The sequence below is a fragment of the Citrobacter sp. Awk 4 genome (assembly GCF_028069725.1).
In the GTDB taxonomy this organism is placed as follows: Bacteria; Pseudomonadota; Gammaproteobacteria; order Enterobacterales; family Enterobacteriaceae; genus Citrobacter_D.
Genome location: NZ_JANEWG010000007.1, coordinates 1 through 57671 on the forward strand (window position 1 = coordinate 1; position 57671 = coordinate 57671).

A 57671-nucleotide genomic window follows, 5' to 3' on the forward strand; every position below is an offset into this window, starting at 1 on the left:
CAGTAAAAATACCTAACGCCTTATTCTATTATATTCCGTTACGCAGTTCACAATTTCATCTTTGTCCTTATTTAAGCAACAAAATAATCTCATTCACAGCAAATAAGATTCCGATCACAAAGATGACATCTCACTTATTAAGTGATTATGTAATTAAATAAAACACCACCCATAAAAACAAAGCATAACACGCTGATTTAAAACGCTTTATTTAACAACAAAACTCTAAACAATCGTTTTCAGAAGGATATTTTGAAAATAGATCAATTGCTTCATTTTCGGCTTAAACAGACACTCCTGGGCTATTAACAGGTTACGACAACCTGCGTTCTAAATATTAAAAACGAATCTTACTTTTTTTACCAACAGCCCTACAGAGGATTACTCATGAAAAAATCTACACTTGTTATTGGCGTCATTGGTGCTGACTGCCATGCGGTAGGCAATAAAGTTTTGGATCGCGTTTTTACAAACCATGATTTTCGCGTAATCAATCTGGGGGTGATGGTAAGCCAGGATGAATATATCGATGCCGCGATCGAAACCGGCGCCGACGCAATTGTGGTGTCATCTATTTACGGTCACGGCGATATCGACTGCCTCGGTTTACGTGAGCGCTGCATCGAACGTGGTATCGGTGAAATTCTGCTCTATGTCGGCGGTAACCTGGTCGTCGGTAAGCACGATTTTGCCGACGTAGAAGCGAAGTTTAAAGAGATGGGCTTTAACCGTGTCTTCGCACCAAGCCACGATCTGGAAGATGTCTGCCAACTGATCACCAATGATATTCAGCAACACTCTGGTGTTGAGCAACGTTGTCTCGAAGAGGCTATCTGATGCAAACAGTCTCTGTCGATATCGGATCGACGTGGACCAAGGCCGCCCTCTTCGATTACGAAGGGGACGCGTTAACCCTGGTAAACCATGTCCTGACGCCAACCACCACGCATCATCTGGCAGAAGGTTTTTTTGCCAGCCTGAATCAGGTGCTAAATGTTACCGATGCTCGCCCGTTACTGAAAAGTGGTGAAGTGCAGTTGAAGTATTCCTCATCGGCCAAAGGTGGACTCGCCGTTGCCGCAATGGGGCTTGTACCTTCTATTACGCTGGAATCTGCGAAAGTCACCGCACACTCTGCGGGGGCAAAAATCGCGCAGTATTACTCGTACAAACTCAACCGGCATGACATTCAGGCACTGGAAACGTCGCCGCCGGACATCCTTCTGTTTACTGGTGGCACGGACGGTGGTGAAGAAAGCTACGGCCTGACGAATGCGCGTACGCTGGCTGAGTCGAATGTCAACTGCGCCATTATTTACGCTGGAAACAGGGATATTCAGGACGAAGTACAGTCTATTTTGGCGCACAAGGATCTGACCACAGTAGATAACATTCTGCCAGACCTCGATCACCCAAATCCGTATGCCGCCCGTCAGGCCATTTGCGATCTGTTTTTATCACGCATCGTGAAGGGCAAAGGACTGGACGTCATTGTGGACGCGACCGGTGAAGAGCCGATGCCAACACCCTGGACCGTCTTTGAGCTGGTAAAGGCGATAAGCGATTACGACAGCACGTGGAAAGAGTTCATGTTAATCGACATGGGCGGCGCCACAACGGATGTCTACTCTGCCAGCGCCAACACGCTCTCCCCTGACACTGTACTGCATGGCGTACCGGAACCTTTCGTTAAGCGTACCGTTGAAGGCGATCTGGGCATGCGTGTCTCCGCCGTCGTGGTGGGTGAAAGTACCCAGGAACTGGTGAATGTCGTATTTGCACAACAACCGGCACGTCAGGAAGCCTTTTACGGCTATCTGCGTCACCTGGTGGCACACCCGGATTATCTGCCGCACAACGAAGAAGAAAAATACTTCGATACCCTGCTGGCGGGACTCTGTGTAGGTTACGCCGCCGAGCGACACGCCGGAACCAAAAAACAGGTCTGTACCTGCGTGGGAAACGTCGACCTACAGATGGGTCGGGATCTCACCACCGTACGCAAAATCGTCGGTTCGGGCGGATGGCTCTCACGTGCCAGCCAGTTCGATATTCACAACTGGCTTAAATACCGGGAGCTGGATGACGACGGCAGAAGGATCCTGTTGCCGAACCAGTTCGAATATTACCGCGATTCTAATGGCCTGCTTCCTCTACTGGCTAATGTTGCCAGGCTGTACCCGCAAGCCGCTGCTCGCACCAGCATTCAATGTTTAACCCTATAAAACATAAGGCTACAAAGAATGGAACTCCGAAATAAAAAGTTAACCCATGATGAATTCATGACCGAGCGTGCCGAGGTTATCAAGACCTGGCATACCGGCAAAGACGTCGAAAATTTTGAAGATGGCGTTAAATACCAACAGACTATTCCAGAGAGTAAACGCTTTTCTCACGCGCTGTTAAAAGCCGATCAGGAAGGTAAAACCCTGAGTCAGCCGCGCGCGGGTGTTGCGTTAATGGATGAGCACATTGAACTGCTCAAAACATTGCAGCAAGAGTGCGACCTTCTGCCGACCACTATCGATGCGTATACCCGTTTGAACCGCTATGAAGAAGCGGCTATCGGGATTCAAAAATCCATTGAAGCGGGTACGTCAAAACTGAACGGGTTACCGGTTGTTAACCACGGGGTTGACGCCTGCCGTCGTCTGACCGAAACGCTGGAAAAACCACTGCAGATTCGTCACGGTACGCCGGATGCGCGTCTGCTGGGTGAAATCTCCATGGCCAGTGGATTCACCAGCTATGAAGGCGGCGGTATCTCCTACAACATCCCTTATGCCAAACGCGTTACGCTGGAAAAATCCATCCGCGACTGGCAGTACTGCGACCGTATGATGGGGATGTATGAAGAGCACGGTATTCGTATCAACCGTGAACCGTTCGGCCCACTGACCGGTACCCTGATCCCACCGTTTATGTCCCACTCTGTGGCAATTATCGAAGGCCTGCTGGCGCTGGAACAGGGCGTTAAATCGATTACCGTCGGTTACGGCCAGGTGGGTAGCCTGACGCAGGATATCGCCGCGATTCAGTCCCTGCGCGAACTGTCTCACGAATACTTCCAGAACTATGGCTTCGACGATTACGAACTGAGTACGGTATTCCACCAGTGGATGGGCGGCTTCCCGGAAGATGAATCCAAAGCGTTCGCCATCATCTCCTGGGGCGCAGCAGTCGCAGGTATGTCCGGCGCCACTAAAGTGATCACCAAGAGCCCGCACGAAGCTTGGGGTATCCCGACAGCGGCGGCAAATGCGCAAGGGCTTAAAGCCTCTCGCCAGATGCTCAATATGGTCAGCGACCAGAAATTCCCGCAGTGCGCTGCCGTGGAACAGGAAGTCGACCTGATCAAGAGCGAAGTCCGCGCCGTACTGAAAAAAGTCTTCGAACTGGGCAACGGCGACATCGCGCGCGGCACAGTGCTGGCCTTTGAAGCAGGTGTTCTGGACGTGCCTTTCGCACCAGCCTCCTGTAACGCAGGCAAAATCCTGCCAGTACGCGATAACTCAGGTGCCATTCGTATCCTTGAAGCCGGTGCGGTTCCGCTGCCGAAAGACATTCTCGCCCTGCACCACGACTACGTTGCAGAGCGTGCGAATTTCGAAGGACGTAAACCTTCCTTCCAGATGGTTATCGATGACATTAACGCCGTATCCCACAGTAAATTAATAGGAAGACCATAATGAAAATTAAACAGGCCCTTTTCACCGCTGGCTACTCCTCATTTTATTTTGACGATCAGCAGGCGATCAAAAATGGTGCAGGTCATGATGGGTTCATTTACACCGGTGATCCGGTAACGCCTGGCTTTACTTCCGTTCGTCAGGCCGGTGAGTGCGTCTCTGTACAACTGATTCTGGAAAACGGTACGGTCGCCGTCGGTGACTGCGCTGCGGTGCAATACTCTGGTGCAGGCGGTCGTGACCCGCTGTTCCTGGCGGAAAATTTCATTCCATTCCTGAATGACCACATTAAACCGCTGCTGGAAGGCCGCGATGTGGATGCGTTCCTGCCGAACGCCCGCTTCTTCGACCAGTTACGCATTGACGGCCAGTTGCTGCATACCGCAGTACGTTACGGCCTGTCTCAGGCACTGCTGGACGCCACTGCGCTGGCATCCGGTCGCCTGAAAACGGAAGTCGTTTGCGACGAATGGCAGCTGCCATGCGTTCCGGAAGCGATTCCTTTATTTGGTCAGAGCGGCGACGACCGTTATATCGCTGTCGACAAAATGATCCTCAAAGGTGTTGATGTTCTGCCTCATGCGCTGATCAACAACGTCGAAGAGAAACTGGGTCTTGAAGGCGAAAAACTGCGTGAGTACGTGCGTTGGTTGTCTGACCGCATCCTGAGCCTGCGTACCAGCCCGAAATACCACCCTACCCTGCATATCGATGTGTACGGCACGATTGGTCTGATTTTCGATATGGACCCGGTACGCTGCGCAGCATATATCGCCAGCCTGGAACAAGAAGCACAGGGCCTGCCGCTGTACATTGAAGGTCCGGTCGATGCGGGTAACAAACCGGATCAGATCCGTCTGTTGACCGAAATCACCAAAGAGCTGACCCGCCTGGGCTCCGGTGTGAAGATTGTGGCCGACGAATGGTGTAACACCTACCAGGATATCGTGGACTTCACCGATGCAGGCAGCTGCCACATGGTGCAGATCAAAACTCCGGATCTGGGTGGTATTCATAACATCGTTGATGCAGTGCTCTACTGCAACAAGCATGGAATGGAAGCCTATCAGGGCGGTACCTGCAACGAAACCGAGATCAGCGCCCGCACTTGTGTGCATGTCGCCCTGGCCGCACGCCCAATGCGCATGCTGATCAAACCGGGTATGGGCTTCGATGAAGGTCTCAATATCGTGTTCAACGAAATGAACCGCACCATCGCGTTGTTGCAGACTAAGGATTAAGAAATGGCTCGCACATTTAAGATCTTATCGCCGACGGCTATTCTGGGTTATGGCTTCCCGGAAGAGAGTTTTCGCAAAGCCATGGAAGAGTCACCGGATCTTATTGCTGTTGACGCGGGATCCTCCGATCCAGGTCCTCACTACCTGGGAGCCGGTAAACCGTTTACCGATCGGGCAGGCGTTAAACGCGATCTGCGGTATATGATCACCGCTGGCGTGAAAAACAACATTCCGGTGGTGATTGGTACCGCCGGTGGATCCGGCGCGGCACCGCATCTGGAATGGTGTCGCCAGATAATCCTGGAGATTGCGCAGGAAGAGAAGCTGACCTTCTCAATGGCGTTAATCCCGTCGGATGTTGAAAAAGACGTCGTTCATCAGGCGTTGGATAACGGGAAAATTACCGCCCTCGACTTCGTGCCGGAACTCACTCACGAAGCCATTGACGCGAGCACCTACATCGTCGCGCAAATGGGTGTCGAACCTTTCCAGCGTGCGCTGGAAGCCGGTGCGCAAGTGGTACTTGGCGGACGGGCATATGACCCGGTCTGCTTCGCCGCCCTGCCCATCATGCAAGGCTTCGATGAAGGGTTGGCTCTGCACTGCGGGAAGATCCTTGAATGTGCCGCCATTGCTGCAACACCTGGCTCCGGCTCAGACTGCGCGATGGGGATTATCGATGACAACGGTTTCACGCTGAAGACGTTTAATCCGAAGCGTAAATTTACCGAAACCTCGGCCGCTGCCCACACCCTGTATGAGAAGTCAGACCCCTACTTCCTGCCAGGTCCCGGCGGCGTGCTGAACCTGAAAGGCTGTAGCTTTAAGGCGGTGAACGAGGGCGAAGTCTACGTCAGCGGTTCACGCCATGAAGAGACGCCTTACGCGCTGAAACTGGAAGGTGCTCGTCAGGTCGGGTTCCGTTGCATGACCATCGCCGGAACACGCGATCCGATCATGATTGCGGGCATTGACACCATTCTTGAAGAGGTGAAAGCAAGTGTGGCCAGCAACCTCTCTCTGAATGATGACAGCATCCGCATCACGTTCCATCTGTACGGTAAAAATGGCGTCATGGGTCTCCATGAACCGATGCAGTCAGCCGGGCACGAACTGGGGATCTTGTTGGACGTGGTTGCGCCAACGCAGGACATTGCCAACAGCGTTTGCTCGCTGGTGCGCTCTACCCTGCTGCATTACGGTTATGAAAACCGAATTGCAACGGCGGGCAACCTCGCCTTCCCGTTCTCACCGTCTGATATTCCAAGTGGGCCGGTGTATGAGTTCTCAATTTACCATCTGATTGAGGCAAGCGACGCACTGCGTTTTGATTTCCACATCGAACAGGTGACGCCAGAAGGAATCCAGGCATGAAACAGTCAATTTGTTCACTGGCGCAGGTAATCCGCTCCAAAAACGCCGGACCGTACGAACTGGTTTTAGATATTTTATTTAAAACTCGTGAAGATTATCAGCGTGTAAAAGAATCGGGGCAATTAACACCACAACTTATTGCTGAGTTGTATCACGTTGAGCCTGACTTTATTCATCGCATTGTCTGGTTTGATCCAGCTAACGCGGTAAAAATCGTCATGCCGCGCGATATTATCTCCGGCAATGTGGGGGACAATGATGTTTATGGTGCCCAGCAGCATGCGCCATTACTCAGCATCCAGTTTGATTTTTAATAAATAACACAACAACAACCATTGAAGTACTGGATTCTGCTGTATCGCAGTACTTCGCATAATTCATGCGGTTGGTCATAACAGGCGAGCACCTGAGCGTTTTTCTGCGCTCAGGTGTTTGCTAACCCTACACATTAATTACCAGCCATTTTCCGATGGAGTAAACATGAAGAAAATTAGTTTAACAAAGATGATCATATTAGGCCTGATACTCGGGATGATTGCCGGGGTGGTCATAAATAATGTGGCATCCGTTGACACAGCAAAATCGTACTCACAAGATATTTCTATTTTCACTACTATATTCTTACGAATGGTGAAAATGATTATCGCCCCTCTGGTTATTTCTACCCTGGTGGTAGGTATTGCCAAAATGGGCGATGCAAAAACCCTGGGACGTATATTTTCAAAAACGTTTTCTCTCTTTATTCTCGCGTCCCTGGTCTCAATTGCGTTAGGTCTGGTCATTGTTAACATTTTCCAACCTGGTGCCGGCATTAACTTTGTTCCTCATGACGTTGGGGCTGTGGCCGCCGTTAAGTCTGAGCCGTTCACGCTGAAAGTCTTTATCTCACACGCTGTTCCTACCAGTATTGTGGATGCGATGGCGCGTAACGAAATCCTGCAGATTGTCGTGTTCTCCATCTTCCTCGGTTGCAGCCTGGCGGCGATCGGAGAAAAAGCAGATCCGATCGTGAAAGTGCTCGATTCTCTGGTACACGTGATGCTGAAACTGACCGGTTATGTGATGCTGTTTGCGCCACTGACCGTGTTTGCTGCCATCTCCGGACTGATCGCTGAACGTGGTCTGGGCGTAATGGTCAGCGCCGGTATCTTTATGGGCGAGTTCTACCTGACGCTGGGTATGCTGTGGGCGATTCTGATTGGTCTCTCAACGATGCTTATCGGTCCGTGCATCGGCCGTCTGACCAAATCTATTCTCGAACCTGCTCTGCTGGCCTTCACTACCTCCAGTTCTGAAGCGGCCTTCCCTGGCACACTGGATAAACTGGAAAAATTCGGCGTCTCTTCCAAGATTGCCAGCTTCGTTCTGCCTATCGGTTACTCCTTTAACCTGGTCGGCTCCATGGCCTACTGCTCGTTCGCAACCGTATTCATCGCACAGGCCTGTAACATCGAACTGAGCATGGGCGAGCAGATCACCATGCTGTTAATCCTGATGCTGACTTCAAAAGGCATGGCTGGCGTACCGCGTGCGTCAATGGTGGTTATTGCCGCAACCCTCAACCAATTCAACATTCCTGAAGCAGGCTTGATCTTGTTGATGGGCGTCGATCCGTTCCTCGACATGGGCCGTTCCGCAACCAACGTCATGAGTAACGCCATGGGTGCTGCGATTGTCAGCCGCTGGGAAGGCGAACACTTCGGTGAAGGTTGCCGTGGTAAAGCTCCTGAACAACGTCCGGTTACTGAAGCTGCTCTTTCCTGATTTTACATAACCCGATGCATTGGGCCGACTCCGGTCGGCCTTTTTTCCAACAACACCAACACTAACTTCACCAGGATCCTTTATGAATCTAAAACTTATTAGCGTCAGTGTGTTTTCGGCAAGCTTACTCTGCAGTGCTGCCGTTTGGGCCCAACCCGCTCCGGATTACGCCCAAATCATAGAGCAAGCGCATCAAAAATATAAAAACAATAACGACGGAAAAGTCGCTGACTACATCCCGGCGCTGGCAACCTACAGCCCGAAATTTTACGGTATCGCGATCGCGACCGTAGATGGAAAAATCTACAAAGTCGGTGATTCCAGCAAAGCCTTTCCAATGGAGTCGCTGAGCAAAGTCTTCACAATGGCGCTGGCGATGGAACAGCATGGAACGCAGGTTGTGCTGGATAAACTCGGCGCCAACGCCACGGGTTTACCGTTTAACTCCGGTCTGGCCGTTGAGCTGACGCAGGGTGCGCCGGAAAACCCGCTGGTGAACGCGGGTGCCATGAGTACCGTTAGTCTGATTGAAGCGAAAGACAAAACGGAACGCTGGAACAAAATCCTCAATTACATGAATGACTGGGCAGATGCGAAACTGGTCGTCAACCAACCGGTATTCAAATCGGAAATGGACACCAACCAGCATAACCAGGCGCTGGCGAAATTGATGGAATCGTACAACAGCTTCTACGGTAACACCGATGAAGCCGTCGAGATTTATACCCGTCAGTGTTCAGTCGATCTCAACGTCGAGCAGCTCGCCAAAATGGGCGCCGTACTCGCCAACAAAGGTAAATCACCCTTCACCGGCAAACAGTTGCTGAACGAGAAGTATGTTCCACAGGTGCTGGCAGAAATGGCCATTGCCGGCCTCTATGATGGCAGCGGTAAGTGGCTGTACACCGTCGGTATTCCGGCGAAAAGTGGTGTCGGCGGCGGTATGGTTGCCGTTGTCCCAGGCGAGTACGCGATTGCCGTTTACTCTCCGCCGCTGGATCAAGCCGGTAACAGCATTCGCGCACAGAAAACGATCGAAGATGTTGCTCACGCAACGAAAGCTAATCTCTTTTTAGCCCAGTAAGAAAATGCCGGATGGCGACGCTCAAGCGTCTTATCCGGCCTACAACGGATAGCGAACACGTAGGCCGGATAAGGTGCATGCACCGCCATCCGGCAAAATAACAACAAGGTGAGAAGTTAACATGTCTAAACCATTTGTCTGGCAGGAACCGTTTCTTCAACAAAAAGATAATACAGAATACGAATTGCTGAGTAATCAATACATTTCAGTAACGGAGTTAGACGGTGAAGAGGTCATCAAAGTCGCACCTGAGGCGCTAACATTGCTGGCTCAGCAGGCGTTTTATGAAGCCTCTTTTTTCCTGCGCGCCGGACATCTGAAACAAATCGCCAGTATTCTGCATGACCCACAGGCCAGCAGTAATGATAAATACGTAGCTCTGCAGCTGTTACGTAATGCTGAGGTTTCCGCCAAAGGCGTGCTACCTAACTGTCAGGATACCGGTACGGCAACTGTTGTGGCGAGCAAAGGGCAAAATGTCTGGACGGGCTGCAATGACGCCGAAGCGTTAAGCAAAGGGGTCTACACCACATTCACAGAGAATAATTTGCGCTACTCGCAAAATGCCCCGCTGGACATGTACACCGAGGTAAATACCCAGACCAACCTGCCAGCACAAATTGATATTAGCGCGACGCCGGGCAGCGAATACCGTTTCCTTTTCGTCAACAAAGGCGGCGGTTCAGCCAACAAAGCGGCGCTGTATCAGGAAACCAAATCAATTCTGCAACCCGAAAAACTGACGGCTTTCCTGATCGAAAAAATGAAGTCGCTGGGAACAGCGGCTTGCCCGCCGTACCATATCGCGTTTGTGGTGGGTGGATTATCAGCCGACCAGGCACTGAAGGTCGCGAAGCTGGCCTCGACGAAATACTACGATAACCTGCCCACCAGCGGAAACGAGCTGGGTCAGGCATTCCGCGATACCGCGCTGGAAACCACACTGCTCAACGCCAGCCGTGAGTTTGGCATCGGCGCCCAGTTTGGTGGCAAATATTTCGCGCATGATATCCGCGTCATTCGTCTTCCACGTCACGGCGGCTCCTGCCCTATCGCAATGGCGCTCTCCTGCTCAGCCGATCGCAACATTAAAGCGAAAATTAACAAGCACGGTATCTGGCTGGAAAAACTGGAGCACAATCCGGGCAAATACATTCCTGACTCTCAGCGTGTAGAAAATAGCGCTCAGACCGTTCGCCTTGATCTTAATCGTCCTCTGCGTGAGATCCTGCATGACCTTTCTGCGTTGCCGATTGGTACACGTGTGACCCTGAATGGCCCGATTGTCGTTGCCCGCGACATTGCGCATGCCAAAATTAAAGAACGCCTGGACAACGGCGAACCCATGCCGGAGTACATGAAACATCATATTGTCTACTATGCAGGTCCGGCCAAAACACCGGAGAACAAAGCCTGCGGCTCACTCGGCCCGACGACCGGCGGTCGTATGGATGGCTACGTGGATGCGTTCCAGGCCGCTGGCGGCAGTTTGATTATGTTGTCCAAAGGTAACCGCAGCAAGCAGGTCACTGATGCCTGTCATAAGCATGGCGGATTCAACCTTGGCAGCATCGGCGGCGCGGCAGCCCTGTTGGCGCAGCAGTATGTGAAGAGTTTACGTTGCCTCGAGTACCCGGAACTGGGCATGGAAGCTGTCTGGATGATGGAAGTCGAAAATCTGCCCGCGTTTGTACTGGTTGACGACAAAGGTAATAACTTCTTCAGTCAGTTTGAGCAGCAGCATCGCTGCACAACCTGCCCTGCCGGGCATTAAGGAGCAATAATGGAAGCGCGATCCAACACCGAAAGGCACCGTCAGCGGCAGCAGAAACTGAAAGAACAAGTTGATACCCGCGTGGCAGCAGCAACCGAAAAGAAAGGCATCCTGATTGTCTTCACCGGCAACGGCAAAGGCAAATCGACGGCAGCATTTGGTACGGCAACACGCGCTGTCGGCCATGGAAAAACGGTTGGCATCGCGCAATTTATTAAAGGCCAGTGGGATAATGGTGAATACAACACCCTGCAACCTCTCGGCGTTGAATTCCATATTATGGGGACAGGATTCACCTGGGAAACGCAAAACCGGGAGTCTGATATTCATGCTGCACAGAGTGTCTGGCAGGAGAGCAAACGCATGCTGGCCGATGCGCATTACGATCTGGTCGTGCTGGATGAGTTGACGTATATGCTGGCGTATCATTACCTGGATACAGAGGAGGTGATCGCAGCCATTGCGAATCGTCCTGCTCACCAGACCGTCATTGTCACAGGACGTGGCTGTCATAGCCAGTTACTGGATCTTGCCGATACGGTCAGTGAGGTTCGCCCGGTAAAACATGCTTTCGACAGCGGCATTCAGGCGCAAGCCGGAATTGATTGGTAAATGCAGGGGCGGTGCCAGCGCACCGCCCTTCCAACGTAGCTACAACAGCGTCAAACGCCCCTCGAAACCACCGATTTTTCTAACAACCAGTTGCGGAAAGCCTGCAAATGCCGGGATTCCGCTTTTTCTTCACGCCAGGTCATGATGAAACGGTTCCCCGTCCGCATTGGCACATCACAAGGAATGACCATCTCGCCATTATCAAGGTCGCGCTGAATAGCAAATCGCGGAAGTAGCGCAACACCAAGATTAGAGCGCACTGCGGCAATCAGCATCGACAATAAATCAAAACGCGGACCTTTATTCACCTGCGCGTCGCTGATATCAGACAGTGCAAACCACTCCTGCCAGCCTTTAATGCGCGTACTTTGGTGTAATAAGGGAAACTCATTGAGCAGGTCGTTCACCGACACTTTTTGGTCTGGATCCATGAGCAAATGTCGGCTACACACCGGCAAAATTTCCTCTTCAAAAAGATACTCAACCGCCGACCACGGCGAGCAAAAGTCTTCCCGCATGATGGCAGCGTCATACTCGCGGTTGAGAAAATCACCAATATTTGCCAATGAGTGAATATTTACGATGATATCCGGATTAAGCTTATTGAATTCACGCAAGCTCGGGATCAGCCAATGCGTGCTAAACGTCGGGTTTACCGCTAACTCGATAACTTGTACGGTCGGCTGCCAGGTCATTATTGTTGTCGTATCGCGTTCCAGTTTGTTCAGCGTCTCTTTTACGATACTTAAATAATGTTTGCCCGCTGCATTTAAAAAAATACGCTTTTTAGCATGATTAAAAAGTGATGTGTTGAGAAAATCCTCAAGCGCGTTCACCTGTCGAAACACGGCGCTCTGGGTTAATGCCAACTCTTCAGCTGCCCGGGTATAACTTTCATGACGTGCCACGACCTCAAAAGTCACCAGTAGCTCAGTTTTCGGTATTTTGCCTCTCATAACGTCTTCCATATGCAGCGTGCAAAAAAAGTTTATATTATTAAAACAATGTAAATGCTCCAGAATAATCCCAAGAGTTATATTTTATTTCCATCATTGTTGTCTTTGATCCATTCCATGATTTACTCACACAAATAGCGAATAAATATTCACCAATAATACTCAAGCTCACCCATAAACACAATTTAAATGCGGTTAATTTCAGGCAATTAGTGCCAATAACTTCTTAATAATTTTTCAAGATATCTTGTTTATTGAAGAAAAAAGTTTGCGAGTTTAATCAATATTATCTCCGCATTATTTCAGGAAAATTGAGCGCTATGACTTACAGGCAAACAGCGATTTTTTATCATTCTGCCATTGTAGTCTCCGCCATTTTCTACGTTTGACGTGATAAAGGACACAGTGTGAAAATTTCCGGAAAAGTTTGGCTCGTTGGGGCAGGCCCTGGTGATATATCGTTGCTTACTATTAAAGCGATGCAGTGCATTCAACAGGCCGATGTGGTGATCTACGATCGGCTGGTTAACCCCAAAATACTCGAGTGGGTCTCTCCTGACTGCCTGCTGATTAATGTTGGCAAAAATCCAGGTTTCCATTGCGTTCCCCAGCATGAAATCAATGCGCTGCTTGTCCAGTATGCCGAAACACATGAAAACATTGTTCGCCTCAAAGGCGGCGATCCTTACGTCTTTGGTCGCGGCGCTGAAGAGGTTGAATGTCTGGTCGATGCCGGTATTCCCTTTGATGTTGTTCCCGGTATCAGCTCGGCGATTGGTGGCCTTGCCTGCGCAGGTATTCCGGTCACACATCGTGACATGGCTTCCGGTTTTCATGTCGTAACCGGTCACACCCGTGAGGGTAATCAACAGCAAGACTGGCGACAGCTGGCCAAACTCAACGGAACGTTGGTCATCGTCATGGGCATCGCCAATTTGCCATTTATTTGTGAAGAATTGCTTATGGGTGGCAAATCCCCGGAGACGCCGGCCGCCATTGTCATGTCGGCAACGCGGGAGAATCAGCGTCGATTAACCTGCACGCTTGGTACGTTGCTTAACAAAGCGCAGGAGGCCAACATCGTTCCCCCTGCGTTGATCGTGATTGGCGATGTTGTCACTCTGAGTGATCGATTATCGTTCATTCCCAGTAATGTTAAACTGCCAAAAAATCGCTATTGCGAAAGCTGCTCATAACGAAAAGATTGCGGTGAACGTTGATGTACGGCCCGGAAAACGCGACAAAAGTAACTGGTTTGCGCGTATTGAAGTTTCCGGGCAATACTCTCAATTGAATGGCCTGGGTCGCGAAGTAGTTCACTGGCGCGCTGCATTTTCTTGCGATTAACCCAGGTTTTGAAATTAACCCCCTGCTGCTTCTTAAAAAAGCGACTAAAATAATTTGCGCTTAAGCAGACCTGGGAAGCCACAGACTCTAACGTTAACTCACCATAGAGATTTTCATCAATATAACGCAGCGCCGCCGCCAGTTTCCTTTCATGACGAGAAAGTTCAGAGTAAGAAAAAGGCGTTTCACCGCAGAGTGATTCGAGAGTCGATGAACATTTGCTTTCTGTTAAAGTAATATTATTAACAATGAAATTAAGTAAATTCGCTGATGCAACCAGGTGATTATTATCGATAATAGCAACGTGCCGCCAGGCCTCGTTTATTTCAGCATTCTGCGCCCACAATCTGTCATCCTGAATGACAATTGTTTTATATTCCTGATATTTCGCCCGAACCTGCCCACAAATGATAAAGCCGAGCAGGCTTCCTTCACGAATGAGCGGCATCGAAAATAAGCTCAACCCCGCATGACAGCTGAGTATTTTGGGTCTGGATTCTTTAAGTCCTTCATAAGCGCAATATTTTTCGCACTGCTGACAGCCTGTTCGGTATTGCTCATGGGCACGCATCAACGAACAAAAGGAATTAAAATGATGACAACTTGAAAGCGCATTGCCGTGTATATCAACGACCACAGCAGCCAGCCCAGTCGCACTGGAGAAGACATCAGCGAGTGAGTAAAAACGATCTAAGTATTCATCCTGATTATGCATGGTCATGCATTTCCCCAATGGTTATTCTCTGTAGGTGGGTAATATGCAGAATTTGGCGTAATGAAAAAATGATGCTAACCGCAAAAAAATATCTCTTTTGCTCAGGTAATTATGATTAAAACGCAAGAAGTTCAATAAAGAAAAGAACAAAAAAGGCCATCATCAGATGGCCAACCATGTCGAAACGGACCAACCCTTCGCCATTCACCTACGGGAAATGAATGACTTGGGTTGTTTTACTCTTTTAATACTTTACTTAATAACGCTTTTCAGTGCTTCGCCGATATCGGCCAAGCTACGAACGGTTTTCACGCCAGCAGCTTCCAGTGCGGCAAACTTCTCGTCCGCCGTTCCTTTGCCGCCCGCGATGATCGCGCCTGCGTGACCCATACGTTTGCCTTTCGGCGCGGTCACACCGGCAATGTAGCCGACAACCGGTTTGGTCACATTTTCTTTAATGTACGCAGCCGCTTCTTCTTCCGCGCTACCGCCGATTTCACCGATCATCACGATCGCTTCCGTCTGCGGATCTTCCTGGAACAGTTTCAGGATGTCGATAAAGTTGGAGCCTGGGATCGGGTCGCCGCCAATGCCCACACAGGTGGACTGACCGAAACCGTAGTCAGTGGTCTGCTTAACCGCTTCATAGGTCAGCGTACCGGAACGGGAAACGATACCCACTTTACCCGGCTTGTGAATGTGACCTGGCATGATGCCGATTTTGCATTCGCCCGGAGTGATAACGCCTGGGCAGTTCGGGCCAATCATGCGCACGCCCGCTTCGTCCAGTTTCACCTTCACGGTCAGCATGTCCAGCGTCGGGATGCCTTCGGTGATGGTGATAATCAGTTTGATGCCTGCATCGATCGCTTCCAGAATGGAGTCTTTGCAGAACGGTGCCGGTACGTAAATAACCGATGCGGTCGCGCCGGTCGCTTCTACAGCTTCACGCACAGTGTTAAACACTGGCAGACCCAGATGTTCAGTACCGCCTTTGCCTGGCGTCACGCCGCCAACCATCTGCGTACCGTAAGCAATTGCCTGCTCAGAGTGGAAAGTCCCCTGGCTACCGGTAAAGCCCTGACAGATAACCTTGGTATTTTTATCAATTAAAACGGACATTATTTCCCCTCCACTGCGGCAACAACCTGCTGAGCTGCATCCGTCAGACTTTTCGCTGCAATAATATTCAGGCCGCTGTCAGCCAGTTTCTTCGCGCCGAGTTCGGCGTTGTTACCTTCCAGACGAACCACCACCGGAACGTTGACACCCACTTCCGCTACTGCACCGATGATACCGTCAGCGATCAGGTCGCAGCGTACGATACCGCCGAAGATGTTAACCAGAACGGCTTTCACATTGTCGTCGGAAAGGATGATTTTGAACGCTTCGGTCACGCGCTCTTTGGTTGCGCCGCCGCCAACATCCAGGAAGTTAGCCGGTTCGCCGCCGTGCAGTTTAACGATGTCCATAGTGCCCATTGCCAGGCCTGCACCGTTAACCATGCAACCGATGTTGCCATCCAGCGCGACGTAGTTCAGTTCCCACTGTGCCGCCTGCGCTTCACGTGGATCTTCCTGAGATTGATCGCGCATTTCGCGCAGGTCAGCCTGGCGGAACAATGCGTTGCCGTCAGCGCCCAGTTTGCCATCGAGGCAGATCAGGTCACCCTGCTTAGTGATAACCAATGGGTTGATTTCGATCAGCGCCAGATCGCGCTCCAGGAAGATGGTCGCCAGACCCATGAAAATTTTGGTGAACTGCTGAACCTGTTTACCTTCCAGACCCAGTTTGAACGCCAGCTCACGACCCTGATACGGCATTGGGCCTGCCAGCGGATCCAGTGCCACTTTGTGGATCAGGTGCGGGGTTTCTTCCGCGACTTTCTCGATTTCCACACCGCCTTCAGTCGAGGCCATGAAGACCACGCGACGGGAGCTACGGTCAACAACCGCGCCCAGATAGAGTTCTTTATCAATATCCGTGGCCGCTTCAACCAGAATCTGGTTTACCGGCTGACCGTGCGCATCCGTTTGGTAGGTCACCAGACGTTTACCCAGCCAGTGTTCAGCAAAAGCGCGGATCTCTTCTTTGCTCTTGACCACTTTCACACCGCCCGCTTTGCCGCGGCCGCCAGCGTGAACCTGACATTTGACTACCCACGGACCCGCACCGATTTTAGACGCGGCTTCTTCTGCTTCACGCGGAGTAGTACAGGCATAACCCACCGGCGCCGGTAAGCCATAGCGGGCAAAAAGTTGTTTTGCCTGATATTCATGTAAGTTCATGTGTTCTGTCCATCCTTCAGTAATCGTTATCTTTAAACCCGTAGACCAGAGCGGTATCTTTGCCGGATGGCGCTACGCTTATCTGGCCTACGGGGCAGGTGATACTCTTGTTTACTACACGTCCAGCAGCAGACGTGTCGGATCTTCCAGCAGCTCTTTAATGGCCACCAGGAAGCCTACTGACTCGCGACCATCGATCAGACGGTGGTCGTAAGACAGCGCAAGGTACATCATCGGTAGGATCTCAACCTTACCATCGACAGCCATCGGACGGTCTTTGATCGCGTGCATGCCGAGGATTGCGCTCTGCGGCGGGTTGATGATCGGCGTAGACATCAGGGAACCGAACACACCACCGTTGGTGATGGTGAAGTTACCACCGGTCAGATCTTCAACGGTCAGTTTGCCGTCGCGACCTTTCACTGCCAGTTCTTTAATTTTCTTCTCGATGTCAGCCATACCGAGGGCATCAACATCACGCAGCACCGGAGTCACCAGACCGCGCGGCGTAGAAACCGCCATGCTGACATCAAAGTAGTTGTGGTACACCACATCATCGCCATCAATAGACGCGTTGACTTCCGGGTAACGTTTCAGCGCTTCAACCACCGCTTTCACGTAGAAAGACATAAAGCCCAGACGGATACCGTGACGTTTTTCGAACGCGTCACCGTACTGCTTACGCAGATCCATAATCGGCTTCATGTTGACTTCGTTGAAGGTTGTCAGCATGGCGGTCGAGTTTTTCGCTTCCAGCAGACGCTCGGCCACGCGCTTACGTAGACGGGTCATCGGAACACGTTTTTCACTGCGCGCGCCGAGAGCCGGTTGTGCAACAGGAGCCGCTACCGGTGCTTTAGCCTCGGCTTTCGCCGGTGCTTTCGCCAGATGCTTTTCAACATCTTCACGGGTAATACGACCACCAACGCCGGTACCATTAATGGCGCTGGCTTCGAGGTTATGTTCACCCAGCAGGCGACGGATCGCCGGGCTCAGGGCATCATTGCTTTGCTCGGACAGAGAAGCCTGCTGACGCTGAGCCGGGGTGGATGCTTGCTCATCAGACTTGGCGCTGGTTTCTTTACCAGTGCTGTTGCCTTCACGCAGGCGACCCAGAATCTGGCGAGAAGTCACGGTGGTGCCTTCATCTTCCAGCACTGCATCCAGAATGCCGTCCGCCGATGCCGGTACTTCCAGTACCACTTTGTCAGTTTCGATTTCTACCAGCACTTCGTCGCGAACAACCGCGTCGCCTGGTTTTTTATGCCAGGTTGCAACGGTCGCGTCTGCTACAGACTCAGGCAGGTCGGGAACAAGAATATCTACGCTACTCATTTTGTATCCTTTAATTAATCGACGTTCAGCGCGTCATTGACCAGATCTTGTTGTTGCTTCTGGTGAACGGACATATACCCTACCGCCGGAGAGGCGGAGGCCGGGCGACCTGCATAACGCAGAGCAGACCCAAATGGAATCACTTCACGGAAATGATGCTGGCTGCAATACCATGCGCCCTGGTTGAGCGGCTCTTCCTGGCACCAGACAAAATCATGTACGTGAGCGTACGGTTTCAGCGCTTCCTGAACCGCTTTGTGCGGGAACGGATAGAGCTGTTCGATGCGCACAATGGCCACATCGTTTTGATTGTTCTTACGGCGCTGTTCCAGCAGGTCGTAGTAAACCTTACCAGAACACATCACCACACGCTTCACGGCTTGTGGATCGAGTTCATCAATCTCACCAATTGCCGGCAGGAAGGTGCCATTTGCCAATTCATCAAGTGAAGAGACCGCCAGCGGATGACGCAGCAGCGACTTCGGTGACATCACCACCAGCGGACGGCGCATACCGCGCAGCGCCTGACGACGCAGCATGTGGTACACCTGTGCAGGGGTAGACGGTACGCAAACTTGCATGTTCTGCTCAGCGCAGAGTTGCAGATAACGTTCCAGACGCGCAGAGGAGTGCTCCGGGCCCTGACCTTCATAACCGTGCGGCAGTAACATGACCAGACCACACATACGTCCCCACTTCTGCTCACCCGAGGAGATGAACTGGTCGATAACCACCTGTGCGCCGTTGGCGAAGTCGCCGAATTGCGCTTCCCAGATAGTCAGCGTGCGAGGTTCAGCCGTGGCATAACCGTATTCGAACGCCAGTACCGCTTCTTCAGAGAGCACGGAGTCCCAGACACGGAAGGTGCCCTGACCGTTATGAACGTGCTGCAATGGGGTATAGGTGGAACCATTGGACTGGTTATGGATCACCGCATGACGGTGGAAGAACGTACCACGGCCCGCATCTTCACCTGATAGACGCACCGGAATACCTTCGTCGACCAGCGTCGCGTACGCCAGCGTTTCCGCGCCGCCCCAGTCAAACAGTTTCTCGCCTGACGCCATCGCCTGACGATCACCGTAAATTTTGGCTACGCGAGACTGCATCTCAACCGCTTCCGGCACGGTGCTGATACGTTTGGCCAGTTCCTGCAGGCGCTTCATTTCAACCTTGTTCGGGTAATTTTCATCCCATTCATGGTTGAGGTAAGGCGACCAGGTAAAGGAGTGCAGATTCATCGGACGCCACTCTTTCACCACACATTCGCCAGCATCCAGCGCGTCGCGGTACAGATTGACCATTTCGGTGGAGTCTTCCAGCGAAGCGACTTTATCCTGCTCGAGTTTGTCGGCATAGATTTTGCGCGGCGTCGGATGTTTTTTGATTTTCTGATACATCAACGGCTGCGTTGCACTCGGCTCATCGGCTTCGTTATGGCCGTGACGACGGTAGCAGAACAGATCGATGAAGACATCGCGTTTAAAGGTGTTACGGAAGTCCAGCGCCAGACGGGTCACAAACGCGACCGCTTCCGGATCATCCGCGTTAACGTGGAAGATCGGCGCCTGTACCATTTTACCGATGTCGGTGCAGTACGGGGTAGAACGCGCATCCAGCGGGTTAGAGGTGGTGAAGCCCACCTGGTTGTTGATCACGATGCGAACGGTACCGCCCACTTCGTAACCCCGCGCTTTCGACATGTTCAGGGTTTCCTGAACCACGCCCTGCCCTGTCACTGCCGCGTCACCGTGAATGGTGATTGGCAGGACTTTATTGCTGCTCGGCTCGTCGAGTCTGTCCAGGCGCGCACGCACGGAACCGATAACCACCGGGCTGACGATTTCCAGGTGCGACGGGTTAAACGCCAGCGCCAGGTGAACCAGACCGCCTTCGGTTTCGATATCAGACGAGAAGCCCATGTGGTATTTCACGTCGCCGGTGCCGAGATGTTCTTTATGTTTGCCCGCAAATTCGTCGAACAGATCCTGCGGTTTTTTACCCAGTACGTTAACCAGAACGTTCAGACGACCACGGTGCGCCATACCCAGCACCACTTCACGCGTGCCGCTGTTGCCCGCATGACGGATCATCTCTTTGAGCATGGGAATTAACGCATCGCCGCCTTCCAGCGAGAAACGTTTTGCACCCGGGAATTTCGCCCCCAGATAACGCTCAAGACCTTCTGCCGCAGTCAGTTCGCTCAGGAAGCGTTTCTTCTCTTCGCTGCTAAATGCTGCACGACCCGATTCGATACGCTGTTGCAGCCAGCGTTTCTCTTCAGTACTGGTGATGTGCATATATTCGGCGCCAATCGGGCCGCAATAAGTCTGCTTGAGCGCTGAAATCAGCTCGCCCAGCTTCATTGTCTCTTTGCCGCCAGCAAAAGAACCTACGTTAAAGCTTTCCTGGAAATCGGCCTCTGTCAGATCGTGGAAAGAAGGATCCAGATCTGCCACGTTTTCTTGTTTCCACAGTCCCAGCGGGTCGAGGTTTGCATGCTGGTGACCGCGGAAGCGATAAGCGTTGATAAGCTGCAGGACTTTAACCTGCTTCGCATTAGTGTCAGGGTCGGAAATCGTAGAAGAGTAACGTGAGGCATCCTTCGCCAGACGACGGAAATAATCACGCGTTGTTGAATGGAATTGATCCGGTTTGACTCCGGTGCCAGGTAACTGCTGGAACATAGCACGCCAGTTGGCGTCTACTGAGTCAGGATCGGTTAAGAAGTCTTCATAGAGCTGTTCTATCCAGCTCTGGTTTGCGCCAGAGAGGTAAGAAGAGTCCAACCAGGCTTTCATTGCGCCGTTCTGCATCGTGATCCCTTAAGCATTCTGTATGCTTATTTCGCCGTGGATACTAACCACGCACACCCGGTGTGCGTGCCGGGGTTCACTTGTTGCGGACTGTCGTGTCGTCTGCGTCCGCTAAGGAACCTTTAAAAACTGTCTGACTGAATGGGCAGCTTTTAGAGGTTTCCTGCACTTACTTGCCTGATGGCGCTTCGCTTATCTGGCCTACGGGAAGGTACCCTGTAGGCCGGATAAGACATTTACGTCGCCATCCGGCAACGGTTACTTACGCACTGCGTTGCAACAGCATCGACTTAATATGACCGATAGCGCGCGTCGGGTTAAGCCCTTTCGGACAGACACTGACGCAGTTCATGATGCTGTGGCAGCGGAATACACTGAAAGCATCACTCAACCCTTCCAGACGGCTATCGGTTTCAGTATCGCGGCTGTCGATCAGGAAGCGATACGCGGCCAGCAGGCCAGCCGGGCCGATAAATTTGTCCGGATTCCACCAGAATGACGGGCAAGATGTAGAGCAGCATGCACACAAAATACACTCATACAGCCCATCCAGCTTTTCACGTTGCTCAGGCATTTGTAAATGCTCGCGAGCGGGTGGATTTTGCCCATTATTCAATAGGTAAGGCTTAATCTTCTCATATTGTGCATAGAATTGCCCCATGTCTACCACCAAATCGCGAACAACCGGTAAGCCAGGCAGGGGACGGATCACAATTTTCTTACCAGGCTGGTTCAACGCCGAGATCGGAGTGATACAGGCCAGACCATTTTTACCGTTCATGTTCAGACCATCGGAGCCACACACCCCTTCACGACAAGAGCGACGGAACGACAGACTTGGGTCTTTTTCTTTCAACTGGATTAAGGCATCCAGCAGCATCATGTCACGCCCTTCTTCGCCTTCCAGGGTGTAATCCTGCATGCGCGGAGCGTCATCAACATCCGGGTTATAGCGATAAATCGAAAACTCGAGTTTCATTGTCCTGTCTCCGCATTAATAAGTACGAATCTTCGGCGGGAATGCCGGGCGCAGTTTCGGTTCCATATTGACCTGACGTCGCGTCATGGATTCCGTCTCTGGCAGATACAGGGAATGGCACAGCCAGTTTTCATCATCACGTTCCGGGAAGTCGAAGCGGCTATGTGCGCCACGGCTTTCAGTACGGAAGTTGGCGGATACTGCGGTTGCGTAAGCGGTTTCCATCAGGTTATCCAGCTCCAGACATTCAACGCGCTGGGTATTGAACTCGCTGGAGGTGTCATCCAGGCGCGCGTTTTTCAGACGCTCGCGGATCGCTTTCAACTGCTCAAGCCCTTTCGCCATCGCATCACCTTCACGGAAAACCGAGAAGTTATGTTGCATACATTCCTGCAAGGCTTTACGGATAACCACCGGATCTTCGCCGTCACGGTTGCCGTTCCAACGGTTCAGACGTTCCAGAGAGGCATCAATTTCCGCTTCGGTCGCATCCCGCAGAGCACCCTGCTCGGCAATGGATTCCTGCAGATGCAGGCCAACCGCACGACCAAACACCACCAGGTCGAGCAGCGAGTTGCCGCCCAGACGGTTGGCACCGTGAACCGATACGCAGGCGATTTCGCCCACCGCAAACAGCCCAGGGATCACCACGTCTTCGCCCTGCTCGTTCACGGTCAGCGCCTGACCGGTCACTTTGGTCGGAATACCGCCCATCATGTAGTGGCAGGTTGGGATGACCGGAATCGGCTCTTTCACCGGGTCAACGTGTGCGAAGGTACGGGACAGCTCAAGAATACCCGGCAGACGGGATTCGAGAACTTCTTTACCCAGGTGATCCAGTTTCAGCTTCGCGTGTGGGCCCCACGGACCGTCGCAGCCGCGCCCTTCACGGATTTCGATCATGATGGAACGCGCCACCACGTCACGACCCGCCAGGTCTTTCGCATTCGGGGCATAACGCTCCATAAAGCGCTCGCCGTGTTTGTTCAGCAGATAACCGCCTTCACCACGGCAGCCTTCTGTTACCAGAACGCCCGCACCGGCGATACCGGTTGGGTGGAACTGCCACATTTCCATATCCTGCACCGGGACACCGGCACGCAGAGCCATACCGACGCCGTCACCGGTGTTGATATGCGCGTTAGTGGTGGACTGATAGATACGGCCTGCGCCGCCGGTCGCCAGCACGGTGGCGTTGGCTTTGAAGTAAACCACTTCACCGGTTTCGATACACAGCGCGGTACAACCGACCACTGCGCCATCGGCGTTTTTCACCAGATCCAGCGCATACCACTCAGAGAAAATAGTGGTGTGGTTTTTCAGGTTCTGCTGATACAGCGTGTGCAACAGCGCATGACCGGTACGGTCAGCCGCCGCTGCGGTACGTGCCGCCTGCTCGCCGCCGAAGTTTTTCGACTGGCCGCCAAACGGACGTTGATAAATAGTGCCATTATCGAGGCGAGAGAACGGCAGCCCCATATGGTCCAGCTCCAGAATCGCTTCCGGGCCGGTTTTACACATATATTCAATCGCGTCCTGGTCACCGATGTAGTCCGACCCTTTAACGGTGTCGTACATGTGCCATTCCCAGTTATCTTCATGGGTATTACCGAGCGCTACGGTGATACCACCCTGCGCAGACACGGTATGGGAACGGGTCGGGAAGACTTTAGACAGCAGCGCGCAGGTCTGGCCGCTTTGGGAAATTTGCAGCGCCGCGCGCATACCTGCGCCGCCTGCGCCAATCACTACAGCATCAAATTCTCTTACTGGCAGTTTCATTACACACCCCACACCACAACAAATCCATAAATGACGTAAACCACCAGCGCAACAACAATAACCAGTTGCAGCACAAGGCGCACAGCCAGCGGTTTAACGTAGTCGGTCAACACCTGCCACATGCCGATCCAGGCATGGATTAAGATGGAAAACAGGGCCAGCAGGGTGAAGACTTTGGTGAATGCCGATGAGAAGAAACCCGTCCAGGCTTCCCAGGTCAGCTCGCCGCTTGTGGCGAAGAAGCCCACCATGTAGATGATGTATAACGTCAGAACGATAGCGGTAGCACGGACCAGAATGAAGTCATGTACGCCGTTGCGTCCCAATGCGGAGGCGTTGCTTACCATACGAGGACTCCTGCGAGAAGTGAAAGCACGACAGTGATAACAAAAGAGATTTTGGCGGAGCGTTTACCCGCTTCGAATGTTTCTTCCAGATAGCCAAAATCCATCATCATGTGACGAACACCGACCACGACGTGATACGCCAGCGCGGTGAGAATGCCCCACATGATCAATTTAACAAAGAAGCTCCCCATGATGGCGGACGCCTGCTGGAATCCTTCAGGGGAAGAGAGGCTGGTACCCAATAACCACAACAGGATCCCGACCGCCACAAAGGTGATCACTCCGGAAACGCGATGGAGAATGGACGCTATCGCCGTGATTGGGAAGCGGATCGTTTGCAGATCCAAATTGACAGGTCTTTGTTTTTTCACATTTCTTATCATGAATAACGCCCACATGCTGTTCTTATTATTCCCTTTGGACTTCGGGCACAGAGAGGATCCTGTAGCCTGAAAGACGGCGGGATTTCCATACTCCGGTCTGCGTGCGGGTCAGACAGCGTCCTTTTCTATAACTGTGCGTCATGTAAAACACTGCTTCCAGATGCTAAATCGACACGTTACAACGCTGGGTGGCTCGGGATTGCAGGGTATTCCGGAGACCTGGCGGCAGTATAGGACGTTCACAAAATCATTACAATTAACCTACATATAGTTTGTCGGGTTTTATCCCGAACAGTGACATAGGTCACGATACAAACATTTATTTAATTTTTAATCATCTGATTTGACAATCATTAAACAAAGTTGTTACAAACGACACCAGAAAAAGCATATAATGCGTAAAAGTTATGGGGTCACTCTTTCACCTGACATTAAGTTATGTAACAGTGTATAGGTATTGACCGATTCCTTCAGGACAGTTATTAGTGATAAACAGGTTTAATAATTCGGATTGCTAAGTTCTTGATTTGCTGCTTATTCGCCATGAATTAACCGTTTTACCTGCAAGCGCCCATAGCTCTGTACCCAGGTCTTCCCCCCTCTTTCCAGAGCGGCGAGCCAAATAACAAACTGGTAACGGTTCATTGATGTACGAAGGCAAATGTGAGTTCCGGCAGTCTTAAGCAATAAGGCGCTAAGGAGACCGTAAATGGCTGATACAAAAGCAAAGCTCACCCTAAATGGTGATGCTGCTATTGAACTGGATGTGCTGAAGGGCACGCTAGGTCAAGACGTTATTGATATTCGTAGCCTTGGCTCAAAAGGTATGTTCACTTTTGATCCAGGTTTTACCTCTACCGCATCCTGCGAATCCAAAATTACGTTCATCGACGGTGATGAAGGTATTTTGCTGCATCGCGGCTTCCCGATCGATCAGTTGGCGACCGAGTCCAACTATCTGGAAGTGTGTTATATCCTGCTGTACGGCGAGAAGCCGACTCAGGAAGAGTACGACGAGTTCAGAACTACTGTTACCCGCCATACGATGATCCACGAGCAAATTACTCGCCTGTTCCACGCCTTCCGTCGCGATTCTCATCCGATGGCGGTCATGTGTGGGATCACCGGTGCGCTGGCGGCGTTTTATCACGACTCTCTGGACGTGAATAACCCGCGCCACCGTGAAATTGCTGCATTCCGTCTGCTGTCCAAAATGCCGACCATGGCAGCAATGTGTTACAAGTATTCTATCGGTCAACCGTTTGTTTACCCGCGCAACGACCTCTCCTATGCCGGTAACTTCCTGCGTATGATGTTCTCCACGCCGTGCGAAGAGTACGAAGTGAACCCGGTACTTGAGCGCGCAATGGACCGTATCCTGATCCTGCACGCCGACCACGAGCAAAACGCATCAACCTCCACTGTCCGTACCGCAGGCTCCTCAGGCGCGAACCCGTTCGCCTGTATTGCTGCGGGTATCGCCTCCCTGTGGGGACCGGCTCACGGTGGTGCGAACGAAGCGGCACTGAAGATGCTGGAAGAAATCAGCTCCGTTGAGCACATTCCGGAATTCGTGCGTCGCGCGAAAGACAAGAACGACTCTTTCCGCCTGATGGGCTTCGGTCACCGTGTTTACAAAAACTACGATCCACGTGCGACCGTAATGCGCGAAACCTGCCACGAAGTACTGAAAGAGCTGGGCACCAAAGATGACCTGCTGGAAGTGGCAATGGAGCTGGAGCACATCGCACTGAATGACCCGTACTTCATCGAGAAGAAACTCTACCCGAACGTAGACTTCTATTCCGGTATCATTCTGAAAGCGATGGGTATTCCGTCCTCCATGTTCACCGTCATCTTCGCGATGGCGCGTACCGTTGGCTGGATTGCGCACTGGAACGAAATGCACACCGACGGCATGAAGATCGCGCGTCCTCGTCAGCTGTACACCGGCTACGAAAAACGCGATTTCAAATCCGCGATCAAGCGTTAATTTTTACGCTCAGCAAAACGCGCCTGCGGGCGCGTTTTTTTATACCTTCACCGCCCTTTCCTCAAATTTTATTGATGGCTGATATTTTTTTCTCCCCCGGCCTTCTCTATGCTGTATCGATACATCTCACAAAAATACCAGGGAGCATGAAATGCCCGTTTTGCAGTGGAGTTCGTTATTTCTACTCTCTCTCCTGCTCTCGTTAGTTTTTCTCTTCTTCCATCTCCCGGCGGCTCTACTCCTCGGCCCGATGATCGCCGGCATTATATTCAGTCTGAAAGGTGTCACTCTCCGCCTTCACCGTTCTGCTTTTCTTGCCGCGCAGGCGATTCTTGGCTGCATGATTGCGCAAAACATGACCGGCTCGATACTGACCACCCTGGCGATAAACTGGCCGGTCGTGCTGGCAATCCTGTTGGTCACGCTGCTCTCCAGTGCGGCGGTCGGCTGGCTGTTGGTGCGCTACAGCGCACTACCGGGTAATACCGGCGCGTGGGGCTCATCCCCCGGCGGGGCGGCGGCGATGGTCGCAATGGCGCAGGACTACGGCGCAGATATTCGACTGGTAGCGTTTATGCAGTATCTGCGGGTACTGTTTGTGGCGGGTGCGGCAATCCTGGTGGCTCGCCTGATGCTCGGTGCCGACGCACAATCCCTGAATCAGACGCTGGTCTGGTTTCCGCCGCTCAACCTGAACCTGTTGACCACCCTGCTGCTTGCCGCTGTCGCAGGCGTTGCCGGGCGCGTGCTACGTATTCCTTCCGGTACGATGCTGTTGCCGATGCTGGTTGGCGCAGTGCTGCATTCAGGTGGGATCATTGAAATTGAATTGCCTGAATGGCTACTGGCGGCGGCTTACATGGCGATTGGCTGGCGTATTGGGCTGGGATTCGACAGGCAAGTCTTCTTTATGGCATTGCGCCCGCTACCGCAGATCCTGCTCTCTATTTTTGCTCTGATGGCGATTTGTGCGGTTATGGCCTGGGGGCTCGCCCACTATATGCAGATTGATTTTATGACCGCCTGGCTTGCCACCAGCCCTGGGGGACTGGATACGGTTGCGGTGATCGCCGCTGGCAGCAACGCCAACATGGCGCTGATCATGGCGATGCAGACCCTGAGGCTGTTTAGCATTTTGCTGACCGGGCCGGCCGTGGCACGCTTTATTTCAGCCCATGCGCCGAAACGGCCCTTGTCATAAAGAAACCGGTTAATCCGGGAATGCGGTCTCCGTTACGGTGGTTCCCGTCGTTGCCGACTCAAGTATAAATTCCGTCGTCCCGCCCGGAAAAAGCTGCGTAATGTGCAAAACGTTATCCCCTTGCCACTGATATTCCACGCGTTCGGTATCACCCAGTTTTTCAACGGCAAGGTCTTTACCCGGCGTCAACGTTGGCAGCAGACTTTCGCTATCTGACCGCGCTTTTCTGTGCGCCTCGTAGGCTTGTTTCATCGACATACCAGGGTAAAAACAGCGCGTCATTGCCCCATGTTCATAGACATATTCCATATCCCGCGGCCCTGACTCACACTTGCGGATATCCGGTTTTGCGGCCTGTGTATTGGCGCCGCGAGTGTAAGTGACGATTTTATCTTCATATAAAAAGGCCAGTTTGCTGCCAAAATCGAGTAACTCAACGCCCGCAACCGGACACTCTCCCTGGGGCGATGCTGTCTCCAGAATCGTCAACTCATCGGGAAGTTTCAGACCGACACTGGCAAACAGGGATGTGTAGAGTTCGACAGTGCTATTGCTGTGATAATACTTCACGGGCGTCTGAAAGTAGGGCTGCCAGGACAAACGACACGCAGTACCGAACATCATCTCACGCTCTTTGAAAGCGATCGGTTTGTCGGCAAAAGTCTGTTGGTAAAAGGAATCAGGGTGACCAGATTCCCCCATCAGCGATTCCCGGCTGACCGACTCATAGTGCCACTGAGTGCCATTAAGCCTTTGCACCAGCGCCTCAACCGGGGAGTTGATGGGTAACGCGCGGCCTTCCTGCGCGACAGGTTGGCTGTCGTTGGCAAACACGACGGGGATACCGCCAGAGATAAAAAGTAATGCAACACAATAAAAACGCCGAAAATCCATTTTCTCTCCTGCTCAATGCCTGAAAAGCGGTGCGCAAAGGTAACCTGTGGCGCTACCGTTGACAAGTCGGGCACCAGTAATAGGGTCGGGATGACTGCATCGTTTTTTCGATAATCCCACCGCAGCGTTCACAGGCTTCGCCATCGCGATGAAACACCTTAAAGCGAAACTGCGCGCCGTGGTGTGTATTCTCCTCCACCTGCCCACGCGTCGCATAGGAGAGACGCGGAATATCGAGTAACGCGTGAGATAACGCCACGCGCTGCGAATCACTGAGATCTTTCGCCTTATGCTGCCCGTTCAATCCCACCTGCCAGAGGATCTCCACCCGCAGATAGTTTCCCAGTCCGGCAAGAAACGCCTGATCCAGCAGAAGTCCGGACAACTGGCGATTGCGAAAACGTGGTGAAAGCAGCCTGGCTTCAACGGTCTGCGGCGTTAAACACGGATCCAGCACATCGGGTCCGACCCGTTGCAGAAACGGATGTGTGGTGAGTTGTTCGGGAGTCAGCATCTCGATATCGGATGCGCTATAAAGCAGGATGGTTTTATCGACCGTTTGTAACCTGACGCGCAGCACCCGCGAGGTCTGTGGAAGCGTTCCGGTATCGACCACCCGCCACACACCATAAAGCTGATTGTGGCTGTAGAGGGTGAGTCCTGAGGAGAAGTGGGTAAGCAACGCTTTTCCCCGCGTCTCCATCCGGGTGACGGTTTGCCCAATCAGCGGTGATTGATACGGTTTTAACCGATCAAAAGCAAACCAGACGTCCGTCAGCGGTTTGCCTTTGATTGCCGCCTCCAGACTATCCGCCGCACGGCGGATCTCCGGGCCTTCTGGCATGTTTTGTCCTTACTTAATGGGTTGCGCCGCCCGTGACGGCGATATCATTTTCTACCTGTAACGCTGTGGTAATGGCGATTTCCAGTGCCTGACGTACCGTTGCTGCGGCCATACTCGGCGCGCCGGGATGCGCCGCTGCCTGTTCTGGCAAATAAGGGATATGGATAAATCCCCCCTTCACCTCCGGCCTGGCGTTTAGTTTATGCAGCAGACCGTACATTACGTGGTTACAGACAAACGTCCCCGCCGTTTGCGACACCGAGGCCGGAACGCCCGCTTCGCGCATCGCCGCCACCATCGCTTTGATGGGCAGCGTACTAAACCAGGCCGCAGGTCCCTGCGCCTCTATCGGCTCATCAACCGGCTGCTTGCCACGGTTATCCGGGATACGGGCATCATCAACATTGATCGCCACCCGCTCGACCGTAATATCCGCACGTCCACCCGCCTGACCGACAGCCAGCACCAGCGAAGGTGACAGCGCATCAATGGCAGCGCTCAGTACCGTGAGCGATTCGCCAAACACGCACGGCAGTTGCCGCGCCACCACCCGGCATCCTGCGATGATAGCATTGTCGAGTCGCGAGACCACTTCCCAGGAAGGATTAATCGGCTCGCCGCCAAAGGGTTCAAATCCGGTGATTAATACCGTTTTCATGGATTGCGCCCCTCCTTACAGGAACATCAGGAAATACATCAGGAACACGTTGACCAACAGCAGCAGCACGCCGGTCGGCACCTGCGCTTTGATGACCGCGTTTTTATCCGGCAGCTCCAGCAGCGCAGCCGGTACGATGTTGAAGTTGGCCGCCATCGGCGTCATTAACGTTCCGCAATAGCCGGAGAACATGCCGATGGCCGCCATCACCGCCGGATTACCACCGTGTTGCAACACCAGAATCGGAATGCCAATGCCCGCCGTCACAATCGGGAAGGCAGCAAACGCGTTACCCATCACCATGGTCAGCAGCGCCATACCGATGGTGTAGACCGCGACAGCGACAAAGCGGCTGTCAACGGCAAGGTAGTGCTGAGTAAGATACGAAATCCCGCTGCCAACGCCCGCCGCCGTAAACAGTAATCCCAGCGTGGCGAGAATTTGCGGCAAAATGAAAGCCCAGCCAATAGAATCCAGCAGACGGCGCGCCTCCTGAATCGGCTGATGAACACTCTCGCGGGTCATTTTTATCGCCATCCCCAGACCGATCAATGTTCCTGCCGTCATCGAAAACAGCGTGACCAGCGTGGAGTGATTGCCGGGGCCAAACAGCGCATCCTGTAAGCCGGGGATATGGTTGAACATCAGTACGCCAATCACTGTCACCACCGGGATCGCCAGCGCCGGATAAAACAGACGGTTGCCCAGCCGGGTGGCGCTCTCCTCACGCTGCTCGCGGGTACGCTGGTGATAGCGGCCCAGTTTCACGCCGCCGAAACCGGCAATCAGCGCCATCAGTACCACCGCCACGCCAACAGCGATATGCACCGTACGTTTGTCGCCAACCAGCGAATATGTCCAGTCGCCCAATAAAAACAGCAGGCCATAAACGCCCCAGAACAATCCGGTCGTTAAACGGCGCGGATTGGCTTTATCCCGCCATGACATCACGGCGACCAGCAGCAACACCACACCGGCCAGCCAGTAGAGATAGCTTTGCTGAAAATTCATTGTGCTTCTCCTTTGCTGGCCGTAACGGTATTCACTTTCGCCATTTCTCGCTGCAGATAGTTGTCCAGCCGCCATAGCCTTGTTGCGTGGATCAGGAAAGCGCAGATCGCCGTCGGGATCCCCCACAGGGCAATGTGCAGCGGTTCAGTCTGGATCCCTCCCGACTCCAGCATAAAATTGTGCATGAAAATAATGGCGCCAAAGGCGACGAAAATGTCTTCGCCAAAGAACAGCCCAACGTTGTCGGTCGCCGCCGACATCGCCCGCAGGCGGTAACGCACCGCCCCGGGGAGCTCGCCGTAATTTTTTTCCGCCGCCCCTTCCGCCATCGGTGCCAGCAGCGGGCGCACCATTTGCGGGTGGCCGCCGAGGCTGGTCAGTCCCAGCGCAGCGGTCGCTTCACGAACAAACAGATAAACAATCAGCAGGCGTCCCGCCGTGGCGCTGTGGATTTTGGCAATCCACGCCTGGGCGCGTTCTTTCAACCCGTGGCGTTCCAGCAGACCAATAACGGCCAGCGGGATCAGCAAGATAAACGGCAGATTGCGGGTATTGAGGAAACCTTCCCCCAGTTTTTCAAGGATCGTGGCGATCGGCATATGCGCCGCCAGTCCGGTGACGATCCCGGCAACGATGACCACCAATACCGGGTTAAAGCGTAAGAGAAAACCCACCACAATGACGGCGATCCCCATCAGTGGCCAGAGTGCGACTGCATCTTCCATAATCCATTCCTGTCAGTTATGTTGCGTGTTATATTATTGTTTTATATAGATATTAATACTTTATGCGCCAACCTGAATAGCACAGGCGTTGAACGCGACGCGCAAGCGGCGGGCAAAAGCGAGTGCGTGCTCGCCATCACCGTGGAGACACACCGTTTGCGCCACCACCTTCGCCCACTCGCCGGTAATGCTTTTGACTCGCCCGGACTGCACCATCTCCAGGGTTTGCGCCAGAGACTGTTCTTCGTCTTCGATAAGCGCGCCGGGTTGGGTGCGTGGAACCAGACTGCCATCCGCCAGATAGCCTCGATCGGCGAATACCTCCTGGCGCGTCGTCAGGCCATAGTGTGCGCCCGCGCGGATCAATTCACTGCCGGCCAGTCCCACCAGAATCAACGTCGGATCGCAGGCATGCACCGCCCGGGCAATGGCATCTGCCAACAGCGCGTCTTTGGCCGCCTGGTTATACAACATGCCATGCGGTTTAACGTGACGCATCACGCCGCCTTCCGCCCGGGTCATGGCCGCCAGCGCGCCAATTTGATACAGCGTTTGCGCATACACCGTTTCCGGCGGTAGCGACATGGCGGTACGACCAAAGTTTTCCCGATCCGGAAAACTGGGGTGCGCGCCAATCGCCACACCATTTTTTAGCGCTTCACGTACGCTGACCAGCATGGTTGTCGCATCGCCCGCGTGAAATCCGCAGGCGATATTGGCCGAGGAGACCAGCGTGAGCAGTTCGCTGTCGCTGGCGCAGCCTTCACCTAAGTCGGCATTGAGGTCAATTTTCATCATTGAGTCGCCATGTGAGCTGTTCCAGGTAACGTTGCTGATCCCGGCGTGCTTTTAGCGCCTCCTCCAGCGAACACAGAACGAAATGAATCGGTTGCCCGAGGGGAATTTGCGCCAGATGGTACATATCGGCTTCAATAATGCAGGCGATCCGCGGATAGCCCCCCGTTGTCTGAGCATCATTCATCAGGACTATCGGCTGACCATTGTGCGGCACCTGCACGACGCCAGGCAGTAATCCGTGGGACACCAGTTCACGATCCGTGGTGCGAGTTAACGGCTGCCCCTGCAAACGATAGCCCATCCGGTTACTCTGCGGGCTGAGTTGCCAGGGCGAGCGCCAGAATGCCTCCTGCGAGGCGGCATCAAATTCATGATATTCCGGGCCAGGCAGCGCACGGATCCAGTTCCCCCACAGCAATTGCTTAACCCCCTGCGGACCGCTGAATTGCCGTGCAGGTTTTCCTGTCGCCAGATGATCCCCGTCTTTTAACAGTCGACCTTCCAGACCACCGATCCCCACTTTCAGATCGGTACTGCATGAACCCATCACCGGTGGAACGTCAATCCCGCCCGCGATAGCCAGATAGCTGCGCATCCCGTGTTCCGGTCGTTTCAGCGTCAGACGCTGTCCGGCCTTCATCGGCAGCCGCCAGCCTGTCCAGATGGGTTTGTCGTCCAGTCGCGCTTCGCAGCTTGCGCCGGTCAGGGCAAACCAGCCATCCGCCATAAACTCCACCACCAGCTGACCCAGCGTCACTTCCAGCGCTGCGGCATTGGCATCATTGCCCACCAGCAGATTGGCGATTTGCAAGGCGGGTTTATCCAGTGCGCCACAATGGCTGATCCCGGACTGACGAAAACCATGACGCCCGCCATCCTGCACGGAGGTGTACAGACCCGCACGAATAATCTTCAGCATACGCCCTCCTTCTGCGGAACAAATCGCACGCTATCTCCGGGACGCAGCAAAATAGGTTCATCCTGCAAAGGGTCAAACAGTTTTAGCGAGGTATGACCGATCAACTGCCAGCCGCCTGGCGTCGGCAAGGGGTAAATCCCCGTTTGCGCGCCGCCAATGCCAACGGAACCTGCCGGAACAAGCAGACGCGGCTCAGCGCGTCGCGGGGTGTGTAATTGTTCTGGTAAATTTCCAAGATAGGGAAAACCTGGCTGAAAACCTAAAAACCAGACCACGTACTCAACGGATGAATGCAGTTCAACCACCTGTTTCTCACTCAGGCCGCTGTGTCGGGCCACCTCGGCCAGATCCGGCCCTCCCGCGCCGCCGTAAGTCACCGGAATCTCAATAAAACGTGAGTCAGGCTCCAGCGCCTCACTCTCTTCCCACCAGCGCTGCAGGCGCTCGATGGCATCCAGCGCCAGCGTTTGCGGCTCATGCAGGATAACCGTGATATTGTTCATTCCGGGAATGGCTTCCGCCACATTTGGCAAGTCGACCAGACGCTGTGTCAGCCGCCAGATACGTTTTTGCGTGGCCAGAGTGACCGGCGGCTCAAGTTCGAGTACCACCGCCGTTTCTCCCAACAGATAACAACGCGCTCGTTGCACTTTCGTCCCTCTTATTGTTGCTTATGCCGGATTGGGAATGTCGATAAAGGTGACGTCCAGATCGGTGTTTTCATTGAGCCATTCGCTTAACGCACGAATACCGCCACGCTCGGTCGCGTGATGTCCGGCGGCATAAAAATGCAGTCCCTGCTCACGCGCGGAATGAATCGTCTGTTCAGACACTTCGCCAGTAATAAATGCATCGACGCCAAAACGGGCTGCGCTGTCGATAAAGCTTTGACCGCCACCGGTACACCACGCCACACGCTGAACAGTTTCCGGCCCGGTATCCCCACACCATAATGGTTTACGTCCCAGTCGCGCTTCAATCCATGATGCCAGCTCCAGCCCCGGAACCGGCATCGTCAGTTCGCCCCACGGTACTAACGGCTCAATTTCACCGATCACGGTGATCCCGAGCAACGCCGCAAGTTGTGCGTTATTGCCCAGTTCAGGATGGGCATCCAGCGGCAGGTGCCAGCCGTAGAGGTTAATATCATGGGTCAACAGTGTTTTCAGGCGGTTACGCTTCATGCCACGAATTACCGGTGATTCCCCTTTCCAGAAGTAACCATGATGAACGATAACCGCATCAGCCTGCAGGCGGACGGCTTCGTCGAGCAGCGCCTGGCTTGCCGTTACACCGGTCACGATTTTTTGTACCGTCGTTTTCCCTTCTACCTGCAATCCATTTGGCGCGTAATCACTGATGGCTGCACTGTTTAGCTTGTCGTTGATCAGATGTTCCAGTTCAGTGTTTTTCATCATTGTTCCCTTCTTATGTAGTCATTACGTTAAAATAGCGTTCTCCCGCCAGTTCGTCGATAGCCATTTCCTTGACGTAATGAGAAACATTAGCGCCATTTTAAGACGGAATTTGCTTATCCCCGCCCGCCCCGCTTCAGGTGGATTTATGCAGCCAGACAACATCTTGCAAAAATAATCAGATCTGTCCCGATGTAACGCTCTGGCAGACGTCATTACCGACCAGATCGCACAAGTTGCGTTAGACGGCCCTCTTCTACGCACCGCCCTTTCGCGCCGCATCATACGCCGCAAGCGTGTCTAATCGCGCCTGTTTGTGATCCACTATCGGGCGCGGGTAATCCAGCGTAACGCCTTCTTTCAACGCCCATTCCCAGGGCGTGTGGATGGCCTTTCCGGGCACGGTGCGCAATTCCGGCAGCCACCGGCGAATAAAATCGCCGTCACGGTCAAACTTTTCGCCCTGGGTCGTTGGGTTAAAAATGCGAAAATACGGCGCGGCGTCAGTGCCGGTCGAGGCGGCCCACTGCCAGCCGCCATTGTTAGCGGCGAGATCGCCATCAATAAGCCGCGACATGAAATACCGCTCTCCTTCCCGCCAGTCGATCAGCAGGTCTTTCACTAAAAAGCTGGCGGTAATCATCCGTAAACGATTGTGCATCCATCCTGTAGTATTGAGCTGGCGCATCGCGGCATCGACGATGGGATAGCCCGTTTTCCCTTCCTGCCACGCCTGAAAATGCGCAGCGTTACGGTTCCACTGCACGCGATCGGTCCAGTGAATGAACGGACGGTGTTGACACAACCTCGGATAAAACGCTACCAAATGCCGGTAAAATTCCCGCCAGATCAGTTCATTCAGCCAGACGCTACCCGCCCCGCCGTCAACAGCCTCGGGCTGCTCTGCCAGTAAGCGATGCAGGCACTGTCGCGGCGAAAGCCCTCCGGTCGCCAGGCTCGCGGATAACCGACTGGTCCCTTCAATAGCGGGAAAGTCGCGCAACTGTTCATACTGGCCCGCCGTCTGCTGGCAAAACTGACGCAATTGCGCGATGGCCGCCTTTTCCCCGGCAGGGAATAACGTCGGATCAAAATCCTGTTGCGGTATAGTCAATGCCAACGGCGTTACATCGCCCGACATCGCCCCACCGTCACGGAGTCCTGGCGCCGCTACACACGCAGGCATCTCCTCTTTGAGTCGCTTTAGCCAGGCGTTTTTAAAGGGGGTGAACACTTTGTACATGTCGTGATTGCCGGTCATCACCGCGCCGGGCGGTAATATCACGCTGTCGTCAAATCCTTCACAGACAACATGGCTTAGCGCGCGCTCTACCGCAGCATCACGCTGACGTTCGTTCACTTCATATTGATAGTTGTAAAACAGATGGCTGACGTTGTGCTGCTGGCATATCTCAGCCACCACACCGACGCTGGCTGCGAAATCATCCACTTCACGAAACAGCAGCGGGATGCCTTTCTCCGCCAGCGCGGTTTGCAACGCGTTGAGCTGGGCATTCACCAGCGCCGCCTGACGTGGGGACATGTCATGCGCCGCCCACTGCGCCGGGGTAGAAATGAACAACGCCAGCACCTGCGCCGAACGATTCCGGCAGGCAGCGGCTAAAGCAAGATTATCATGCAGACGTAAATCGCGACGAAACCAGACCAGATGGGTGGTCATAACACTCCTGAATCAGTAATACGTTTAGCTTCCGTAGCGCAAACGCAGGGCCTCAGGCCAGGGTTCAAAGTAACGTTGCCCACAAAGGTAGGCATCCGGATACTCCGCCATATAGTGTTTGAGTAACGTGATCGGCGCAAGCAGCGGTTGCGTCGCAAGGCGATACCCCTCGATAAGCGCAGTCAGCTCCTGTCTTTGACGGGCATTCAATTGCTTACGGAAATATCCCTGAACATGCATCAGAACATTGGTGTGATTACGCCGGGTGGCGGGGTGCGAGAGCAGCTTCATCAGTCGCAGGCGATACTCGGTGAAATAAATGTCCAGATCCGGCCAGTCGTGGATAGCCGCCACAAAACGCCCCAGTTCCCGATATTCTGGCTGTGAATGCGCCAGCAGCAACAGTTTGTAGCGGCTGTGATAGCCCAACAATGCTGCCCGGGTCAGTCCCTGTTGACGAATTTCATTCAGTTCATGCAACGCATAGATGCGTTCGACAAAGTTTTCACGAAGTTGCGGATCGTGCAGCCGCCCGTCCTCTTCCACCGGCAGCCACGGAAAGGTTTCCATTAAAATCGAGGTGTAGATCCCGCGTCCGGCCTTACGGTTGTTTTTACCGTCAGCATCGTAGACACGTACGCGCTCCATCCCGCAACTGGGCGATTTGGCGCAAACAATGTATCCGCACAAATGTTCGAATCCAGCTATACGCGTATGGCTGAACGTGGTCATGGCATCGGTCAGGTTCCCTTCCCGCCGATCGCTAAAGCGTAGCGCGAAGGTGCCCCCGTCATCTTTCACCAGACGCAATGCGGGTCTGGGTACCGGCAGGCCGATCGCCATTTCCGGGCAAACCGCTTCAAAACGTACCCAGGGAGACAACGTTTCAACGGCAAATGCCAGTCGTTTATGTCCGCCATCAAAGCGAACCGCGTCGCCTAATAAACAGGCGCTGATGCCGACAGGGATTTTCTCACTCATCACAGCTCCTTTTTCGTTACTGAGATAAGTGTAGACATAAGGACAGTCACAGTGCGGGGGTAATGCGGGTCAATTAAGGAATGAGGGAGAACCTTTTGCTCTGGTGGTCAGGTGTGAGGAGAGTCCGACCGAAAATTGCCGACGTGTTTCCGTAAGGCCGGGGGAACCCGCAGGGAGGCGGCGGTGAGCCTCCCTTGCACGTTCACAGGTATAGTGATTGCAGAGAGGCTATGGACATAAGGTGAACGTCACCTTTCACCAGAGTGACAGATTCTCCCTCATTCCTTAATCGATTGTCACCGCCACATTACTGTTGAGCGCCTTTTCAGGCGACGATCAATTAATAGAAATCGCAGGTGGCTTTTTCAGCCTGATCCATCCACACCGGCTTATCGCTGGTTTTCGACCAGACGCGGTGCAGATAGCTATAAAAACGGGCGCGGTCTTTCCAGAACAACATCACTGGCAGCGCCAGTACACCCGCCACAACGGCAAAAGTACGGCGTAAAAAGACAATGTGTGCAGGATATTCTTTATAGAGTTCCATACTTTTCTCCCCTTTATCTGGCCGGTGAAACGCACCGGAAAAATGAACTTGATTAACTGATGAAAATAGTATCGCTTTTCGTGTAATTTTACTACTCATCCGACCACTTATTTTTAGCTATTTAAGCTTTATTTACATTCACTCCTGTAATTAAGTTACGAGAAAGTTAAATTAAAACTAACCATTAGTTAAATAATGGTCTTTTCTATTTTTATACTTTTTTTATACCCGCCCCCCGGATTTTTGCGAAATCTTTGCAACCAAAATCCTACCCTCTGGATATCAAAACAAAATGCCACGGGAGGTGCTCTGTGAGTACAGGCGTGATAATCGGCATCGGGCTGGTTTTCTTGTTATTGGTTTATCTGGTGTATGCCTTGATTAATGCGGAGGCATTCTGATGGCCGCTTCAGGATTTTTACTCATTGCCAGCTTTTTACTGGTGCTGTTTGTGGTCGCCAGACCTTTAGGGTCTGGACTGGCCAGGCTTATCAACAATACGCCGCTACCGGGCGTAGGCGGTGTCGAACGTCTGCTCTGGCGGAGTCTGGGAATCCCGGCTGAAGAGATGAACTGGCAGCGCTATTTGCTGGCTCTCCTCATGCTGAATTTACTGGGCCTGGTGGTGTTGTTTTTCATGTTGATCGGGCAAAACCTGCTGCCATTCAACCCGCAGCAACTGCCGGGCCTCTCCTGGCATCTGGCGCTGAATACGGCGGTCAGTTTTGTCACCAATACCAACTGGCAGTCTTACAGCGGGGAGACCACCCTAAGCTACTTCAGTCAGATGGTCGGCCTTACGGTACAGAACTTCCTCTCCGCTGCGACCGGTATTGCGGTGATCTTCGCGCTGATCCGCGCCTTTATGCGCCAGAACATCAGCACGCTGGGCAATGCGTGGGTGGATCTTATCCGCATCACATTGTGGATACTGCTACCCATTTCACTGCTCATTGCGCTGTTTTTTGTTCAGCAAGGCGCACTGCAAAACCTCTCCGCCGGGCAGCCTTTTGTCACGCTTGAAGGGGCAAAACAGATCTTGCCGATGGGGCCGGTTGCATCGCAGGAAGCGATAAAAGTGCTCGGCACCAACGGAGGCGGGTTCTTCAATGCCAACTCATCGCATCCGTTTGAGAACCCTACGGCACTGACCAACATGGTACAAATGCTGGCGATCTTTTTGATCCCTACCGCGCTGTGCTTTGCGTTTGGCGACGCCGTGGGCGATCGCCGACAGGGACGCACCCTGCTGTGGGCGATGTCGTTGATTTTTGTGGTCTGTGTGGCGGTGGTGATGTGGGCGGAAGTCCAGGGCAATCCCCATCTGTTGTCGCTGGGCGCTGACAGCAGCCTCAACATGGAAGGCAAAGAGAGTCGCTTTGGGGTCCTGGCCAGCAGTCTGTATGCCGTGGTGACGACAGCGGCATCCTGCGGCGCGGTCGTTGCCATGCACGACTCCTTCACCGCACTGGGCGGTATGGTGCCGATGTGGCTGATGCAAATTGGCGAAGTGGTCTTCGGCGGCGTTGGGTCTGGTCTCTACGGCATGCTGCTGTTTGTGCTGCTGGCGGTGTTTATCGCCGGGCTGATGATTGGCCGTACACCGGAGTATTTGGGTAAGAAAATCGACGTGCGCGAAATGAAAATGACCGCGCTGGCGATTCTGGTCACGCCCGCGCTGGTCTTGCTCGGTACTGCACTCGCCATGATGACGGACGCCGGACGCAGCGGCATGCTCAACCCGGGTCCGCACGGTTTCAGCGAGGTGCTGTACGCCATCTCGTCCGCCGCAAACAATAACGGTAGCGCCTTCGCAGGCCTGAGCGCCAACTCCCCTTTCTGGAACTGCCTGCTGGCGTTCTGCATGTTTGTTGGCCGGTTCGGCGTCATTATTCCGGTGATGGCGATTGCCGGGTCGCTGGTGAATAAAAAAATCCAGCCCGCCAGTCCCGGCACATTACCCACGCACGGCGCGTTATTTGTTGGGCTGTTGATCGGTACGGTGTTGCTGGTCGGTGCGTTGACCTTTATTCCTGCCCTGGCGCTTGGTCCGGTGGCAGAACACCTCTCTTTACGTTGAGCGATGTGGAGCACATTGTTATGAGTCGTAAACAACTGGCGCTGTTCGAACCCTCCCTGGTCGCTCAGGCGCTTCTCGATGCCGTGAAAAAGTTAAATCCGCACGCACAATGGCGCAACCCGGTGATGTTCATCGTCTGGATTGGCAGTCTGCTGACCACCCTGATAACGGCGGCCATCGCAACCGGACATATGCCGGGCAATCCTCTGTTTACGGGTGCCATCAGCCTGTGGCTGTGGGTGACGGTGCTGTTCGCCAATTTCGCCGAGGCGCTGGCAGAAGGACGCAGCAAAGCCCAGGCCAATAGCCTGAAAGGCGTCAAAAAAACCGCGTTTGCCCGCAAACTGCGCGAGCCGAAATATGGCGCAAAAATGGATCACGTCCCGGCGGACGAACTGCGTAAAGGCGACATTGTGCTGGTGGAAGCAGGCGATATTATCCCCTGCGATGGTGAGGTTATCGAAGGCGGCGCGTCGGTGGACGAAAGCGCCATTACAGGGGAGTCAGCGCCGGTGATCCGTGAATCTGGCGGCGATTTCGCCTCCGTGACCGGCGGGACACGTATTCTTTCCGACTGGCTGGTTATCGAATGTAGCGTCAACCCCGGCGAGACGTTCCTCGACCGGATGATCGCGATGGTGGAAGGCGCCCAGCGGCGCAAAACGCCCAACGAAATTGCGCTCACCATCCTGCTGATTGCCCTGACCATCGTCTTTTTACTGGCGACGGCGACCCTGTGGCCCTTTACCGCCTGGGGGGGAAACGCCGTCAGCGTAACGGTACTGGTTGCCCTGCTGGTGTGCCTGATCCCCACCACCATCGGTGGGCTGCTTTCGGCAATCGGGGTGGCGGGGATGAGCCGTATGCTGGGGGCGAACGTGATTGCCACCAGCGGTCGTGCAGTGGAAGCCGCCGGTGACGTGGATGTCTTACTGCTGGATAAAACCGGCACCATTACCCTCGGCAACCGTCAGGCTTCCGATTTTCTGCCTGCCCAGGGCGTAGATGAAAAAACGCTGGCCGATGCCGCGCAGCTTTCTTCTCTGGCGGATGAAACGCCGGAAGGCCGCAGTATCGTCATCCTCGCCAAACAGCGATTTAATCTGCGCGTTCGTGACGTTCAGTCATTGCATGCCACCTTTGTGCCGTTTACCGCCCAAAGCCGCATGAGCGGGATCAATATTGATAACCGGATGATCCGTAAAGGGTCGGTGGACGCTATTCGTCGCCACGTTGAAGCCAACGGCGGTCATTTTCCTGCCGATGTCGAACAAAAAGTGGATAACGTCGCCCGCCAGGGCGCCACGCCGCTGGTGGTTGTCGAAGGTTCCCGCGTGCTCGGCGTGATTGCGCTGAAAGATATCGTCAAAGGGGGAATAAAAGAACGCTTCGCCCAACTGCGCAAGATGGGTATCAAAACAGTGATGATCACCGGTGATAACCGTCTGACAGCGGCGGCGATCGCGGCGGAGGCCGGTGTTGATGACTTTCTCGCAGAAGCCACGCCGGAAGCGAAACTGGCGCTGATCCGCCAGTATCAGGCGGAAGGTCGTCTGGTGGCGATGACCGGAGATGGCACCAACGATGCCCCAGCGCTGGCCCAGGCCGACGTCGCGGTGGCAATGAACTCCGGGACTCAGGCGGCGAAAGAAGCTGGCAACATGGTGGATCTGGACTCTAACCCCACCAAACTGATTGAAGTGGTCCACATTGGTAAACAGATGCTGATGACGCGCGGTTCGCTGACGACGTTCAGTATCGCCAATGACGTGGCGAAGTATTTCGCGATTATTCCGGCGGCTTTTGCAACGACCTATCCGCAGTTGAATGCCCTGAACGTGATGCACCTGCATTCGCCGGATTCCGCGATCCTCAGTGCAGTCATTTTTAACGCGCTGGTCATTGTGTTTCTGATCCCACTGGCGCTGAAAGGCGTGAGCTACAAGCCGTTATCCGCCTCAGCCATGCTACGCCGCAACTTGTGGATTTATGGTCTGGGCGGTCTGGTTGTGCCATTTATCGGTATCAAGGTGATTGATTTACTGCTGACCCTGCTGGGTCTGGTGTGAGGTTTCTGATGGCTGGATTTCGTCCTGCAATATCCACGTTACTGTTTCTGACGGTTATCACTGGCGGCGTTTATCCGTTGCTGACGACCACCCTGAGCCAATGGTGGTTCCCTGATCAGGCCAACGGTTCGCTCATTCGCGATGGCAACAGCGTGCGCGGTTCCGCGCTGATAGGTCAGGCATTTACCGGCGCAGGTTATTTTCAGGGGCGTCCGTCCGCTACGGCTGAAATGCCCTATAATCCAATGGCTTCGGGTGGCAGTAATCTGGCTGTCAGCAATCCTGAACTGGATAAACAACTGCAGAGCCGCATTGCCGCATTGCGCGCGGCCAACCCACAGGCCAGCCCAACGGTACCGGTGGAACTGGTGACCGCCTCCGCCAGCGGCCTGGACAACAATCTGACGCCCGCCGCGGTGGCCTGGCAAATCCCGCGCGTCGCGAAAGCGCGTCAGCGTCCCGTTGAAGAGGTGGCGCAGCTGGTTGCAAAATATACGCAAAAACCGCTGGCGAGTTTTATCGGACAGCCGGTGGTAAACATTGTTGAACTCAACCTGGCGCTGGATGCGTCACAGGGGCACTAAGCGACATGAACGACGAACCCTTGCGTCCTGACCCGGATCGCCTGCTGGAGCAGACCAGCGCCCCCCACCGGGGAAAGCTGAAAATATTCTTCGGTGCCTGCGCGGGCGTCGGCAAAACATGGGCGATGCTGGCAGAAGCGCAGCGGCTACGGGCGCAAGGGCTGGATATACTTATCGGCGTGGTGGAAACCCACGGGCGCAAAGAGACCGCTGCGCTGCTGGAGGGACTCGCCATCCTCCCGCTCAAACGCCATGCGCATCGTGGACGGCATATCAGTGAATTTGATCTCGATGCCGCCCTTGCTCGCCGTCCGGCGCTGATACTGATGGATGAACTGGCGCACAGCAACGCGCCAGGCTCACGTCATCCCCGTCGCTGGCAGGATATTGAAGAACTGCTGGAAGCGGGGATCGACGTTTTTACCACCGTGAACGTCCAGCATCTGGAAAGTCTGAACGACGTCGTCAGCGGTGTAACGGGGATTCACGTCCGTGAAACCGTCCCCGATCCGTTTTTTGATGCTGCCGATGAAGTGGTGTTGGTCGACCTGCCTCCTGACGATCTTCGCCAGCGCCTCAACGAAGGCAAAGTTTATATCGCCGGTCAGGCAGAACGGGCGATCGAGCATTTCTTTCGCAAAGGGAATCTGATTGCCCTGCGTGAGCTGGCGCTACGCCGTACCGCCGATCGGGTAGACGATCAGATGCGCGCATGGCGCGACCGTCAGGGGGAAGAAAAGGTCTGGCATACCCGCGATGCCATCCTGCTGTGTATCGGACATAATACCGGCAGCGAAAAGCTGGTACGTGCGGCGGCCCGGCTGGCCTCGCGGCTTGGGAGCATCTGGCATGCGGTGTATGTGGAAACGCCCGCGCTGCACCGGTTACCAGAAAAACAACGACGGGCGATCCTCAGTGCGCTGCGACTGGCCCAGGAGCTGGGCGCTGAAACCGCCACGCTTTCCGACCCTGCGGAAGAGAAAGCCATCGTGCGCTATGCCAGAGAACATAATCTCGGCAAAATCGTTATGGGGCGCCCCACCACACGCCGCTGGTGGCGTAGCGATTCCTTTGCCGAGCGGCTGGCAAAACGCGCGCCGGATCTCGATCAGGTCATTGTTGCGCTGGATGAGCCGCCCGCCCGCACACTGACGCACGCCCCCGACACCCGCGCCTTTAAAGACAAATGGCGGGTACAAATCCAGGGCTGCATCGTCGCTGCCGCACTTTGTGCCTTCACCACCCTTATCGCCATGCAGTGGCTGATGACTTTTGACGCCGCGAACCTGGTGATGCTGTATCTGCTGGGCGTGGTGGTGATCGCCCTCTTTTACGGTCGCTGGCCGTCAGTGGTGGCGACCGTAATTAACGTTGTCAGTTTCGACCTCTTTTTTATTGCTCCCCGTGGCACCCTCGCCGTCTCAGACGTACAGTATCTGCTGACCTTTGCCGTGATGTTAACGGTCGGTTTGGTGATTGGGAATCTGACGGCCGGGGTACGTTATCAGGCCCGCGTCGCCCGCTACCGGGAACAACGCACCCGCCATCTTTACGAAATGTCGAAAGCGCTGGCGGTTGGGCGTAGCAGACTGGATATCGCGACCACCAGCGAGCAGTTTATCGCCTCCACATTTCAGGCGCGCAGCCAGCTTTTACTGCCCGATGAAAACGGCAAGTTGAGGCCCCTGACGCAGCAACAGGGACTCACGCCCTGGGATGATGCCATCGCCCAGTGGAGCTTTGATAAAGGTCAGCCTGCCGGTGCGGGTACGGACACGTTGCCCGGCGTGCCGTATCAGATCCTGCCCTTAAAAAGCGCCGATAAAACGCATGGTCTGGTGGTTGTCGAACCGGATAATCTTCGCCAGTTGATGATCCCAGAACAGCAACGACTGTTGGAAACATTTACCCTGCTGGTCGCCAGCGCCCTTGAACGTCTGATGCTCACGACCAGTGAAGAACTGGCCCGGCTCGCCAGCGAGCGCGAAAGCCTGCGTAATGCCCTGCTCGCCGCGCTTTCTCACGATTTACGCACGCCGCTGACCGTGCTGTTTGGTCAGGCGGAAATCCTGACCCTCGATCTGGCGAGCGAAGGATCACCGCATGCCCGTCAGGCCAACGAGATCCGCCAACATGTGCTCAACACCACGCGGCTGGTCAATAATCTGCTGGATATGGCGCGCATTCAGTCTGGTGGGTTTAATCTTAAGAAGGAGTGGCTGACGCTGGAAGAGGTGGTTGGCAGCGCCCTGCAAATGCTGGAGCCGGGATTAGCGCATCCGATCAATCTTTCGCTGCCGGAGCCGCTAACGCTCATTCACGTCGACGGCCCGCTGTTTGAACGTGTGCTGATCAATTTGCTGGAAAATGCGGTTAAATACGCCGGCGCACAGGCAACGATCGGCATTGATGCCCACATTGAGGAAAATCACCTGACTCTGGATGTATGGGACAACGGCGCTGGCATCCCGCAAGGGCAAGAGCACAGCATCTTTGATAAGTTCGCCCGGGGAAATAAAGAGTCTGCGGTACCGGGCGTTGGGCTGGGTCTGGCGATTTGCCAGGCGATTGTCGAGGTGCACGGCGGTACTATCGCTGCGCATAATCGACCGCAGGGCGGTGCCTGTTTCCGTGTTACACTGCCACAAGAATCTCCCCCTGAACTTGAAGATTTTCATGAGGATATGTGACAAACGTTTTGATTGTTGAAGATGAACAGGCCATTCGTCGTTTTCTGCGTACCGCGCTGGAAGGCGACGGACTGCGTGTCTATGAAGCCGATACGCTGCAGCGCGGTTTACTGGAAGCCGCGACGCGAAAGCCCGACCTGATCATTCTCGATCTTGGTTTACCGGATGGCGACGGTATTGATTTTATTCGCGATCTGCGCCAGTGGAGCGTTATCCCCGTTATCGTGCTTTCTGCCCGCAGTGAAGAGAGCGACAAAATCGCCGCGCTGGATGCCGGTGCCGATGACTATCTGAGTAAGCCCTTTGGTATTGGCGAACTGCAGGCGCGTTTACGTGTCGCTTTACGCCGCCATTCCGCCAGCCCTTCTCCCGAGCCGGTCGTCTGTTTTTCCGACGTGAAGGTGGATCTGACCGCAAGACTTGTGCATCGCGGCGAAGAAGAGATCCATCTGACGCCGATTGAATTTCGCCTGCTGGCGGTGATGTTGAATAACGCGGGCAAAGTATTAACCCAACGCCAGTTGTTGAATCAGGTGTGGGGGCCGAATGCCGTCGAACACAGCCACTATCTGCGCATTTATATGGGACATTTACGGCAGAAGCTGGAACAGGATCCCGCCCGCCCCCGCCACTTTATTACCGAGACAGGAATCGGTTACCGGTTTATGCCATAAAAAAGGAGCCATACGAGGCTCCTTTCTTCATTCAGGAAATTGCGTGTTTAGGCGTTTTTCAGCACTTCACTGACAATTTCAACAGCTTCTTTCTCGATCTGCTTGCGATGTTCTTCACCGAGGAAACTTTCACAGTAGATCTTGTAAGCGTCTTCAGTACCGGACGGACGCGCGGCAAACCAGCCGTTGTCGGTCATCACTTTCAGACCGCCAATGGATGCGCCGTTGCCAGGCGCCGCCGTCAGACGTGCAGTGATCGGATCACCTGCAAGCATGCTGGCGCTGACCATTTCCGGGGACAGTTTGGACAAAGCCGCTTTCTGTGCGGACGTTGCACCTGCCTGCAAACGGTTATAGCTCGGCGCACCAAAGCGAGCCGCCAGTTCGTTGTAGTGTTCCTGCGGGTTTTTACCGGTGACAGCGGTGATTTCCGCCGCCAGCAGACACATGATGATACCGTCTTTGTCAGTAGACCACGGCGTACCGTCGAAACGCAGGAAAGATGCCCCCGCGCTCTCTTCACCACCGAAACCGAAGCTGCCGTCAAACAGACCGTCAACAAACCATTTGAAACCGACCGGCACTTCCACCAGCTTACGGCCCAAATCGTTCACCACACGGTCAATCATTGCAGAAGAGACCAGCGTTTTGCCGACTGCGACATCTTTGCCCCACTGCGGACGATGCTGGAACAGGTAGTTGATGGCAACCGCCAGGTAATGGTTCGGGTTCATCAGCCCTGCCGGTGTGACGATGCCATGACGGTCGTAATCTGGATCGTTGGCAAACGCCAAATCAAACTTATCACGCAGCGCCAGCAGACCCGCCATCGCGCACTCGGAGGAGCAGTCCATACGGATAGCGCCGTCTTTATCCAGGTGCATAAAGCGGAACGTCTGATCAACCTGATCGTTCACGATGGTCAGATTGAGTTTGTAATGCTCGGCAATACGCTTCCAGTATTCGATACCGGAGCCGCCCAGCGGATCGACGCCCAACGTCAGGCCCGCTTTTTGAATCGCCGCCATATCGACAATATCTGCCAGCCCTTCAACAAACGGCTGCACCAGATCCTGCTCTTTGACATGGCCGGAGGTCATTGCCGCCTCCAGAGAAATGCGTTTCACGCCTTTCAGACCATCCGCGAGCAGCGCGTTAGCCCTGTCTTCCACCACTTTGGTGACGTTGGTATCCGCCGGGCCGCCATTGGGCGGATTGTATTTAATGCCGCCATCTTCCGGCGGGTTGTGGGACGGCGTAATCACGATGCCGTCAGCCAGCGGACCGCCTTTTTTGTTATGGACCAGGATTGCATTCGAAACAGCAGGCGTCGGCGTAAAGCCGTTGTTTTCCTGAACAATGACATCAACACCGTTCGCCGCCAGAACTTCCAGAACGGAAATAAAAGCGGGCTCGGACAGTGCGTGAGTATCTTTACCCACATAGCAAGGGCCAGTGATGCCGTTTTTCGCACGCTCTTCAGCAATCGCCTGAGCTATGGCCAGAATGTGCAGTTCATTAAAACTATGGCGACCGGCACTGCCGCGATGTCCGGACGTTCCGAACTTCACCGCGTGTTCCGCATTCCCTGCTTCCGGTTTCAAAACATAGTATTGCGCCGTCAGTTGGGCGACATTAATTAAATCACTCTGTTGCGCAGGCTGACCTGCACGCTTATGGATTGCCATTGCCTGGTCCTTTTAATGCAACGATTAGATTGTGCCGCAAACCTTTTCAATCAATTCCGCCGGGAATTGCATTGATTGCATGATGTGTTCAATCATGCTGCATTTACGGCCGGTGTTGGTGTTGGTAATCACCCAATACGGTGTGCCTGGCACGTGTTTCGGCTTGGTTTGATTACCATTTTTCAGCAGAGTCTGCTCGTCTGCCGCAAAATATACGCGTGTGCGACCGTGCAACGAATCCGTTGCCTCTGCAAACGCGTTGTTGTCCAGTGAGTAAAGTGTAGACAGTACCAGCATAAAGCGATTTACCGCTTTCTTCTGCTCTGCATATTCATCGGACAACAGAAGTTCGCGCATGGCGCGTACTTTATCTTTTACGGGGTTGACCGGCTTCGCTTCAACGATAGCGGGTTGCGCTGCGCGCACCTCTTTCGCCGTCGGAGTGACAGGCTGTGATGCGGCGGAAAATTTCAACATACGCCGTAAAATGTCGGATGCGCTCTCGCCGATATGCTTGGTGTGGCTGGCAATATAGCTATAGAGTTCATCATCAACTTCAATCGTTTTCATCTTAATCCAGTGCGGTGTCTTATCTGAATACAAGTCGTTGGGATTATAGGGACAAATCCCAACAGCGGATAGCGTCAAGCCAGGCTGTCAGAAAAACTCGGAGTAAACCGTAGTTGTTGCAGCCCCGTGGCAGAATGGTCAACATAATACCCTAACCCGACAGAGCGAAAAAAAGAACTTTGCCATGAAATTGAACATCCGAGCGCAATCTGCACAAAAGCTGCACAATAATTCTCCCATCGTCCTTGTTCACGGCTTGTTTGGTAGCCTTGATAACCTCGGCATACTGGCACGCGATCTGGTACAGGATCACGACATCATCCAGGTTGATATGCGTAACCACGGTCTTTCTCCCCGTTCACCGGAGATGAATTACCCGGCGATGGCGCAGGATCTGCTGGATACTCTGGATGCCGCGAGTATCGAAAAAGCCACCTTCATTGGTCACTCAATGGGCGGAAAAGCCGTCATGGCGCTGACTGCACTGGCACCGGATCGTATTGATCAACTGGTGGCGATTGATATTGCGCCGGTTGATTATCACGTGCGCCGTCACGATGAGATCTTTGCCGCGATCAACGCCGTAACCGAATCTGATGCGCAAACACGCCAACAGGCGGCGGCAGTTATGCGCCAGCACCTTCAGGAAGAAGGTGTTATTCAGTTCCTGTTAAAGTCGTATGTCGATGGCGAGTGGCGCTTTAACGTGCCCGTATTGTGGGAGCAGTACCCGCATATCGTGGGGTGGGAAACTATCCCAGCCTGGAATCATCCGGCATTGTTTATCCCTGGTGGTAATTCCCCCTATGTCACCGAAGCCTATCGTCACGACTTGCTGACGCAATTTCCTCAGGCCCGGGCACATGTGATTGCGGGTGCCGGCCATTGGGTGCATGCAGAAAAACCGGATGCCGTGCTACGCGCTATACGTCGGTATCTGGCGGAAAAGGCTAACTGATTAAAAACTCAGCGTCCGCGCGCGATTACGTGCGCAGGCGTTGGCGTGCCTCACTCGCTGATGTATGATGGCGCGCTATCCATCCGGGCATACGCCTGGCTGATTGTTTCCCCGAAGTCACCAAAATCATGGCCAAAGAACAAACGGACCGTACGACATTAGATCTGTTCGCGCACGAGCGTCGCCCGGGACGACCCAAGACCAATCCGCTTTCGCGTGATGAACAGCTACGCATTAACAAGCGTAATCAGCTTAAACGCGACAAGGTTCGTGGGCTTAAGCGTGTCGAACTGAAGCTTAATGCTGAGGCCGTGGATGCGCTGAATGAACTGGCGGATGCACGCAATATGAGCCGCAGTGAGCTCATTGAAGAGATGCTGACAAACCAGCTTATCTCGCTGCGTGGCCAGGGGTCTGTCTGAATTTCTGCTCTAAATCATAAATCGTGTAGCACAGAGTGCAGTCCTGCGTGTTTGCTGTTTCCGCATGCCTGACTGATCTGCTATGATTGCCCTTATCCGTGGGCAATGCGCCACCACCATTTCAATAAGTTTCAAGAGGTTATTTTACTCATGGCAATCACTGGCATCTTTTTCGGCAGCGACACCGGTAATACCGAAAATATCGCAAAAATGATTCAAAAACAGCTTGGTAAAGACGTTGCCGATGTTCATGACATTGCGAAAAGCAGTAAAGAAGACCTGGAAGGGTATGACATTCTGCTGTTAGGTATCCCGACCTGGTACTACGGTGAAGCACAGTGCGACTGGGATGACTTCTTCCCTACCCTCGAAGACATTGATTTCAATGGTAAACTGGTGGCTCTGTTTGGTTGCGGCGATCAGGAAGACTACGCAGAATACTTCTGCGATGCGCTGGGCACCATCCGCGACATTATCGAACCACGCGGCGCAACCATCGTCGGTCACTGGCCAACCGCAGGCTATCATTTCGAAGCCTCTAAAGGTCTTGCTGATGACGATCATTTTGTCGGTCTGGCTATCGACGAAGACCGTCAGCCGGAATTGACCGCTGAGCGCGTTGAAAAGTGGGTTAAACAGATTTCTGCCGAACTGCATCTCGACGAAATCATCAACGCCTGATTTCGTGCGGCGCAGAAACTATCTGCGCCGCATCAATAGATAAAACCAATCAAAATAATTGCTACAAATTTGTAACTTTCCTGCCCATCCCTGTACAATGTTCGGGTGTTATTCTGGTATTGCACAGTGTGATTGTAGGCAGTACCACGTTTTGATTAATAATATTTGCCCGAGGCTTGCAGTTTTCATTTAGACATGGCAGTTCTATAATGATACGCATTCTCTCAAGTGCAATTTCTGTCACTTCTTTAATGAAGTGAATCGTTTAGAAACAGGACAGATTCCGCATGACTGACAACAATACCGCATTAAAGAAGGCTGGCCTGAAAGTAACGCTTCCTCGTTTAAAAATTCTGGAAGTTCTTCAGGAACCGGAAAACCATCACGTCAGTGCGGAAGATTTGTATAAACGTCTGATCGACATGGGTGAAGAAATTGGTCTGGCGACCGTGTATCGCGTGCTGAACCAGTTCGATGACGCCGGTATCGTGACTCGCCATAATTTTGAAGGCGGCAAGTCCGTTTTTGAGCTGACCCAACAGCATCATCATGATCATCTTATTTGCCTCGATTGTGGCAAAGTGATCGAGTTTAGCGATGATTCTATCGAAGCGCGCCAACGTGAGATTGCGGCTAAACATGGTATTCGTTTAACCAACCATAGCCTCTATCTTTACGGTCACTGCGCTGAAGGCGATTGCCGCGAAGACGAACACGCGCATGACGCAAAGTAATACTTTCTCCAAAGAGCCAACCATCCGGTTGGCTTTTTTATGCCCATAAAAAAGACCCGCTATCAAAGCGGGTCTTTTTTTCTTTCAGCGAATCCCTTTACTGCACTGTATTTTTACTGCGAATTTCTTTCCAGATTTTGTCGCAATCGGCACTTACCGCCTGGCCATTGCCCGTGCGTGTCGCCTGAATACACTGCTGGTAATCCAGTACCCGCACGCTCTCTTCATTAGCAAACTGCTTATGCTTATCTTCTTTTTTCAGCACATTTAATACACTTTGGCAGGCTTCGATTTTTTCCGGTGAACCTTGTGCAGTGTTAATACATGCGCTGTACGCCTCTTTAAGGCGACTATCTTCCTTTGGTGCGGGAGATTGCGCACAGGCCACCAGCCCTGACGCCATAATGGCGATGAGTAGCATTTTTTTCATACAACAGTCCTCAACGGCGCGGCAGAGAAACACTCTGCCGCGACAGGCATCAGAAAATAGTGAACGGTGCGATAACCATGAACTTCACGTCACGCTCATCCTGGAAGATGTTGCCATAACCACCACCCCAGCTCGGGATATTGGAGTGGTTGTCATACTCGGTGAAGTGCAGTTTAAACATGGTGCCTTTGGCACGTCCTTCCTGCATGGTATAAACCGCATCAAGACTGTAGGAGGATTCTTCGATGGTTTTATTTTTGTCGTAGAACGCATCCGGGTTGCTCTGCCAGGTCGCCGGTTTTGCATCCCAGGCGTAGACGTATGACGCCCCCAGCGCCATACCCGGCAGATTCCAGTTCTTCAGGTCATACATCGCGCCGAAGAAGACTGCCTTTTCACCGTTGGCGTTAAAGTCGGAACGGTTATCCCACCAGATATCCAGACGACCATTTGAGGAGGCGTAAGTCGGCGTCATACGCTGCAAGAAGTAACCCTGCTGCCCGTCCGCTTTAACCCAGGTTCCTTCCAGACGCAGATCAACCACTTCCGCCACTTTGTAACCGAAAGTCAGTGCCTGCAACCATGCAGTGCCGTCATAGATGTCGTTCACACTGCGGTCATCAACTTTATCGCGTGCACCGTAGAACTGGTAACTGGTGGTAAGCGGATTCCCGCCCAGATCGAATTTGTAGCTGGCTTTGGCAAAGTACTGATCGACATACCCTTCAGACTGACCAAAGGCAGCTTCAAGAATAAAGTCATTTTTGAAATCGTATTTTGCGCCAACAGAGTGGAGGTAATCGACTTTGGTCTTTTTATCAGCCTGATAGAATTTATCCACTTCAATGTGCCACGGCGCTTTATATTCGTTGGCCCACATGTAGGAGAAGCTCAACGCGCCAGCATCACCATAGTCAAAGTTGGCTCCGGCTTCGGCCCCTTGATAGGTACCCGGCATAAAGCTCCAGTGCGGCGCTAACAGCGTCTGTCCGGTTGGCTGAATATAACCGGCACGCGCCCAGGTCGGACCGTATTTGAATTTTGCCGCAGCTTTATAAAGGCTGACACCACTCTTATCGCCAGAGTAATCTTCGTCATAGCCTTTATTTTTTTTCGAGAATGCAATTTCGTTCGGGTGTCCGCTTTCATCACTTTCCGCCATTTCAATTGCAGTAAACGCTGCAATATCCAGACCGAACATATCCGCCGCATAACCCGACTGGAAATCCAGGTTGGCGTTCCAGGTCGCGTGTGAAAGGTTGGTTTTATATTTGTCTTCATCCGTGACGTCTTTACGGTCACGCTCACGCTGCCAGTAATAAATGCCGCCAGTTAGGGTCGAATCGTCGATAAAGCCCGCGGCGCTTGCCTGCGGCGCAACCATCCAACCCGACATTGCTGTGATACCGGCGATAGCCAGCGCCAGCGTACTACGTTTGCCACTAAACGTACGCATATGTTAATCCTCTTTGACGTATAAAATGCTGCCGCCAAAGGCGAACAGCTAAAAATAAAAATTAAAAATAGCGCTGAGAAAACCTCATTGACTACAGTGAACAGACTATTTTTCGCGACGCGAATTATCAATCTCTTTCTGTAACCAGTATGTAATAATATGAGCGACCGCACATATTTCATTGCTTTTTGTTACACATTCGACAAATGCGAAAAATTATCATAAAAACGCAAAATCCCTTTGTTTTCCATAAAGATGAAAACGGTTACAGCGTTTAATATCACCACAGACCACACTTCTGTGCACTCTCATCAAAATATCTTTTACCGGATTAATTATTTTTTAGGTGTCATTAATTCGCTCTGCAAACAGAGGATGTAGCGGAAATTAAGCGAAAAAAAACGCCGCGAAGCGCGGCGTTTGTCGGATGGGATTGTGTCGTGTTGCTTATTCGCCGACTTTAGCCCATGTATCACGTAAACCGACGGTACGGTTAAATACCAGCTTGTCAGCCGTTGCATAGCGGCTGTCGAGGCAGAAGTAACCCTCACGTTCAAACTGGAAGGCTTTACCCGCAACCGCAGTCTTCAGCGACGGTTCTGCGAAGCCCTGTTTGATCACCAGCGATTCCGGGTTCATCGCCGACAGGAAATCGTCCGCCGCGCCAGGGTTCGGTACGCTGAAAAGACGATCGTACAAACGAATTTCAACCGGCAATGCGTGCGCTGCACTCACCCAGTGAATAACGCCTTTCACTTTACGCCCGTCAGCAGGATCTTTGCTCAGGGTGTCTGCATCGTAGGTACAGAAAATGGTGGTGATATTGCCTTCCGCATCTTTCTCTACTCGCTCTGCTTTGATGACATACGCATTACGCAGACGGACTTCTTTCCCCATCACCAGACGTTTGTACTGCTTGTTGGCTTCTTCGCGGAAATCAGCACGATCGATCCAGATCTCACCGCTGAACGGCACTTCACGGCTGCCCATTTCCGGTTTGTTCGGATGGTTTGGCATGGTGACCATTTCGCCTTCGCCCTGGTAGTTTTCGATAACCAGTTTAACCGGGTCGATAACCGCCATTGCGCGCGGGGCGTTTTCGTTCAGATCTTCGCGGATGCAGGATTCCAGCGATGCCATCTCAATGGTGTTGTCCTGCTTGGTGACGCCGATGCGTTTGCAGAACTCACGAATAGCGGCAGCCGTGTAACCACGGCGACGCAGACCGGAAATGGTCGGCATGCGCGGGTCGTCCCAGCCTTCTACGTGCTTTTCCGTCACCAGCTGATTCAGCTTACGTTTGGACATCACGGTATATTCCAGATTCAGGCGCGAGAATTCGTACTGGCGCGGGTGAACCGGGATCGTGATGTTGTCCAGCACCCAGTCGTACAGGCGACGGTTGTCCTGGAATTCTAGCGTACACAGGGAGTGCGTAATGCCTTCCAGCGCATCGCTGATGCAGTGGGTGAAGTCATACATCGGGTAGATGCACCACTTACTGCCCGTCTGATGGTGATCGGCAAATTTAATGCGATACAGAACCGGATCACGCATGACGATAAACGGCGAAGCCATATCGATTTTGGCGCGCAGGCACGCTTTTCCCTCTTCAAAACCGCCAGCTCGCATTTTCTCAAACAGCGCGAGGTTTTCTTCTACACTGCGATCGCGGAACGGGCTGTTTTTGCCAGGCGCTGTCAGCGTGCCGCGGTATTCGCGGATCTCATCAGCAGACAATTCGTCAACATAGGCCAGCCCTTTGTTGATAAGCTCAACGGCATACGCATACAGCTGATCAAAATAATCTGAGGAGTAGCAGATGTCGCCAGACCAGTTGAAGCCCAACCATTGCACATCGTTCTTAATAGATTCTACGTATTCGATATCTTCTTTTACCGGGTTGGTATCATCAAAACGCAGGTTGCATTGGCCATGGTAATCTTGCGCGATACCAAAGTTCAGGCAGATAGATTTGGCGTGCCCGATGTGCAGGTAACCATTGGGTTCCGGCGGGAAACGGGTATGAACTGTGGTGTGCTTACCACTGGCCAGATCTTCATCGATGATCTGACGAATAAAGTTAGTCGGGCGGGCTTCAGCCTCACTCATCGTGGATTCCTCAAAGCGTAAACAACGTATAACGGCATATGATCTTATAAGCCGGACAGACTGACAACCTTTAGTTACTTAAAATACGTAACAGACTGGAATTATGGGATCAATTGCTGCAAAAAAAAGCGGCGGAGGTTTCCCCCCGCCGCTTAAGTTGTCTTGCTTCGTTTTAGTTTGCCGGATGGCGGCGCTTGCGCCTTATCCGGCCTACGAGCGATTACTTGCCTTTAATCTCATACAGCGGTGTTTGACCGGCAACGACCTGACCTTGCGCCTGGAGCACCAGACCGCTGAAGTCATCGATGTTGCTGCAAACGACCGGGCTAATCATAGAGCGCGCATTGGCGTTCAGGAAATCCAGATCCATTTCCAGAATCGGCTGACCGGCAACCACTTCAGCCCCCTCTTCCACCAGACGCTTGAAGCCCTGGCCACCCAACGCGACAGTATCGATACCCATGTGGACAACGATTTCCGCGCCTTTTTCGGTTTCGAGGCAGAACGCATGATTCGTATTGAAGATTTTAACGATGGTGCCAGCAGCCGGAGAGACAACGGTTTTTTCCGTTGGTTTCACCGCCACACCGTCGCCTACCGCTTTGCTGGCGAACGCTTCGTCAGGTACCTGCTCCAGTGCAACCACCTCACCGGTCACCGGAGAAACCAGAGCGGCAATGGTCGTTGCGTTCGGCACTGCCTGCGGTTTTGCTACAGGTGCTGCTGCCGGAGCCGGAGCCGCTTCTGCTGCCGCTACCGGGCCGGTGGTTTTCATGGCGTTCGCAATTTTCTCAGCCACAAAGCCAACGATAATCTGTACGCTGGTTTTGTTCAGGCGAATCACACCGGAAGCACCCAGGCGTTTTGCCAGCGCTTCGTTCACCAGTGAAGAGTCTTTCACATTCAGACGCAGACGAGTGATGCACGCATCGATACCTGTCAGGTTGTCAGAACCACCAACTGCAGCGATGTACTGACGCGCCAGACCTGCGACATCCTGGTCTTTGTCGGCGCTGACATTCATGTCCTGACCGTCGGCTTCGCTACCGGCAACCGCCAGTTCACGACCCGGCGTCATCAGGTTGAATTTGGTGATAGTAAAGCGGAACACCACATAGTAGATCGCGAAGAAGACCAGACCCTGTGGGATCAGCATCCACCAGTGAGTCGCCAGCGGGTTACGGGAAGAAAGCACCATATCCACCAGACCCGCACTGAAACCGAAACCGGCAATCCAGTGCATAGAGGCGGCGATGAAGACAGAAATACCTGTCAGAACGGCGTGAATAACATACAGAACCGGCGCAACGAACATGAAGGAGAATTCCAGCGGCTCGGTGATCCCGGTGAAGAACGCAGCGAATGCGCCCGCCATCATGATACCCAGCACTTTCGCCTTATTCTCAGGACGCGCACAGTGGTAGATAGCCAGCGCTGCACCCGGCAGGCCGAACATCATGATTGGGAAGAAGCCTGCCTGGTAACGACCGGTAATGCCCACAACCGCTTTGCCCGCGTCAATAGACTGCGCGCCGCCGAGGAAGTTAGGAATGTCGTTAATGCCCGCCACGTCGAACCAGAACACGGAGTTCAGTGCGTGGTGCAGGCCAACAGGAATCAGCAAGCGGTTGAAGAAGGCGTAGACGCCCGCGCCAACGGAGCCCAGTTTCTGGATGTGTTCACCGAAGTTCACCAGACCGTCGAAGATAACCGGCCAGATAAACATCATGATGAAGGCAACAATGATCATCACAAAGGAGGTCAGGATCGGCACCAGACGACGGCCGCTGAAGAAGGAGAGCGCTTTCGGTAACTCAACGCCGCTGAAGCGGTTGTACAGCTCAGCAGAGATGATACCCACCAAAATCCCCACGAACTGGTTGCTGATTTTACCGAACGCGGCAGGAACCTGGTCCGCCGGGATCTTTTGGATCATCGCCACCGCCGCCGGGGAACAAAGTGTGGTCAGCACAAGGAAGCCCACAAAACCGGTCAGCGCCGCAGCACCGTCTTTATCTTTGGACATACCGTAAGCGACACCAATCGCAAACAGTACGGACATGTTATCGATGATTGCGGAACCCGATTTAATGAAGAACGCCGCTAGCGCGTTATCTCCACCCCAACCTACGGGATCAATCCAGTAGCCAACACCCATCAATATTGCTGCCGCAGGCAGCGTGGCCACCGGCACCATAAGCGCGCGGCCAACCTTTTGTAAATAACCTAGAATACTCACTTTATTCCCCCTATGAGACCCCGTTTAAGGCGCGTTCTCAGCTGTGTTTTTATTGTGTCACTATCTTAGTGGTTCACTGGCATTCTGAGTGTGTGAAAATTTAATTCGTATCGCAAATTAAAAGCATGTTT

General features: G+C 53.3%; 52 protein-coding genes and 1 pseudogene. 25 read left to right on the top strand and 28 right to left on the bottom strand.

The genetic code is table 11. From position 1 onward, the window contains the following. Positions 1-387: 387 nt before the first annotated feature. The 10 genes from glmS (at position 388) to cobO (ending at position 11538) form a co-directional block, all read left to right on the top strand. On the top strand, positions 388-837 hold the full coding sequence (gene glmS / locus NNO04_RS04145; protein ID WP_271443605.1) for a methylaspartate mutase subunit S: 450 nt from the start codon (positions 388-390) through the stop codon (positions 835-837). Beyond that, the gene (gene glmL, locus NNO04_RS04150; protein WP_271443606.1) at positions 837-2225 is read left to right on the top strand and encodes a methylaspartate mutase accessory protein GlmL; all 1389 of its coding nucleotides are present in this window, start codon (positions 837-839) and stop codon (positions 2223-2225) included. Before glmS ends, glmL begins: the two co-directional genes overlap by 1 nt. Positions 2226-2243: 18 nt before the next feature. Beyond that, complete coding sequence (locus NNO04_RS04155; RefSeq protein WP_271443607.1) at positions 2244-3689, top strand: methylaspartate mutase subunit E; 1446 nt, start codon at positions 2244-2246, stop codon at positions 3687-3689. Next, the gene (locus tag NNO04_RS04160; protein WP_271443608.1) at positions 3689-4930 is read left to right on the top strand and encodes a methylaspartate ammonia-lyase; all 1242 of its coding nucleotides are present in this window, start codon (positions 3689-3691) and stop codon (positions 4928-4930) included. The genes NNO04_RS04155 and NNO04_RS04160 overlap by 1 nt, the downstream gene beginning before the upstream one ends. A 3-nt stretch (positions 4931-4933) precedes the next feature. Further along, positions 4934-6304, top strand: a complete 1371-nt coding sequence (locus NNO04_RS04165; RefSeq protein ID WP_271443609.1) for an acyclic terpene utilization AtuA family protein — start codon at positions 4934-4936, stop codon at positions 6302-6304. Continuing rightward, positions 6301-6618, top strand: a complete 318-nt coding sequence (locus NNO04_RS04170; protein WP_271443610.1) for a DUF4387 domain-containing protein — start codon at positions 6301-6303, stop codon at positions 6616-6618. The genes NNO04_RS04165 and NNO04_RS04170 overlap by 4 nt, the downstream gene beginning before the upstream one ends. Before the next feature lie 166 nt (positions 6619-6784). Continuing rightward, a complete protein-coding gene (locus NNO04_RS04175; RefSeq protein ID WP_271443611.1) occupies positions 6785-8068 on the top strand; it encodes a dicarboxylate/amino acid:cation symporter in 1284 nt (427 codons plus the stop codon). Positions 8069-8150: 82 nt separating this feature from the next. After that, positions 8151-9152, top strand: coding sequence for a glutaminase A (gene glsA, locus NNO04_RS04180; RefSeq protein ID WP_271443612.1), 1002 nt, complete (start codon positions 8151-8153; stop codon positions 9150-9152). 121 nt (positions 9153-9273) lie between these two features. Next, on the top strand, positions 9274-10926 hold the full coding sequence (locus tag NNO04_RS04185) for a class I fumarate hydratase (RefSeq protein ID WP_271443613.1): 1653 nt from the start codon (positions 9274-9276) through the stop codon (positions 10924-10926). A 9-nt stretch (positions 10927-10935) separates the two neighbouring features. Continuing rightward, on the top strand, positions 10936-11538 hold the full coding sequence (gene cobO / locus NNO04_RS04190; RefSeq protein ID WP_271443614.1) for a cob(I)yrinic acid a,c-diamide adenosyltransferase: 603 nt from the start codon (positions 10936-10938) through the stop codon (positions 11536-11538). A 50-nt stretch (positions 11539-11588) separates the two neighbouring features. On the opposite strand, the gene NNO04_RS04195 is transcribed toward cobO, so the two are convergent. Continuing rightward, positions 11589-12494, bottom strand: a complete 906-nt coding sequence (locus NNO04_RS04195) for a LysR substrate-binding domain-containing protein (RefSeq protein ID WP_271443615.1) — start codon at positions 12492-12494, stop codon at positions 11589-11591. 407 nt (positions 12495-12901) lie between these two features. Between NNO04_RS04195 and cobA the strand changes: the two genes are divergently transcribed. Then, positions 12902-13690, top strand: a complete 789-nt coding sequence (gene cobA, locus NNO04_RS04200; protein WP_271443616.1) for a uroporphyrinogen-III C-methyltransferase — start codon at positions 12902-12904, stop codon at positions 13688-13690. Here the strand turns inward: cobA and NNO04_RS04205 are convergent. The 9 genes from NNO04_RS04205 to sdhC all read right to left on the bottom strand — a co-directional run bounded on the left by NNO04_RS04205 (position 13669) and on the right by sdhC (position 24501). Continuing rightward, positions 13669-14562 (bottom strand): PocR ligand-binding domain-containing protein, encoded by an 894-nt coding sequence (locus NNO04_RS04205; RefSeq protein WP_271443617.1) that lies wholly within the window; start codon positions 14560-14562, stop codon positions 13669-13671. The genes cobA and NNO04_RS04205 overlap by 22 nt on opposite strands. Before the next feature lie 246 nt (positions 14563-14808). After that, complete coding sequence (gene sucD / locus NNO04_RS04210) at positions 14809-15678, bottom strand: succinate--CoA ligase subunit alpha (RefSeq protein ID WP_271443618.1); 870 nt, start codon at positions 15676-15678, stop codon at positions 14809-14811. Further along, a complete protein-coding gene (sucC, locus tag NNO04_RS04215) occupies positions 15678-16844 on the bottom strand; it encodes an ADP-forming succinate--CoA ligase subunit beta (protein ID WP_162382511.1) in 1167 nt (388 codons plus the stop codon). The genes sucD and sucC overlap by 1 nt, the downstream gene beginning before the upstream one ends. Positions 16845-16958: 114 nt before the next feature. After that, the gene (gene odhB, locus NNO04_RS04220) at positions 16959-18179 is read right to left on the bottom strand and encodes a 2-oxoglutarate dehydrogenase complex dihydrolipoyllysine-residue succinyltransferase (RefSeq protein ID WP_271443619.1); all 1221 of its coding nucleotides are present in this window, start codon (positions 18177-18179) and stop codon (positions 16959-16961) included. A gap of 14 nt (positions 18180-18193) precedes the next feature. Then, positions 18194-20995 (bottom strand): 2-oxoglutarate dehydrogenase E1 component, encoded by a 2802-nt coding sequence (gene sucA, locus NNO04_RS04225; protein ID WP_271443620.1) that lies wholly within the window; start codon positions 20993-20995, stop codon positions 18194-18196. A 262-nt stretch (positions 20996-21257) separates the two neighbouring features. Continuing rightward, positions 21258-21974, bottom strand: coding sequence for a succinate dehydrogenase iron-sulfur subunit SdhB (sdhB, locus tag NNO04_RS04230; RefSeq protein WP_162382508.1), 717 nt, complete (start codon positions 21972-21974; stop codon positions 21258-21260). A 15-nt stretch (positions 21975-21989) separates the two neighbouring features. Next, entirely contained in the window at positions 21990-23756 is a 1767-nt protein-coding gene (gene sdhA / locus NNO04_RS04235; RefSeq protein WP_271443621.1) for a succinate dehydrogenase flavoprotein subunit, read from the bottom strand. After that, a complete protein-coding gene (gene sdhD / locus NNO04_RS04240; RefSeq protein ID WP_271443622.1) occupies positions 23756-24103 on the bottom strand; it encodes a succinate dehydrogenase membrane anchor subunit in 348 nt (115 codons plus the stop codon). Before sdhD ends, sdhA begins: the two co-directional genes overlap by 1 nt. Then, on the bottom strand, positions 24097-24501 hold the full coding sequence (sdhC, locus tag NNO04_RS04245) for a succinate dehydrogenase cytochrome b556 subunit (protein ID WP_162382505.1): 405 nt from the start codon (positions 24499-24501) through the stop codon (positions 24097-24099). Before sdhC ends, sdhD begins: the two co-directional genes overlap by 7 nt. Before the next feature lie 379 nt (positions 24502-24880). On the opposite strand from sdhC, the gene NNO04_RS22860 reads away from it, so the two are divergent. From NNO04_RS22860 to NNO04_RS04255, 3 genes are all read left to right on the top strand, one after another. Continuing rightward, positions 24881-24940: a hypothetical protein gene (locus NNO04_RS22860; protein ID WP_442870729.1), complete on the top strand. Its 60-nt coding sequence runs from the start codon at positions 24881-24883 to the stop codon at positions 24938-24940. A 255-nt stretch (positions 24941-25195) separates the two neighbouring features. Further along, on the top strand, positions 25196-26479 hold the full coding sequence (locus NNO04_RS04250; protein WP_271443623.1) for a citrate synthase: 1284 nt from the start codon (positions 25196-25198) through the stop codon (positions 26477-26479). 151 nt (positions 26480-26630) lie between these two features. Then, positions 26631-27680 carry an AbrB family transcriptional regulator gene (locus tag NNO04_RS04255; protein ID WP_271443624.1) on the top strand — a complete coding sequence of 350 codons (1050 nt, stop codon included), beginning with the start codon at positions 26631-26633 and terminating at the stop codon, positions 27678-27680. A 9-nt stretch (positions 27681-27689) separates the two neighbouring features. On the opposite strand, the gene NNO04_RS04260 is transcribed toward NNO04_RS04255, so the two are convergent. The 12 genes from NNO04_RS04260 to NNO04_RS04315 all read right to left on the bottom strand — a co-directional run bounded on the left by NNO04_RS04260 (position 27690) and on the right by NNO04_RS04315 (position 38153). Beyond that, positions 27690-28574: a hypothetical protein gene (locus NNO04_RS04260; RefSeq protein ID WP_271443625.1), complete on the bottom strand. Its 885-nt coding sequence runs from the start codon at positions 28572-28574 to the stop codon at positions 27690-27692. 52 nt (positions 28575-28626) lie between these two features. Continuing rightward, positions 28627-29418, bottom strand: a complete 792-nt coding sequence (nei, locus tag NNO04_RS04265) for an endonuclease VIII (protein ID WP_271443626.1) — start codon at positions 29416-29418, stop codon at positions 28627-28629. A 13-nt stretch (positions 29419-29431) separates the two neighbouring features. Then, positions 29432-30076, bottom strand: coding sequence for a pyroglutamyl-peptidase I (gene pcp, locus NNO04_RS04270; RefSeq protein ID WP_271443627.1), 645 nt, complete (start codon positions 30074-30076; stop codon positions 29432-29434). A 15-nt stretch (positions 30077-30091) separates the two neighbouring features. Next, positions 30092-31087 (bottom strand): DUF979 domain-containing protein, encoded by a 996-nt coding sequence (locus NNO04_RS04275; RefSeq protein WP_271443628.1) that lies wholly within the window; start codon positions 31085-31087, stop codon positions 30092-30094. Next, positions 31084-31812 (bottom strand): DUF969 domain-containing protein, encoded by a 729-nt coding sequence (locus tag NNO04_RS04280; RefSeq protein ID WP_271443629.1) that lies wholly within the window; start codon positions 31810-31812, stop codon positions 31084-31086. Before NNO04_RS04280 ends, NNO04_RS04275 begins: the two co-directional genes overlap by 4 nt. A gap of 60 nt (positions 31813-31872) precedes the next feature. Next, positions 31873-32607, bottom strand: coding sequence for a 5-oxoprolinase subunit PxpA (pxpA, locus tag NNO04_RS04285; RefSeq protein ID WP_271443700.1), 735 nt, complete (start codon positions 32605-32607; stop codon positions 31873-31875). Then, the gene (pxpC, locus tag NNO04_RS04290) at positions 32597-33529 is read right to left on the bottom strand and encodes a 5-oxoprolinase subunit PxpC (protein ID WP_271443630.1); all 933 of its coding nucleotides are present in this window, start codon (positions 33527-33529) and stop codon (positions 32597-32599) included. The genes pxpA and pxpC overlap by 11 nt, the downstream gene beginning before the upstream one ends. Continuing rightward, positions 33523-34179 carry a 5-oxoprolinase subunit PxpB gene (pxpB, locus tag NNO04_RS04295; protein WP_271443631.1) on the bottom strand — a complete coding sequence of 219 codons (657 nt, stop codon included), beginning with the start codon at positions 34177-34179 and terminating at the stop codon, positions 33523-33525. The genes pxpC and pxpB overlap by 7 nt, the downstream gene beginning before the upstream one ends. A 21-nt stretch (positions 34180-34200) precedes the next feature. Next, complete coding sequence (gene ybgI / locus NNO04_RS04300) at positions 34201-34944, bottom strand: radiation resistance protein YbgI (RefSeq protein WP_271443701.1); 744 nt, start codon at positions 34942-34944, stop codon at positions 34201-34203. 256 nt (positions 34945-35200) lie between these two features. Continuing rightward, positions 35201-36625 carry a deoxyribodipyrimidine photo-lyase gene (gene phrB / locus NNO04_RS04305; protein ID WP_271443632.1) on the bottom strand — a complete coding sequence of 475 codons (1425 nt, stop codon included), beginning with the start codon at positions 36623-36625 and terminating at the stop codon, positions 35201-35203. A 24-nt stretch (positions 36626-36649) separates the two neighbouring features. After that, positions 36650-37606, bottom strand: a complete 957-nt coding sequence (locus NNO04_RS04310) for a YbgA family protein (protein WP_271443633.1) — start codon at positions 37604-37606, stop codon at positions 36650-36652. A 340-nt stretch (positions 37607-37946) separates the two neighbouring features. Further along, positions 37947-38153: a YbfA family protein gene (locus NNO04_RS04315; protein ID WP_135322654.1), complete on the bottom strand. Its 207-nt coding sequence runs from the start codon at positions 38151-38153 to the stop codon at positions 37947-37949. A 311-nt stretch (positions 38154-38464) separates the two neighbouring features. Between NNO04_RS04315 and kdpF the strand changes: the two genes are divergently transcribed. From kdpF to kdpE, 6 genes are read left to right on the top strand one after another with little or no spacing between them, the layout of a single operon-like run. Next, entirely contained in the window at positions 38465-38554 is a 90-nt protein-coding gene (gene kdpF, locus NNO04_RS04320; protein ID WP_162382540.1) for a K(+)-transporting ATPase subunit F, read from the top strand. Then, positions 38554-40233 carry a potassium-transporting ATPase subunit KdpA gene (gene kdpA, locus NNO04_RS04325; RefSeq protein ID WP_271443634.1) on the top strand — a complete coding sequence of 560 codons (1680 nt, stop codon included), beginning with the start codon at positions 38554-38556 and terminating at the stop codon, positions 40231-40233. Before kdpF ends, kdpA begins: the two co-directional genes overlap by 1 nt. 20 nt (positions 40234-40253) lie before the next feature. Next, positions 40254-42302: a potassium-transporting ATPase subunit KdpB gene (gene kdpB, locus NNO04_RS04330; RefSeq protein ID WP_271443635.1), complete on the top strand. Its 2049-nt coding sequence runs from the start codon at positions 40254-40256 to the stop codon at positions 42300-42302. Positions 42303-42310: 8 nt separating this feature from the next. Further along, positions 42311-42886 carry a potassium-transporting ATPase subunit KdpC gene (kdpC, locus tag NNO04_RS04335; RefSeq protein ID WP_271443636.1) on the top strand — a complete coding sequence of 192 codons (576 nt, stop codon included), beginning with the start codon at positions 42311-42313 and terminating at the stop codon, positions 42884-42886. Between the two features lie 5 nt (positions 42887-42891). Continuing rightward, on the top strand, positions 42892-45576 hold the full coding sequence (gene kdpD, locus NNO04_RS04340; RefSeq protein ID WP_271443637.1) for a two-component system sensor histidine kinase KdpD: 2685 nt from the start codon (positions 42892-42894) through the stop codon (positions 45574-45576). Next, positions 45573-46250, top strand: coding sequence for a two-component system response regulator KdpE (gene kdpE, locus NNO04_RS04345; RefSeq protein ID WP_271443638.1), 678 nt, complete (start codon positions 45573-45575; stop codon positions 46248-46250). The genes kdpD and kdpE overlap by 4 nt, the downstream gene beginning before the upstream one ends. Positions 46251-46297: 47 nt before the next feature. On the opposite strand, the gene pgm is transcribed toward kdpE, so the two are convergent. Further along, a complete protein-coding gene (gene pgm, locus NNO04_RS04350) occupies positions 46298-47938 on the bottom strand; it encodes a phosphoglucomutase (alpha-D-glucose-1,6-bisphosphate-dependent) (RefSeq protein ID WP_271443639.1) in 1641 nt (546 codons plus the stop codon). A 24-nt stretch (positions 47939-47962) separates the two neighbouring features. After that, positions 47963-48508 (bottom strand): replication initiation negative regulator SeqA, encoded by a 546-nt coding sequence (gene seqA, locus NNO04_RS04355; RefSeq protein WP_271443640.1) that lies wholly within the window; start codon positions 48506-48508, stop codon positions 47963-47965. Between the two features lie 184 nt (positions 48509-48692). Here seqA and ybfF point away from each other — a divergent pair, with 184 nt between their 5' ends. The 5 genes and pseudogenes from ybfF (at position 48693) to fur (ending at position 51303) form a co-directional block, all read left to right on the top strand. Then, a complete protein-coding gene (ybfF, locus tag NNO04_RS04360) occupies positions 48693-49466 on the top strand; it encodes an esterase (RefSeq protein ID WP_271443641.1) in 774 nt (257 codons plus the stop codon). 128 nt (positions 49467-49594) lie between these two features. After that, the gene (ybfE, locus tag NNO04_RS04365) at positions 49595-49888 is read left to right on the top strand and encodes a LexA regulated protein (RefSeq protein WP_271443642.1); all 294 of its coding nucleotides are present in this window, start codon (positions 49595-49597) and stop codon (positions 49886-49888) included. A gap of 150 nt (positions 49889-50038) precedes the next feature. Continuing rightward, entirely contained in the window at positions 50039-50569 is a 531-nt protein-coding gene (gene fldA, locus NNO04_RS04370; protein ID WP_167456047.1) for a flavodoxin FldA, read from the top strand. A gap of 209 nt (positions 50570-50778) precedes the next feature. Then, positions 50779-50864 (top strand): annotated as a pseudogene (locus NNO04_RS04375) (fur leader peptide). After that, on the top strand, positions 50857-51303 hold the full coding sequence (gene fur, locus NNO04_RS04380) for a ferric iron uptake transcriptional regulator (protein ID WP_046477500.1): 447 nt from the start codon (positions 50857-50859) through the stop codon (positions 51301-51303). Before NNO04_RS04375 ends, fur begins: the two are co-directional and overlap by 8 nt. A gap of 97 nt (positions 51304-51400) precedes the next feature. Here fur and chiQ read toward each other — a convergent pair whose 3' ends face one another. From chiQ to nagE, 4 genes are all read right to left on the bottom strand, one after another. After that, positions 51401-51733, bottom strand: a complete 333-nt coding sequence (chiQ, locus tag NNO04_RS04385) for a ChiQ/YbfN family lipoprotein (protein ID WP_271443643.1) — start codon at positions 51731-51733, stop codon at positions 51401-51403. Between the two features lie 49 nt (positions 51734-51782). After that, positions 51783-53189, bottom strand: a complete 1407-nt coding sequence (gene chiP / locus NNO04_RS04390; protein WP_271443644.1) for a chitoporin ChiP — start codon at positions 53187-53189, stop codon at positions 51783-51785. Between the two features lie 447 nt (positions 53190-53636). Continuing rightward, positions 53637-55301 (bottom strand): glutamine--tRNA ligase, encoded by a 1665-nt coding sequence (glnS, locus tag NNO04_RS04395; RefSeq protein ID WP_271443645.1) that lies wholly within the window; start codon positions 55299-55301, stop codon positions 53637-53639. 220 nt (positions 55302-55521) lie between these two features. Further along, positions 55522-57540: an N-acetylglucosamine-specific PTS transporter subunit IIBC gene (nagE, locus tag NNO04_RS04400; RefSeq protein ID WP_271443646.1), complete on the bottom strand. Its 2019-nt coding sequence runs from the start codon at positions 57538-57540 to the stop codon at positions 55522-55524. Positions 57541-57671 lie beyond the last annotated feature (131 nt).

What these genes read in the sequence shown, in the direction of transcription:
- glmS (WP_271443605.1), top strand. Translation starts at nt 388, where the DNA reads ATGAAAAAATCTACACTTGTTATTGGCGTCATTGGTGCTGACTGCCAT.
- pgm (WP_271443639.1), bottom strand. Translation starts at nt 47,938, where the DNA reads ATGGCAATCCATAAGCGTGCAGGTCAGCCTGCGCAACAGAGTGATTTA.
- NNO04_RS04205 (WP_271443617.1), bottom strand. Translation starts at nt 14,562, where the DNA reads ATGACCATGCATAATCAGGATGAATACTTAGATCGTTTTTACTCACTC.
- NNO04_RS04195 (WP_271443615.1), bottom strand. Translation starts at nt 12,494, where the DNA reads ATGAGAGGCAAAATACCGAAAACTGAGCTACTGGTGACTTTTGAGGTC.
- kdpD (WP_271443637.1), top strand. Translation starts at nt 42,892, where the DNA reads ATGAACGACGAACCCTTGCGTCCTGACCCGGATCGCCTGCTGGAGCAG.
- NNO04_RS04250 (WP_271443623.1), top strand. Translation starts at nt 25,196, where the DNA reads ATGGCTGATACAAAAGCAAAGCTCACCCTAAATGGTGATGCTGCTATT.
- fldA (WP_167456047.1), top strand. Translation starts at nt 50,039, where the DNA reads ATGGCAATCACTGGCATCTTTTTCGGCAGCGACACCGGTAATACCGAA.
- sdhA (WP_271443621.1), bottom strand. Translation starts at nt 23,756, where the DNA reads ATGAAACTGCCAGTAAGAGAATTTGATGCTGTAGTGATTGGCGCAGGC.
- NNO04_RS04275 (WP_271443628.1), bottom strand. Translation starts at nt 31,087, where the DNA reads ATGAATTTTCAGCAAAGCTATCTCTACTGGCTGGCCGGTGTGGTGTTG.
- ybfF (WP_271443641.1), top strand. Translation starts at nt 48,693, where the DNA reads ATGAAATTGAACATCCGAGCGCAATCTGCACAAAAGCTGCACAATAAT.
- chiP (WP_271443644.1), bottom strand. Translation starts at nt 53,189, where the DNA reads ATGCGTACGTTTAGTGGCAAACGTAGTACGCTGGCGCTGGCTATCGCC.
- odhB (WP_271443619.1), bottom strand. Translation starts at nt 18,179, where the DNA reads ATGAGTAGCGTAGATATTCTTGTTCCCGACCTGCCTGAGTCTGTAGCA.
- pxpA (WP_271443700.1), bottom strand. Translation starts at nt 32,607, where the DNA reads ATGAAAATTGACCTCAATGCCGACTTAGGTGAAGGCTGCGCCAGCGAC.
- pxpC (WP_271443630.1), bottom strand. Translation starts at nt 33,529, where the DNA reads ATGCTGAAGATTATTCGTGCGGGTCTGTACACCTCCGTGCAGGATGGC.
- NNO04_RS04260 (WP_271443625.1), bottom strand. Translation starts at nt 28,574, where the DNA reads ATGGATTTTCGGCGTTTTTATTGTGTTGCATTACTTTTTATCTCTGGC.
- phrB (WP_271443632.1), bottom strand. Translation starts at nt 36,625, where the DNA reads ATGACCACCCATCTGGTCTGGTTTCGTCGCGATTTACGTCTGCATGAT.
- sdhB (WP_162382508.1), bottom strand. Translation starts at nt 21,974, where the DNA reads ATGAAACTCGAGTTTTCGATTTATCGCTATAACCCGGATGTTGATGAC.
- nei (WP_271443626.1), bottom strand. Translation starts at nt 29,418, where the DNA reads ATGCCAGAAGGCCCGGAGATCCGCCGTGCGGCGGATAGTCTGGAGGCG.
- sdhD (WP_271443622.1), bottom strand. Translation starts at nt 24,103, where the DNA reads ATGGTAAGCAACGCCTCCGCATTGGGACGCAACGGCGTACATGACTTC.
- fur (WP_046477500.1), top strand. Translation starts at nt 50,857, where the DNA reads ATGACTGACAACAATACCGCATTAAAGAAGGCTGGCCTGAAAGTAACG.
- NNO04_RS04160 (WP_271443608.1), top strand. Translation starts at nt 3,689, where the DNA reads ATGAAAATTAAACAGGCCCTTTTCACCGCTGGCTACTCCTCATTTTAT.
- seqA (WP_271443640.1), bottom strand. Translation starts at nt 48,508, where the DNA reads ATGAAAACGATTGAAGTTGATGATGAACTCTATAGCTATATTGCCAGC.
- NNO04_RS04170 (WP_271443610.1), top strand. Translation starts at nt 6,301, where the DNA reads ATGAAACAGTCAATTTGTTCACTGGCGCAGGTAATCCGCTCCAAAAAC.
- kdpB (WP_271443635.1), top strand. Translation starts at nt 40,254, where the DNA reads ATGAGTCGTAAACAACTGGCGCTGTTCGAACCCTCCCTGGTCGCTCAG.
- sucC (WP_162382511.1), bottom strand. Translation starts at nt 16,844, where the DNA reads ATGAACTTACATGAATATCAGGCAAAACAACTTTTTGCCCGCTATGGC.
- NNO04_RS04315 (WP_135322654.1), bottom strand. Translation starts at nt 38,153, where the DNA reads ATGGAACTCTATAAAGAATATCCTGCACACATTGTCTTTTTACGCCGT.
- cobO (WP_271443614.1), top strand. Translation starts at nt 10,936, where the DNA reads ATGGAAGCGCGATCCAACACCGAAAGGCACCGTCAGCGGCAGCAGAAA.
- kdpC (WP_271443636.1), top strand. Translation starts at nt 42,311, where the DNA reads ATGGCTGGATTTCGTCCTGCAATATCCACGTTACTGTTTCTGACGGTT.
- pcp (WP_271443627.1), bottom strand. Translation starts at nt 30,076, where the DNA reads ATGAAAACGGTATTAATCACCGGATTTGAACCCTTTGGCGGCGAGCCG.
- ybfE (WP_271443642.1), top strand. Translation starts at nt 49,595, where the DNA reads ATGGCCAAAGAACAAACGGACCGTACGACATTAGATCTGTTCGCGCAC.
- NNO04_RS04310 (WP_271443633.1), bottom strand. Translation starts at nt 37,606, where the DNA reads ATGAGTGAGAAAATCCCTGTCGGCATCAGCGCCTGTTTATTAGGCGAC.
- NNO04_RS04165 (WP_271443609.1), top strand. Translation starts at nt 4,934, where the DNA reads ATGGCTCGCACATTTAAGATCTTATCGCCGACGGCTATTCTGGGTTAT.
- sucA (WP_271443620.1), bottom strand. Translation starts at nt 20,995, where the DNA reads ATGCAGAACGGCGCAATGAAAGCCTGGTTGGACTCTTCTTACCTCTCT.
- ybgI (WP_271443701.1), bottom strand. Translation starts at nt 34,944, where the DNA reads ATGAAAAACACTGAACTGGAACATCTGATCAACGACAAGCTAAACAGT.
- NNO04_RS04175 (WP_271443611.1), top strand. Translation starts at nt 6,785, where the DNA reads ATGAAGAAAATTAGTTTAACAAAGATGATCATATTAGGCCTGATACTC.
- NNO04_RS04255 (WP_271443624.1), top strand. Translation starts at nt 26,631, where the DNA reads ATGCCCGTTTTGCAGTGGAGTTCGTTATTTCTACTCTCTCTCCTGCTC.
- kdpA (WP_271443634.1), top strand. Translation starts at nt 38,554, where the DNA reads ATGGCCGCTTCAGGATTTTTACTCATTGCCAGCTTTTTACTGGTGCTG.
- sucD (WP_271443618.1), bottom strand. Translation starts at nt 15,678, where the DNA reads ATGTCCGTTTTAATTGATAAAAATACCAAGGTTATCTGTCAGGGCTTT.
- glsA (WP_271443612.1), top strand. Translation starts at nt 8,151, where the DNA reads ATGAATCTAAAACTTATTAGCGTCAGTGTGTTTTCGGCAAGCTTACTC.
- NNO04_RS04280 (WP_271443629.1), bottom strand. Translation starts at nt 31,812, where the DNA reads ATGGAAGATGCAGTCGCACTCTGGCCACTGATGGGGATCGCCGTCATT.
- glnS (WP_271443645.1), bottom strand. Translation starts at nt 55,301, where the DNA reads ATGAGTGAGGCTGAAGCCCGCCCGACTAACTTTATTCGTCAGATCATC.
- NNO04_RS04185 (WP_271443613.1), top strand. Translation starts at nt 9,274, where the DNA reads ATGTCTAAACCATTTGTCTGGCAGGAACCGTTTCTTCAACAAAAAGAT.
- chiQ (WP_271443643.1), bottom strand. Translation starts at nt 51,733, where the DNA reads ATGAAAAAAATGCTACTCATCGCCATTATGGCGTCAGGGCTGGTGGCC.
- NNO04_RS04155 (WP_271443607.1), top strand. Translation starts at nt 2,244, where the DNA reads ATGGAACTCCGAAATAAAAAGTTAACCCATGATGAATTCATGACCGAG.
- sdhC (WP_162382505.1), bottom strand. Translation starts at nt 24,501, where the DNA reads ATGTGGGCGTTATTCATGATAAGAAATGTGAAAAAACAAAGACCTGTC.
- glmL (WP_271443606.1), top strand. Translation starts at nt 837, where the DNA reads ATGCAAACAGTCTCTGTCGATATCGGATCGACGTGGACCAAGGCCGCC.